Origin of the sequence: Pseudomonas viciae (assembly GCF_004786035.1) — a bacterium.
GTDB classification, from domain to species: Bacteria; Pseudomonadota; Gammaproteobacteria; order Pseudomonadales; family Pseudomonadaceae; genus Aquipseudomonas; species Aquipseudomonas viciae.
In genome coordinates, this window is sequence record NZ_CP035088.1 from 4,934,090 (window position 1) to 4,991,760 (window position 57,671).

Below are 57,671 nucleotides of genomic sequence, written 5' to 3' on the forward strand. Positions count from 1 at the left end.
GCTCGCCACCCACGGCAATAGTGCTTCTTACTCGACAACCGACTGCGCATGCGGCTGCCGTTCTAGTACGTGGCGCAACCCCAGATAGGCCTCCTGTCCGTTCGCCCTGGCGGTCTAGACCGGCTGTAGATCTGAGCGCTGGCGGTGGCGTCCTTCGGCGCATCGCTGAACAGCTAAGCTTTACCCCGATGACAAAAGGCCTTATCGCTCTTTCTGCCAGTTTGTCGTCGATCGGCAGATGGCCCGCCTCTACATAACGTTTGAGCTTGTTCCAGTTGCTTGCGGATAATAAACGGCTTTCTCCAGGGCATTCTGCGACGTTACCTATGCAGTTTTCTCCAGCCACTTTGTATTTCACTCAGAACCGAAATGCTCCATGCTTGACCAATCACCAGGCGCTCAGCGTCGCCGACATCCTTGATTTCACGCTCGATCCTGAGAGTTTATTGATCAGACTCAACGCAACATCAGCACGCCGTGCCTTGCCCGTAAGTTGTACTTTCTGCGCGTCGACGAACTAACACGTGCATGCGTCCAGCATCCCATGCGCTCGAAGCCCTCATTTAAAGTGATAGCGTTATAGCCGGCATAATCATGACATAGCCGCGATAGCCTTCAAGCAGGTGCACAGGCAAGTCCCCCCACAACTGGATGCATAATCGAAAGTACATCAGGGTGTGCAGGAATCCCACCCTTTTGAACCCAAATCAAGGACTGGCTGTTGGGCTCGTGAACTTCGTCCTTGAGTACGTGAACACAGATTTCATCACAATGGATAACGCGTCCTTCAAGCAGGTTATCGCCCTTCACATTCAGCAGCGGCTGCAGGTGCGCCACATTGAATGACCCATCGCGCCAGGATTTGCCGAGGGATGTCGATCACGTGTCGCAACAGCACTTTCTCGAAACGATGAAGTGGCAATCCGTCGACGTACTTAGTGGTCAACAGCATCGCTAAACATGGCTGAGGCGAGGCTCTTTTCAATTAACTGAGCAGGTTTATCTACGGTGACCGTCGCAGCTTCAGCCACGGCAGTCATACACTTTTCGGATGTATTTGATCACCCGGATCAGCAGCGGCACGATCTCTAGCGGTTCGCTAGTACACTCGCCCATAATGGGCTTGCGGCAGCCGCAGTCGCAATTCAGGTCATGCTTGGGAAATTCGTGAATGACTTCAGTCCGGAAGAGCTCGGGCGGAAGCGGCTTACGTTGCCGCGATGTTTGAACGGTGCAACGACTTCTTCGTCCGGGTCTGGATTCGCAGCCGCCACAAGCTCAGCTTCTTCCTCATTGAACAAGGCCAACTGTGGCGTTAGCGAGTCGGCAGATTGTTCGGACTTGCGACAAACAGGCGCTGACGCCGCAGGACATTCTGCTCTTCGAGATAGGCGACTTTGGATTGCGATTCACAAAGCAACCGCTTGAGTAATGCAAGGTCGCCGGGAAGACGTCAGGCATGGAAATCATGCTGTGGATTATACCGGGTCAGGCAACGACGGCCTCGTCGGTGGTATCGACGGCGATTCTAAAACGGTCGGCGTCGAGGCGCTTGAGCCAAAGGCCCAGAAGCCGTCGCGCTCCCGATAAAGAGTTTTCATCCGATTACTGTGGCGATTCAGAATAACGAAGAACAGGGTGCCGAGAATGGCACCCTATTTTACGTTCGACCAGGGCCACTAGGCCGTCGAGGAGTTTTCGAAAAGTCCACAGACTTAGGATGGAGATAGCTTTTTTTTTCCACTTTAGCGTCGGGGCGCATAATCGAGGGCAGGCTCCAGAAAGAAATCGGGAGCGCAGCATCAGGGATCGACTGGTGACAGTGAATGTAGGGTTCAAGGCGCGCTTACATTCAGTCAGGTGGAAAACGGCAAATGATGAAGAGGAGCAGGCATGCAATTCGCCGCCACGGTAGGTATGGTTGCCAACCCACACGAACTCAATTGGGCGTGCCAGTCGATCCTCGCTGCACCGGTCGGTCGTCCATATCCTACCTACATGGCTAGGAAAAAAATTAAAGTTTGTGTAGGTAGTATCAGTCAAGCCGATGTAATCGTGCACGCCCCACCGACTATAAATTTAATGGTTTAACCAGTGTTCAACAATCAATCAGCACACGAGAAGGAGGCCTTAACTATTACCCTAGATCGCATCACATCACCCAGAACGCTTAATTTTTACCACCGAGCTTCATAGGCACCGCGCGGAGAGAATCTAGACGTATCTATGAGGCTCGCCGCGACGGTTCAAACGAGCTACTTTGTACTTAAAAACTGTTTATAAAAGGCGCCAATACCCATTGCCCCAGCATGATCGCGCAAAATATTGTAAACCTCGCCGTTCGTTTTATCTTTAGTCCAATCAGTTTCAAGTTCCAACAGGACAGGCAACCAAGTTATAGGGACTGCTCCAGCTTGCACAAGACGCTGCACTGCCCGCTCATGCGAGACAGCGTCAGAATCCCCACTTGCATCAGTGACCACGTAAACTTCATAGCCCTCTTTAAGTGCATACAAGGCTGGTAGCATTACACAATTATCAGTCCACAGACCTGCAATCAGTAATTTCTTCCGTCCTGTGGCATGAATTGCTTTACGAACTTTTTCATCCTGCCAAGCATTAATCGGCGTCCTATCAATAACTTCAGCATCTGGCATAACTGCTCTAATTTGCGGAAACATAGGTCCGCCATAGCTGTCCGCGGTGATCGTTGTAATGACTGTAGGAAGCTTAAATACCTTGGCAACTTTCGTCAGCGCAGTCGCGTTGTTAATGAGAGCATCAATACTTATTGATTGTGTAGCAAAAGCATATTGAGGTTGATAATCCACCAATAGCAACGCTGTATTTTCTGGCGTGAGTTGGTCTAAAACCTTAGCCGCCGATAACGATTCTGCTGCTTTCGCATCACCAAGACCGAGGACAAGACCGACAACAATTAAAGCGACTGACAAAATTGATTTTGCATAGCCGAACATATTCCTTCTCCCAGACCAGTAATTTAGATTAACGAAGATCAAACAGCAACACTTCCGCACTATCTAGCGAACTTATTGCAATTGTCGTGCAGTTTCCCACAAAGATGGCATCTCCTGCCGATAGCGCAAAATCATTAATAGCTACACCGCCACTTAACACATGAAGATATGCACGGCGATTCATAGGCACCTTCCACACCAACTCGATCGGCGTTAATATGGAGGCGTAAATCCTAACGTCCTGATCAACGCAAAGCACCCCGTCCGCCGAATTATCTGAAGCTATAAGGCACAACCGTCCAACTTTATCTTCAGGCGTAAACGTGCATAGCTGATAGGAAGGATCACTGTCCAAATTTTTTGGCTTAATCCACCATTGTACATGATGCTCAATCTCACTGTCCGAAGGATTCATTTCACTGTGTGAAATGCCTTTTCCTGCGCGCATTAAGTGTACATCACCGTAACTAACTCTTTGGCAGTTACCTATACTGTCTCGATGTTCAATTTCACCCATTAAAGGGTAAGACATCACCTCTACGTTTGAATGTGAATGCTCTGTAAATCCAGACTTCGGCTGAACGATATCATCATTAAAAACAATTAAATCCGAAAACCCTCGGCGCTCGGGTTTTCGGTAAGATCCAAATTCAAACGAAAATTTTGCATCCAACCAGCTATTTTTGAATGATCCACGGTCCTCGGATTTATTTATTACGATCATAAAACCCACCTTTATTTGATGCATCAATCGTGCGGCATGATCACCGCCAAGATAAGCGCTTCAAACTAGAATGCAGTGTTCTCTTAAAGTTACTAATCACTGTGATTGCCTTGATGCTATCCTCTAACGGCCAACAGCACATGCTCATCAGCGGCGAAAATAGAGGGGGAGGACTGTAAAGTGGAGAACCTAACGGCAATTTCCATTTTTATAACGGTGATTGAGGCGAAATCTTTTTCCGCCGCAGCCAAAAAGCTCGGTATGGTTCGGTCAGCTGTGAGCAGGCACATCACGGCACTAGAAACCACACTTTCCACAAGGTTAATCCATCGTACTACACGACAATTATCTCTCACCGCTGCTGGGGAACGATATTACGCACGCGTATCAGTAGCTGTTCAAGCAATCCGAGAGGCAGAAAAAGAAATTGATGAGGATCGTATTGAGCCAATAGGCAAGGTAGTTGCAGCCATTCCGATGAGCTTTGGGTTGATGCACATATTGCCAGGAATGGCTGAGTTCCAACAAAAACATCCAAAAATAACCATTGACCTCCGTCTGGATGACAAAAAAATCAACTTGCTCACCGAAGGTGTGGATGTGGCTTTACGAATTGCCGAACTAAGTGACTCAACTTTAGTAGCTAAACGTATCGCTCATGTTCGCCATATCTTAGTTGCTACCAAGTCATACCTCGATGCAAACGGCACTCCCACTACTCCGCAAGACCTCCAGGACCACGCCTGCTTGTTGTATACTTTAGGTGCAAGCCCAGCAAAATGGAGCTTTCATAAAGAAAATCACGTTAGTGACATCAACATTTCTAGTCAATTTTCAGCTAGTAATAGTTTAGCTATCCGAGAAATGGCGTTGGCGGGCATAGGCATTGCGCTAATACCTGATTTTCTTGTGATAGAAGACCTAAAAACAGGACGCCTGATGCAACTTCTGGATGATTGGCAGTCGCGGACCCTGGAAATTTCTGTCGTTTATCCATCACGCCGATACGTACCAAAATCAGTGCGGGAATTTATCGCCTTTCTCGAAGAGCGTACTCTTTTGGTTTATCCACTAGTAAGTCCAGTCTCTGGTTAAGCCCGCCTTCCCACGGCGTGAGCCAACCATTCTCTAGAAGAAACTCGACTACGGGAACATTACGCACGATCGTTGCCCCCTCAACGAAACCAAGAAGGCCGGAGAATACCTTCGTAAAGGTGAACTGAGGACTTCTGGCGGTTCTGGGCAACCGACGGAAACGTGAACAAAATCGAACTACTAAACACTCGAATTGCTCGAGAGTGCCCGATGGGAATTTGGCTTTGCTCTACGGGCAAAGACGCATCTAGGTTTCAGCTACTACAAACGCGCTGCTCAGTTAGTAATCCTCCTATCGTAATCAGCGTACTTCATGGCACGCAGAGTTTTATCCATTGATATACCCACGTTTTCCGCGGACAACTTTACCTACTTCCGAGAGCCTCCTAGGACGCAGCGGGCTACGGAAAAGATCGCAGGTCAGTTATTTAGGTTTTCTGCCAGAAACCCGACTAGGTCGAGCGGACTTCGGCTGTCGATAACCTTGTAGATCAGATCGCGCTTGCTGCGCGGCAACTTCTTGGCCACGCTCTTCGCTGAGGCCCTGACAACCTCGTCTGTTCCATGGATGCGTGCTGCGAGGAGCAGCACGAGCGTAGCGTCAGTAAGGTTCATAGCAGGCCCCGCAAATTATGCAGCCGCAGTGTACTGAATCTTTTCTTGTCAGTACCAGCTCAAGAAACCGATGTCAGGCGATTTCAATATTCCGAGTACCGCGTAAAAAGGACAGCAGTCAAAAGGAGATCAAAGGTCGAAGGGGAATTGGGAGTTCAAGGGTAAGAGCTCTATCCAAAAAGGCTAAAAGGCCATAGGTCCGGCCGCCACCCTGGAGACCACGATGCTTCTCAACCTATTTCTTCGCAAAAGGCAAAAGCCTCCTCCCTGCTGTCCGCGAACGTCACTGAAGGTTACCTGTCCGTCGAGTCAGCTCAAACTCTACTGGCGGTCGATCACCGCCGCCAGTTACTGGATCGTATCTGGCAATACACCGCCCTCTCCCATACCCAATTCACTCAGCTCTGCTTGCATCCAATCCATCGTTACGCCGAGCAGGTTCAGCTACTCCCGGCCAGCGAGGCGCACCATCAGTAAGCGTCCGGTCATCCCGTCTGGTTTCTTTGACTGTGGCTGTCAAACAGCGAGATGTCCATCGTCATCCAGCGGGTCATGCGTAGCCTGTATTATATTGAGACTGCAATTTGTCTGATCGCATGGTGTGAGGCTTGGTGCCGTGTCTTGATAGACTTCTTACCTTCGCCACTGCTCCCTATCCGAGGAACTCTAATGACAAATCAACCCATATTGATCGAGTTGGTTCGAGAGACAAATCCGGTATTGCTCAAGTCTTTGAATGACCTACTCCCCCAGCTTTCCATGAATGCGAAGGCGATGACAATGCAAGAATTGCAGCAGATCGTAGGTGCAGAATGCTCGGATTTATTGGTCGTAAAGGGGGCAGGTGGAGAAGATATCTTGGGAGCGCTAACCCTCATTCATTTCCGTATTCCGACAGTAGTTCGTGCGTGGATCGAGGACGTTGTTGTGGATGCTGGTGCCCGGGGACAACGGGTCGGCAAAGCACTCATTCAGGCAGCTGTAGAAAGAAGTCATGCTCTGGGCGCAAAAAAACTGGATCTTACGTCTAACCCAAATCGAGAATCTGCTCACCGTTTATATGAGGGAGCAGGATTTTCTGTTAGAGAAACAAAGGTCTATCGCTATCTTCCCGCTTGATGGATATTCCCAACGATCAGCCTCCCTGTTTGACCCAGCGAAAAGGGAGCAAGTCGGTAATTTCGCTTGACGTGGCTCCGCCGGTGCGGCCTGTGGATTGGCTGCCTTCAGCTCGGCTTCGATAGCTGCGATATCGGTATCGAGCAGATCGTCGAGCAGACTGCCTTGGTCGGGGCTCAGTTGCTCGCTGCGCTTGGCGAGCTTGTGTCGCTTGAGGATGGCGATTTCGTGAGCAAGTTGCTCGTTGACCGTTTCAAGGCGGTGGATCTTCTGGCCCATCGCGTCGACCTGGGACAGCAACTGCATAGCTTAGCACACCGAACTGAGCCGGCGTGTCCGTTCGGCCACCATCAGCCAGCGCGACGGTCGTCGGGCACAAGTGATTCTGTTGGCGGCCCAAGGTTGCACGCGGGTAGAAATTGCCCGGCTGACCGGGTTCTCGCTTCCTGTCGTCACGTGTTGGTGTCGACGTTTTCAGGATCAGCGGCTAGACGGTTTGATCGATAAGCCAGGTCGCGGTCGTAAACCCTTCCTGCCCCTTGACACTGTACAACGCGTGCTTGAGCAAGTCACACAACCCCGGATCCGTGAACGTCGCTGGAGCCGCCGAAGCATGGCCCGGGCGGCTGGAATTTCAGCCACCAGTGTGGACAAGATCTGGGCTGCCAACGATTTGGAGCCGCACCTAACCCGCACCTTCAAACGGCCCAATGACCCGCATTTCGAAGAGAAGTTTTGGGACGTCATCGGCCTCTACCTGGATCCGCCGGACAAAGCGCTGGTGCTCTGTTGCGATGAAAATAGCCAAGTTCAAGCACTTGAGCGGACCCAACCGGGGTTTGCCCTGACGATCGGTCACATCCGTACGTAGTCACACAATTATGCGCGCCACGGCACCGTCACCTTGTTCACGGCTCTGGACTATCTTCAAGGACGCTTGATCAGTTGCATCGAGCGAGAACACCGGCATTTCCAACGGGAGGATTGCTCTGCAGCATTGAGTCATCGCACATGCAACCAGTAAAAAGAAATATAAATTTAACTCGCCCCGAGAGCACGCGCAAACCTCTTTCCAACCCAGGTTTTGCAATTTCCTCAAGAAGGCACCTTAAAATTCAGAATCCCGGCGATGGCTGGCCCCGTGGCGCAAAATGTATAAGCATATGGCGGCTCATGTCTAACACCTGAAGCACAAGCTAGAGTAGCTTAATAAAAAACAAAAAGGAGCACATGTATGACCACTCAAACAACACCTACCCCGCATCCATCTCATTTCAACAAGTTCAGAACGCGTAAAATTCTATTACTAGCTCTATTGCCATTCTTATCCACGCAATTGTTTGCAATGGAGCCCAAAGCAGCGTTTCATTTGAATGCTGAATTTGAGAAGCAGTACAGCTTTTCAATTGCAGTCAAAGCTGGGGATTTTCTACGCATTGGAGGCGTCACCTCCGTTGACAAGGACGGAAAAGAGGTCTATGCCGGCGATGCTACAAAGCAGATGCAGCTAATTTACGAGCGAATGGCAGCTATCCTAAAAGCCCATGGCGCGGACTTTAGCAATGTTGTAAGCGAAACTATTTACTATAAAACAGACAATGACATTTACTTTAAGGCCCTAGAGACCAGAGCAGCCGTTTATAAAGGATTGGTAGCGCCAAGTGCGTCCGGCGTGAGAGTAGTTGACTTTGCCAGCGATAGTGCGCTCATTGAAATAACGGCAGTGGCGTACCTGGGGAAGTGACCGCTTAATTCGGCCTGACACTAATAACCAGGAACACTCATTATCCTCATCAAAAAATAATACATAAGGACGCGACTAAATCCAGCAATAGTCGCCAGCGCAATATCGCCTAGCAAGTAAAACAAGCCAAAAAAATTAAGATAGGATAACAGCTCCAAAAGTATAATGATTTTATACCCAACTGGAAGCTAACATGCTATGAAATCCGATCATGCTGGCTGCACCATGCAAATTATCCAACCAGAATAACAACCAACTCTTTATTTAAATAAATATAACCAGCAAGCGAATTTTACGCTACACCCAACTAAACTCTCCTCTCGAGATCAGCTAATGAATAACAAAATCTACCATAAAGGTTTAGCTGCAGGGGCCGTACTAGTACTAATGCCTACAGGCATTTGTTATGCAAACTCCCAATCGGAGTCTGCTGGATTTTTAGAAGACAGTCATCTCAACCTCCTTTCCCGCAATCACTATTGGCATCAGACTGGCGATTTGGGTACACAGCGTGATTGGACACAGGGTGAAATGCTTGATTTCAACTCTGGATTTACCCAGGGTGTGGTGGGCTTCGGCATCGATGCTTTCGCCTATGGAGCCATAAAGCTCGACGGAAGCGGCAAACGGACAGGCTCTGTGACGCTCCCTGTTCGCGACAACGGTCAGCCGGCGGATAGCTATAGTAAAGCGGGGGGCAGCATCAAGGTTCAACTGTCCAATACCACACTAAGATACGGTGACTTACAACCAAAAGTTCCTGTGTTCGCTACCGGCAGCTCTAAGTTACTGAACCAGACCGCAACTGGCTGGATGCTCGATAGCGGAGAGCTAAAGGATATCGTCCTATCCGCTGGACTTTTCACCTCAGGTACAAGTTACCTTTCTACCAATCGAAGCGGCGATCTCGGACTGGCTTTCGCAAGGGTCAGCACCCCACAGGTGGGATATATTGGTGGTACGTACGCGCTCAGTGATCAGACATCTATATCGTTTTATGGCTCTCGGTATGAGAACCTCATGGATCAGTATTATACCAATATCAACCAAGCTATCGCATTATCCGAATCACAATCATTAACGCTTGACTTTAACTTATACCGCAGCCTCAACTCGGGAGAAGCAAAGGCAGGTGATATTAATGTCACAGCAGCGTCAATTTCAGCAGCACTTGCAACGGGTCCTCACACATTCGCACTGGCGTTTCAGCGCAATGATGGTGACCAGCCCCACGATTACGCAGCGATAGGAAGCGTCAGTCCCGGAGTGGCAGCAGGTGTTTTTAGCGACGGTCTATACCTAGCAAACGCCGCTGAATTGTCAGACTTTAATGCACCAAATGAGCAGTCAGTTCAGCTTCGCTATGAGCTGGACATGCAATCGTTTGGAGTACCGGGTTTGACTTTGACAGCCAAGCATATTCGTGGGACGGACATCGACGGCAGTAAAGTTAACGCAGACTCAGCTTATTTTGGACTTTATGGGAAGTCTGAAGAAGAGCGGGAGACCGATTTGATTGCTCAGTATATCATCCCGAGCGGTCCGGCTAAGGCATTGACGACTAAATTAATACAATCTTGGCACTCAGGCGACATCAGTACAGGCGGTAGGATCACTCGAACTCGACTGATTATCTCCTACCCATTTGAATTTTTTTGAATTTAAAGTATCTCAAGGTAGAGCCTTATAGTTTATATGGTATCAAAAATGAGACACTGGCAGTTCGTAAGGAATGGCGGTTCGCCTCGAGCCGTCAGCTTACGGGGAGAATACTCAGAAATAATTGGAGTTTGAAAGGCCAAGTCATAGTGATGACGATGTAATAGCTCAGATAGCCGATCGCAGAACTATTGGATCTGTTTTAATACAATTAAAAATTTAGCTAATTCAACTTAAAGAGAACAGGCATATGGGTATTTTTGACTGGAAACATTGGATTGTTATATTAGTCGTTGTGGTGCTGGTGTTTGGCACCAAGAAATTGAAAAACCTCGGCACCGATGTCGGCGAATCGATTAAAGGCTTTCGCAAAGCCATGAACGATGATGAACCACCATCCGCCCCCAACATGTCTGCGGAGCAACCGACCGAATCGATATCACCGAAGACCACCCAGCCTGTGAATGGGCCAAGCACCTTAGACGTGCAGGCGCAAAGAGTTGAAGAGCCAACTCGTAACAACGCGTGAGCACTGACTAATGTTTGGGATCAGCTTCACTGAATTGTTGCTCGTTGCCCTAGTCTCCCTGTTAGTGCTGGGCCCCGAGCGCTTGCCAGGTGCTGCACGTGCGGCCGGTATGTGGGTAGGCCGCCTCAAACGCAGCTTTAATGCCATCAAAGAGGAACTTGCACGTGAAATCGGCGCTGACGAAATTCGTCGGCGGCTACACAGCGGACGCATTATTTCCCTAGAGGATGAGGCGCGAAAAATCTTCGCACCAACCAACCAGGAACTGACCTTGGTGGCGCACGTTACCGATCAAAAGATCGTGCCTCAGACGCCTGCGGTGGATGAATCTGCATCTGCGGTCGATACGCCGCCTCCAGCGACTCCAGCGCCTAACAATTCAAATCTCCCTAATTTGCTACCGCGAGCCTCATGAGCGAAACCCCAGAGAACGACCAACCAATGCCGCTGGTATCGCACCTCACCGAGCTGCGCTCACGACTGCTGGTCTGCGTGGCAGCGGTCTTCACCATTTTCGCCGGGTTGTTTTCCTTCACCCAGCAGATCTACACATTCGTCTCCACACCACTGCGCCAGTACCTGCCGGTAGGCGCGACAATGATCGCCACCGACGTGTCGTCGCCGTTCCTGACACCATTGAAGCTGACGATGACGGTCTCGCTGTTCCTGGCGATCCCGGTGATCCTGCACCAGATCTGGGGCTTCATCGCACCGGGCCTGTACAAGCATGAAAAGCGCATCGCCGTGCCGCTGTTGGTGTCCAGCATCCTGCTGTTCTACACCGGCATGGCCTTCGCCTATTACCTGGTGTTCCCGCTGATCTTCAAGTTCTTCGCCGCCGCCACCCCGGCGGGCGTGGAGATGATGACCGACATCAACAGCTACCTGGATTTCGTCATGACGCTGTTCTTCGCCTTCGGCGTGGCGTTCGAAATCCCCGTGGCCGTGGTGTTGCTGGTGTGGATCGGCGTGGTCGACGTGGCCTACCTGAAGAGGATCCGCCCCTACGTGATCATCGGTTGCTTCGTGGTCGGCATGATCCTGACTCCGCCGGACATTTTCTCCCAGACCCTGCTGGCGGTACCGATGTGGCTCCTGTTCGAGATAGGTCTCCTCTTTGGAGGCTTAGTGCGCAGTCGAAATAACAATCTGGACGACGAGCCCATATGCGACCAAGATGCTCAACCTCCAGCCACCCAAGCGTGAATCCCGACGAACGTGCTATGTATCGAGACTAACCGGCTATGATTGGCGCTCCCCCTGACGACCATAAGTTGAAAGAATGACGGCGAGGGTAGCGCTGGACCGCATAAACGCTCAGGCCCAGGACGAGCGTGAGCAAAGTGATACGAGCGATGGCGGTCATTGTGCGAATTCCTGTTATTGGTCCGGGCTGTCGATGGTCAGGTGCTGCGGCGCGGTGGTGCTGCTCGCCAGGGGTTGGCTGCGGCCGATCCATTCACCGGCGGTGGGTTGACCGGCACGGGAGATCCGCGCCACCAGTTGGACTTCAGGGAAGTTCGACAGTTTCAGTTGCGGCATCATCGCGTCCGCATCCCCCAGCTCTACGGTCACCGGCAGGTCGGCGACGGTCAGGCGCTTGGCCGCCAGCGGGGCCGGCGGGCCGGACGCGGCGCGGGCGAAAATGAACACGCTGTCGCCTGGCTGCACCTTGGCCTTGAGCGCCGGCGCCAGCTCGACACGCACCTTGAGCACGGCGGCCGTCTTGGCGGCGGGTGCCTGGGCCTGCGCCGGCGCAACCTGGCCGCCAGCAGCCTGGAGCTTCTCGGTGGCGCGGGCGATACCGCCCTGCAACGCCTCGCGGGACTTGTCACCCTCCGGCAGCTCCACCAACAGGCGGCTCCAGTAATCAATCGCGTCCTGGTAGCGTTCGCCTTCGAACGCGGCGATGCCCAGCAGGCCGAGGCTGGTGACCTCCTTGGGATCGAGCTTCAGCGCTTCGTCGGTCAGGGCCTGGACCTGGTCCGACCATTTCTTGCCATCGGCGAAGTACTGCGCCTGGGCCCACTGGCCCAGCAGTTCGGGTTGGCGGCCCGCCACCGCCACGGTGCGCTGGAAGATCTTCGCTGCATCCGCGGGCCGGTCCTGGGCCATGTACGTACGGCCAAGGAAATACAGGCCCTCGGCGTTGTCCGGTTGCGCCGCCACCGCCCGCTCCAGGCGTTGGGTCATTTCTTCCATCGACTGCGGCGCCTGGGCGAACTCACGGGTCAGTTCGACCTTGTCGCTGGCACCGAAATGCAGGTACAGCCCCAAGCCCAGCAACGGCACCAGCACGGCGGCGAGCAACGGCAAGGGCTTGCCCAGGCGCGACTCGCGCGGCGCCTCGGCGCCCTCGGTGTCGGCCAGCAGCTCACGGGCGGCTTCGGCGCGGCCGGTGTCCAACTGCGCGGCGTTGAGCACGCCCTCCTCCCGCTCGGCCTGCAGTTGAGCGACGCGCTCCTGGTACAGCGCCACGTTGAGCGCGGTACGGTCCTCTTCGCGCTGGGCACGGCGACCACGCAACACAGGAATCAACAGAAAACTCAGGGCAATCAGGAGCAGCAGACCTGCGGCGAGCCAGAAATCAATCATGCTTGGTTGTATCCAACAGTTGGTCGAGGCGCTGGCGCTCTTCGACGGAAAGCGTGTCCGGAGCAGCCGTACGTTGCACCCGACGACGACGCACGATCACGGCGATGACCACGAAGCCACCGAGCAACAGCCCGGCGGGGCCGAACCAGAGCAGCGCGGTCTTGGAGGACAAGGCGGGGTTGTAGCGCACGAACTCACCGTAGCGGTCCACCATGAAGTCGATGATCTGCTGGTTGTCCTTGCCCTCGCCGAGCATGCGGAAGATTTCCTTGCGCAGGTCAGCGGCAATCGGTGCGTTGGAGTCGGCGATGTCCTGGTTCTGGCACTTGGGGCAGCGCAGTTCCTTGGTCAGCTCGCGAAACCGCTCGCGCTCGCCCTCGTTGGCGAATTCGTACGTGTCGATGGCGGCATGGGCCACTCCCACCAGGCTCAATCCGAGCATGGCGGCTGCCAGCCAGCGCCTCATGGCTTGGCCTCGTCAACCAGTGCCTGGTATTTGGCGGCCAGCTTCTCGCGCCAGACCTGTTCGTCGATCACCCCGACAAACTTGTCGCGGATGATGCCCTTGGCATCGATGAAGAAGGTTTCCGGCGCCCCATAGACCCCCAGGTTCAGGCCCAGGGAGCCCTCCTCGTCGCGAATATCCAACTGGTAAGGGTTATGGAACTCGGCGAGCCATTTCAGCGCGTCGGCGTTGACGTCCTTGTAATTGACGCCGTAGATCACCACGCCGTTCTGCGCCAGCTTGTTCAGCACCGGGTGCTCGACCCGGCAAGAGATGCACCAGGTGCCCCACACATTGACCAGCGCCGGCTTGCCCAGCAGGTTGGCGCGGGTCAGGGTCTTGTCACCTTGCACCGAGGGCAGGGAGAATTCCGGGAACGGTTTGCCGATCATCGCCGAGGGCAATTCGGACGGGTTCAGGTAAAGCCCGCGGTACAAGAACACTGCCATCACCAAAAACAGCGCCAGCGGTAACACCATCAACCAACGTTTCATGCAGTGGCTCCCGTCACGCCCAGGGCTTCGCGCACCCGGGTTTTCACTTTGACCCGATAACGCCGATCCAGCGCCGCGAGGACGCCGCCCAGGCCGGTGAGCAAGCCACCGAACCAGATCCAGCGTACGAACGGCTTGACGTGGACGCGTACCGCCCAGGCGCCATCACCGAGGGGTTCGCCCAGCGCCACGTAGAGGTCGCGGGTGAAACCGGCGTCGATCCCGGGTTCGGTCATCACCGAGTTCTGTACGGTGTAGAGGCGTTTTTCCGGGTGCAGCACGGTGATCTCCCGGCCGTCGCGAATGACCCGCACGGTGCCTTTGTCGGACGTGAAGTTCGGACCTTCGAAATGCCTAGCGCCCTCGAAAAAGAATTGGTAGCCGCCCAGGTCCATAGACTCGCCGGGCGCCAGGCGCAGGTCGCGCTCGGCGCTGTTCTGGCTGGACAGCACCACACCGAGGGCGCAGACGGCGATCCCCAGGTGGGCGAGCTGCATGCCCCAGTAACTGCGGGTCAGGGTCGGCAGGCCTTTGACCAGACCTTTATGGCGAGTCTTGTCGAAGATGTCCCGCACGCCCGCCAGCAACACCCACGCCGCCAGCACGAACGTTGCCAGCACCGCCCAATTGAAATCGCCATAAGCGATGCCCGCCACCACGGCCAGGGCGGCGGTGCCAAGCAGCACCGGCGTGAGCATGCCCAGCAGCCATTTGACCGGCGTGTCATTCCAGCGCACCAGCACACCGATCGCCATCACCACCATCAGAATCGCCATCAGCGGAATGAACAGTGCGTTGAAATATGGCGGGCCGACCGACAGCTTGGCGCCGGACAACGCATCAAGCACCAGTGGATACAGCGTCCCGAGGAGAATCATCGACGCCGCCACCACCAACACCAGGTTATTGCCCAGCAGAAGGGTTTCCCGGGACCGGAGGTTGAAGCCGACCTGACTTTTCACCACGGGTGCACGCAGGGCGAACAGCGTCAGCGAGCCGCCGACCACGAACAGCAGGAATATCAGGATGAACACGCCACGCTCGGGATCCGAGGCGAAGGCATGCACCGAGGTGAGCACGCCGGAGCGCACCAGGAAGGTCCCGAGCAGGCTCAGCGAGAACGCCGCGATCGCCAGCAGCACAGTCCAGCTCTTGAACACCCCACGTTTTTCGGTGACGGCCAGGGAGTGGATCAACGCGGTGCCGACCAGCCATGGCATGAAGGAGGCGTTCTCCACCGGGTCCCAGAACCACCAGCCACCCCAGCCGAGTTCGTAATAGGCCCACCACGACCCGAGGGTGATGCCGATGCCGAGGAAGGCCCAGGCGACAATGGTCCATGGCCGCGACCAGCGCGCCCACGCGGCGTCGAGGCGACCACCGAGCAACGCGGCGATGGCGAACGCGAAGGCCACGGAAAAGCCGACGTAGCCCATGTAGAGCATCGGCGGATGGACGACCAGGCCGATGTCCTGGAGCAGCGGGTTGAGGTCGCGGCCGTCCATCGGCACTTGCGGCAGGATGCGCTCGAACGGGTTTGACGTGAGGATCAGGAACAGCAGGAAACCGATGCTGATCATGCCCATCACCGCCAGCACCCGGGCCAGCATCACTTGCGGCAACTGTCGGGAGAACACCGATACCGCGAAGGTCCAGCCGGCAAGAATCAACGCCCAGAGCAGCAACGAACCTTCGTGCGCGCCCCACACCGCGCTGAACTTGTAGTACCAGGGCAAGGCGCTGTTGGAGTTGCTGGCAACATAGGCCACGGAAAAGTCGTCGGCCATGAACGCATAGGTCAGGCAACCGAACGCGAACAGCATGAATGCAAACTGCCCCCATGCCGCAGGCTGGGCGAGGCTCATCCACAAGCGGTCGCCACGCCAGGCACCGAGCAACGGCACAACGGCCTGGACCAGGGAAAAACACAGCGCCAGGATCATCGCCAGATGGCCCAGCTCAGGAATAAACAGACCGGCATTCATCGATCAACCCTCCTTCACGGGAGCGGGAGCGGGCGCCGACTGGCCGCTGTCTTTCAGGGCCTTGGTCACTTCCGGCGGCATGTATTTCTCATCGTGCTTGGCCAGCACCTCGTCGGCCACCACCACGCCATCGGCGTTGAGCTTGCCCAGGGCGACAATGCCCTGCCCTTCGCGGAACAGGTCGGGGAGGATGCCGCGATAGGTGATGGTCACGGTCTTGTTGAAGTCGGTGACGTTGAACTTCACATCCAGCGAATCGCCGGAACGCACCAGCGAACCCTGCTCCACCATGCCGCCGGCACGGATGCGCGTGTCCATGGGTGCTTCGCCATTGGCGATCTGGGTCGGGGTGTAGAACAGGTTGATGTTCTGTTGCAAGGCGCTGAGGGCGAGGCCGACCGCCGCGCCGACGCCGACCAGGATCGCCAGGATGATGACAAGACGTTTTTTGCGCAGCGGATTCACTGACCGTTCTCCCGGCGCAGACGACGCGCCTCTTGTTGCAGATACCGCTTGCGAGCCAGGATCGGCGCCGCCACGTTGAGGGCCAGCACCGCCAGGCAGATGCCATAGGCTGACCAGACATACAGGCCGTGATGGCCCATGGCGAGGAAGTCGCCGAATGACGCGAAACTCATCGAGCGGCCTCCAGGCTGTTCTGTACTTCGGCTTTCACCCAGCTGGCCCGGGCTTCGCGCTTGAGCACTTCGAGGCGCATGCGCAGCAGCAGCACTGCGCCGAAGAAGCAGTAGAAACCCAACACGGTCAGTAGCAGCGGCAGCCACATCTCGACCGGCATCGCCGGTTTTTCGGTGAGGGTGAAGGTCGCGCCCTGGTGCAGGGTGTTCCACCATTGCACCGAATACTTGATGATCGGGATGTTGATCACGCCGACAATCGCCAATACCGCGCAGGCCTTGGCGGCGCTGTCACGATTGCTGATGGCGTTGCCCAACGCAATAAGACCGAAGTACAGGAACAGCAGGATCAGCATCGACGTCAGTCGTGCGTCCCAGACCCACCACGAACCCCAGGTCGGCTTGCCCCAAATCGCCCCGGTGACCAGCGCCACGGCGGTCATCCAGGCACCGATGGGCGCTGCGCATTGCAGGGCGATATCGGCCAGTTTCATCTTCCACACCAGGCCGACCACACCGCAGATCGCCAGCATCACGTAGACCGACTGGGCCAGCATCGCCGCGGGGACATGGATATAGATGATGCGAAAGCTGTTGCCCTGCTGATAGTCCGGCGGCGCGAAAGCCAGGCCCCAGACCAGGCCGATGCCGATCAGCAACAGGGCCGCGACGCTCAGCCAGGGCAACAGTCTGCCGCTGATGCCGTAGAACCACTTGGGTGAGCCGAGCTTATGAAACCAGGTCCAGTTCATTGCTATTTCCATCACAGTTGCGGCTCGCCCAAACTTGCCACCAGAACGGCATTACAGAAGAAATGGAAGCTCTTCAATGTGTTAGCTTCCAACGATATAGAAGACTAGGGAGTCGGCTGCTCAATGAACCCGCGACAAGAAATTAGGATCGTCTAATTATGGATCAGCCCTGAAAGCGATGAGATTAAATACCCCCCCGAACAAGCATATAAGCCTTACTTGCCACACTTATTTGCAAAGTACTCTATCCATCACACACCAAACCTAAAATTCAATTAACTCACGGACAGATCACCAAAATTCTCAACCGAATACAGAATCAAAAACTGCGTCATCGAGACAAATAAAACAGAAATCGCGATAACACTATGACTTAAATAATTGACTCAGCGAAGCATCTGAAATTACATGCGTACTTAAAAAGTAGAAATGTGCGTTCGGCGCCCATTATATGTGCCGAGACGCACCAAATTAAGGACTACAATTAATAAATCGACTAGCCCGCAACCGATCGCAGCCATTTTAAAATGTCGTCGGAATCGGTTACATCACCATACTTTTGCTGTATGTCGTACAGACTCGCTTCATGTGGCCCTTTCGCACGATCCGCACAGCAGTCCGCTGGCACAAGCACTTTGAACCCGGATTGTACAGCGTCTACAACAGTAGCGCGGACGCACCCCGAGGTCGTTGCACCTGTCACCACAACTGTATCAGTATTTGTCCCTGCCAGCAGGCTGGATAACGTCGACCCAAAAAAAGACGAAGCTCCTTTTTTTACAACAACTACATCGTTTGGCTGAATACCTGTTGCCATATCTATTTCAACTAATCGGGACCCATAGAGCAATGCAGCCATACCAGAAGATTTCTCCAACCACGGAAGCATCGGTATCTCCCCTGGATGATATGCGATTGTGGTAAATATCACCGGAAATTCTAATGCCCTTGCCAAGTCACAAATTTCTTTTGTGCGGGACATCTGGAGTGAGGCATCAGAGGCAGTTGGATATTGAAGATCAGTAAATCCATACGAAAAATCAACAACAATGATAGCTGGGTGCACGCCTCTAGACACCGGATTACCGAAACCTGCAGCGTCATATACTTCTTTTTGTGACATATAATACTCCTTGCGTCCGCACAATTTAGCAGCACGTCTACCTTTGCACTAGCTGAATTTCTTTAACAACAATGTCGCCATCAATGACCACTGGCGTATCATCAAGGAACAATGAACAGTTACGCATTGGAATATCAAGATGACAGGCGGTATCATTCGATCCGCCAAGCTCATTGTTTGGACCGGTTGAAAACATTACATTGCCGTAAAAACTTCTGAGCTCCATTCCCATTCCACCTGTAAATTGCCCCGGAACAAAGCTGTGCCATTTAGCATGTGGATTCATTCCCCAGCCTACATGACTCATTCCTTTACCACGGGGATCATTAAATGAGTCCATATAGGAATTAACGATCTGAGCTTCAAGACCGCCGCGAATATCGACTATCCAACCTTTTTCTATAGTGTAAGTTATTGGCTCCCTAACCATGAGATTTTGCGGTAAAAGAACATCACCTGGGGCGACAACTATGGTTCCATCCACACCGTCATCGTCACCGCCAGTGAATACAAACCCCGAAGGCCAATGATCCCAACGACCTGGTGTATCTGTACAAGCGTACTCTGCTATAGTAGGATAGGTATTCAGCTTGTATGTAATATCTGTCCCATGCGGGGATGTGATCCGCATATCCTTAGCGTTTTCAACTAACTCCGCTGCAATAGAAACTTTCTCTCGCAGCTCTGGAAATGGCAGCATACGGGCCAGAAGCTCAGGAGGTTCCACCGCAGTTAAAATACGCGTACCTGCCGCTTGGATTTCAAACTGTTCAGCAGAAAACAAAAGGAATACGCAGTCAATCAACATGTCGCAGTTCTTAAGCGCCTCCACAGCACCGGGTAAATCGGCAAGTCCCGTAACCCCGACAGCCCAGCCATTAGAAGGCAATGGCGAAGGTAGCCTCATATGATACATCTCGGCTCCAAGTCGCTGGCCTGCGGCCATAAATGCGTCGGCGTACGCTAGACGTTCATGCCCCTGGGTTAGAACGATCAGTCGCTCCCCTTCATGTACACCTGACATTTTCAACTGATGTAGGCATATCTCGGTAAAACTCACATGGTCCATATCGCGCCTCTCTATCGATTGCTGACTGCAGTTATGAAGCCTTCTAAATTATCCCACGGAATCATGTGCCCAGCTTCTTCAACAACATACGTCGTAGTTTGAGGAGCTAAACTAATAATCTCCGCGATATCATCAGGCTGAATAACTTCTGCTCCACCAGCTACAACGAGTTGAATAGGAAGCGTCAATTGCGCCAAGTCGGTATGAATATCATCTGTGTGGAAGCCATCGAATGCGGTTTTGACCGCTGTGTACTGGCAGGTATGTAGCCACTCAGCCCGGAGCTCGATCTGTTCGTCCGTCCAAGTCGGGCAGTAAGACCGCATTTCCATCGCCGTACAGCCTCTTTGTGCTAAACGAATGGACTCCGCATACCATGACCACTTTGCAGGATACGGACGTCTACCTGGGCCAGAAACAGGTGGATCAACTAAGATCAATCGAGAAAACACCTGAGAATCTTTCCTAGCTGCTCGAATGGCAATTCGCGCACCCATTGAATGTCCTAAAACTACCACTCCTTCCATCCGCTGGGCTAACGCAACTAAATCATCAGCCATTGCGTCCAATGAGTAATCTAAATCACCCGATTCACTCAAACCTCTGCCTCGAACATCTACCACGTGGACATCAAAATATTTGGCAAGACGCTCGGCCACAAACCCCCATGTTACTGCAGGAGAGGTGATACCTGGGATTAACAGCAGCGGTGAACCCGTTCCCGGAAAATGAATGATGTGCTGACGAATGCCATTTGCATAAACGTTGTACCCTTTCATTAGTAGGCACCTGAAAGAAGAGTTCCACCACCAGGAACTCGTGTAGGGAGATCTAATGCAGTTAACATCGCCCAAGTAGTAGCAACTGCGGCTGAAATAACTGGCTTTCTGGTTTGCGCCTCAACCATTGTGATGGCATTTAATGATGGCATCTGGACACATGCAGAAATAACAATTGCATCAACGTCGTCCGTGCGCATGCTCGCAATTATTCCAGGCAAATTCATTGGATCATGGGCCGCAACCGCCAGATTATCCGAGATTTCTAGTGCTCGATAGTCACCTACTTCGATACCTTCATGTCGAATGTAATCAACTACCAATTCTGTTAACGGTTTCATGTAAGGAGTAACCACAGCCACGCGCTTCGCACCAAGAGCACGGATGCCATCTATAAGCGCCCCCGCCGAGGTAATAATTGGTGTTGCTGCATCATTATTCTCGGTCACATTTCGTAAGCGCTCCGCCGATACTCGGTGATAACCATGCCCCATGGACATAATCGCGACCAGGCAAGCGTATCCCATCACGTCGACGCGAGCGTCTGATAGTTCGAGTGCACAACGATCACTGTCGCCATCCATTCGAGCTAGTTCCTCCTTCGTTACATGTTTCATACGCATACGAGATGAATGGAAAGTGAATCGCTCAGGAGCTACCAGCTCCCGCGCCTTAAGCAGCGCCGGGATCTCCGTTTCCATAGTGATATTAGAGCTTGGGACAATTTGACCAACGCGTACAACCTTCATAGCTTCCACCTTTAGACGAAGTTAATATTCAGTACCGCGCATAAACCAAGATTTGAATTATTTATTTACCTTCCAAAGCCATTTGTACCAGACTACCACCCGCCGCAGCCCTCCTAGATAATCCATCCTATGCATGGATAGAATCACCTTGACCACGAACATAAGGGTCTTATGAGTGTGGCCCTACCAGCACTCACATATACCACGGAGTTATATAACTCAAAAAACCGACTCATTGACCCAATCAATTATAATTGCTGCGATATCGCTACTATTTTTCTCAGACATCATCATATGCCCATTACCTAAAACCCCGTAATCCTCAAGGAGAAAATGAGTGACGTCGTAATTTTGGTCTTGTAAATACTTTGCGGCTTTCAAATTTGCTTCTCGCATCCAACTAGCATGCCCGGTCACCAATGCGACTGGACGCTCATAAGGATCATGCGAGCCAGAGAATTCAACTGCACATAAACCATTTTCAAAATCTCCTAGTGAGTGTTGAAGGCCCGGATAGCCTAACGGCTCGACCGCGACTACAGCTTTTACCCTCGCCCCCCCTATTGCTGCCAATGCCCAGCCACATGGCCCACCTGCCGAGTGCGAGACTAAAATCGTGTCTCCAGTTACTTCAAACAACTGAGGTGCAATCGCTTCTACATGCTTTTGAGCTGCGGCCAGCGTTGTTGCCATTACTCCTTGGCTTGCCATGAATCTGTCTCCAGCGATTGGCTCATGATCCGGCCACTGATCATGATGCCTCGACTCCGGCCAGAGATTCTTGATTTTGGGCTCTACGAACCTTGGATAAAGCGTTTCATAGTCTGGATGCGGTACGTGAGCCCCTAAAATCTCACTGTTCCAACTATTTCGTCCATGACCAGGCCTATCTAATATAAATACTGGAAAACCTGCTTGCAGGAAATTATGAACCCATCCTGGACGCCCATCTGGAGTAGTTAAAAACTCTGAACCCTGCCCTCCACCACCATGTATAAATGTCACCGATACTGGCAGGGGATTAGCAGGCATAAACCATTGAACATAGGCGCTTACACCTGGATAGCTTTTACCCGCACTAAAGTGCGGAGGACTAGTCAGAAACTTTCCGCCAAAATCGGTAAGTTTGTAGTACATATTGCCACCACCACTGAGCAAGAAGACGTTGTCCGTGCCGACCGGATACCAGAGTGACACTTATTCACGCCTGTTGGGCGGGACCCAATAACGTATAGAACAATTAATAAAACAGACCACTAAACAACCATTGAAACCTTGCTTCATCAACAGATGACAGGCTCGCAAAATTTTATTATTGAACTATAGCAATCAGAATCCCACCAACTAATCAGCCGTCTACAGAAAGGTTTCCATAGTCTCTGGAAAACGCAAAGCATCGCGCATCCTATCTATATCCTTTGAAATGCTTCTAGTGTTGTTTACCCAGTCATTTTTTCCTTCACCAGGCTTCTGATGATATAAATTACGCAAATTGTCGCTTGCTCTAGGTGATACCAGTTCAATAAATTTCCGTCGGCGGTCGGCTTCGAACACGTCGAGAATGTCTTCACTACGACCGTCGTGTATGACCTGATTCAACACCGATGTTAGTGCAAAGGCGTCGAACATGCCCCCCGTCAAACCAAGCCCTCCAGTTGGGTTGGTTACGTGTGCAGCATCACCTATAAGGATCACACGACCATTGCGCATTCTATCCGTAACGCGCTGGTGCATTCTATATGGTGAGAAGGCGACTACTTCGTATGGATCGTTCGTCGGCAACAACTCTTTAAACACTTGATCGATGCGCCCACGAATACCTTCCATAGGCAAGTTCGGATCTTCCATGAAAGTGACCCGCCATAGAGAATCAGCATCGATATTGCATATTACAGATCCATACACGTCGTCCACTTGCATAGTAGTTTTTCCAAAACCAAGCTTGTCAAAGTCGAACCTGGTATTTGTAGCTACATATCGTTGCGGCCAAGTTATGCCAAAGAAATTTTGATTCAAAACCTCTCGACGCACGAAGCTATTAGCGCCATCAGCTCCGATTAACCAATCCCCTTCGACAATCACGCCCGGCGACTCGCCCCCAAGAACTACCCGAACAGACCGCGGGCCCACTTCGCAATCAACGACTGGCGATGAGTATCGCACTTCAACATTCGGCAAGGCTTTGAGATGCTCGATTAGTATCCTGGAAAGCTTGTCCTGACCCAAATGCAGCGCGTAAGGCAATTCAACATCGCCCTCAAGACAACTGAGGTCCCAGAAGATCATTTCACTGGTAGAGTGAACGCGCCATGCAAAATTCTGCCTCATTAAACCAGCCGCGACGCAGTCATCAAGCACGCCCAACCGCTTCAGGTGTGGCAGTACCGGAAAATGATAAACGAGCGCGCGCGGACTATCGCTGGGTTGGCTCTCAGCTTCCAGCACCACCACATTTGTCCCCGCCTTTGCTAGGCCCAAGGCAGTCAGCAGCCCTACCGGCCCCCCTCCTACGATAATTACGCGCTGTTTCATGCTCATTGTGCTTCCTCATTTTTTGGGCGAATGCCTTGTTATGCGCTTAGGCGTGGGCACTTAAGGGCGCCGACACCTTGGGCTCCAGACGATACAGAATAATTATATGGCTGTACATATAGTTGTCAACTCAAAACTGATGTAGTCATCGGTGCGCTCACCGCCTTACCTCACGGCATGACCAGCGCGCCGATCCGGGCGCAGCCTTGACCGAAAGATGGAGCGGTAGCGCGACTTCAAACCCACCTTGCTAGGCCTCGCGTCGAGCGCCTCTGGCGAAGCTATGAAGGCAACCGACGTGACACGCTCTTGATCAGCGACAAGAAGAGTAATCGCAGTGACGCCGGTCACACGACGGTCCCGGATGTAGCAAATAATCACCTAGGGGGTGCTGGCCACCCACTTATACCTGCAAGATTTTGAAGAACGTCTAATGCACCTATCACCCTCCCAGTTTCGACTGGCGGTTTCGTTCGCACGCCCTTAGGGCTTCGATCTCGTATCGAATAGATAAATCGGCAACACACCACCATCGTTACTGCCCAACGCCACTTAATATTTAAACTGCTTTATTAATAGCCTTTGCTGAGTACTCAGCTTAGTAAGCCCCGCACTCACAGAGGCACTGTTCTGCGCCTCTCGCGCCACCTCTGCAGCAGCACTATTAATACTCTCAATGTTCCTGCTAATATCTTCAGCGACCATACTTTGTTCTTCAGCCGCACTAGCGATTTGTAAATTCATATCATTAATAAGCGATACAGCAACCGCTATACTACTTAACGCCGTAGTCGTATCGTCGGAGTGGCGAATGCTCTCATTCATTCGACTACCGCTATGCTCCATAGCCACTACAACCTCTCGAATACCTATATTCAGCTTCTCAACCATAGCGTTGATTTCCAACGTAGAACTTTGAGTCTTCATTGCAAGACTTCTAACTTCGTCCGCAACGACAGCAAAACCCCGACCTTGCTCTCCGGCCCGAGCTGCTTCGATTGCAGCATTTAACGCCAACAAGTTTGTTTGCCCTGCTATAGTCTGAATACTGTGGAGTATTTTGTTGATCTCAGAACTTCCCGCAGCCAGTGCTTGGACCATGTCAGAAGCATGAACCAGATCCTCTTGAAGCTTTTGCGTAGCTAGAGCGCTTGCTAACACAACAGCCTGACCTGACCTTACAGATTGGTCAGCATTGTTTGCTGCATCGGCCGCCCTACCTGCACTTTGAGATACTTCGTGAGCAGTAGCAGCCATTTCCTGGGCCGCCGCCGCGATAAGCTCGACTGCTTCCAGTTGCTTTTCTACTTTGGTCACAGTTACGTCAGAGTTTGCGCGCATAGTGTTCGCAGTATCAGCGATATCCGCAGTAAGCGAAGCAACTTGACCTATCAAAAGCCTAAGCTTGACTAAGAAATTATTGAATCCAGCACCGATTGCACCTAGTTCATCACGACGATCAATGTTCAGAGAGCGTGTCAGGTCCCCCTCACCATCAGCGATATCTGAAAGTCGATTTGCTGCTTGCTTAAGCGGGCGCCCAACTCCTAAGCTGATGAACCACAACAGGCAAACGCCTACCACTGCGACAAATGTACTAATCAACGCCATTGCTCGAAGATCCCGCACGCTATTACTCACCAGTTCCTGCTGCAAATCCCACGCCTGCTTCATGACAACTTCAAGCGGAATTTTCACAAATAACGTCCAAGATAATCCCGAATCAGTGACCTCTAAGGGCATAGACAACTTGACAACCCCAGCTTTTTCATCAACCTCGTAACGTACAAAGTGGTTTTTAGCAGTTTGTAATAAAGAGATATCATCTGGAGAAAGAATATTAGAGGCGAGCTTCCCCATTTCTTCCTCATTAGCTGTGCTTGCCACAATACGATTGTTTGCTGACAGCAAGGTCATGGTTCCTACGCCCTTATAAAGAGCACTATTGCTTTCAACCAACAGACGCTGAATAAACGATAACGGTACGTCGACTCCCGCCACACCAAAGAAAGCATTATCTATGATAATCGGAACCGTAAAAGAGGAAAGTAATTCTTTTTTACCTGACCCCATGTCATATACAGCTGGATCAGTAACACATGGCAACTTTCTTTCTTTAGCGCAAAGATAATATTCACCTTCCCGATCCCCAGTCCCCGTCTTGGTGCGACTATCAACAGAGGGGGCGGCCATAATTTTCACCTGTTGTTTGGCGTCACGGTACCAAGTGGTTAGAAATCTACCTGAGCCATCGTAACCATTTGATACTTCGCCTGAATAAAGCGCATCTTCATTGTCAAATGCTCCAGGTTCCCAAGCAAGGTAGACACTTGACAGGTCCGAGTTCGCAATCAGCATCTCTTTAATCAAGTTGGAAAGATGCTCCCTAGATAAGGTTGCAAGAGGATCACCTGAGGGATTTTTCTTTCCTAGCAAAGAGTTAGTTACGGCGAGATCTTTTGCCACTTGTAGTGATGATTTAAGTTTGGCGCTTATTTCGGTCGCTTTGGATTTTGCAAGATTGGTGAGTTCCGCCTGAGCCTTGTCCGCAGCCAAAATGTTTGTAGCCTTTTTAATCTCCTCGGTATTGGTTTTGCCAAACAAAAAACTTAAGCCTAACAACGTTGCTATAATTAACACCATTGCCACTCCCGACTGAGCGACAAAAAAAGTCTGAACTGATCTAAACTTTATCACCCTTCACCCCCGCACCTTTATGGTAGCCATCGCTTATGTTAGCTGATCACTTCTTCTACAAATCATTACCTATCGGATACGGAATTTTTTTGTCGACACCGAAGAACAAGGAGTAACCTCTATAGCAATGTAGATGAACCCATTAAAATAAATAGGCAATCCATTCTTACGATAGACTCTACAGAGCAATAGAACCGCAATCGAAGCACCAACCATCCAAGTCTAAAGCTTTGAAATAACCACTTGTGAAGGAGACCAGAAGCGAGAAGTTCCGACGCCATCAACTGTTTATCTATAGCAAACGCCTGTAAAAATTGGTCATTCAAATCATTGTGATTCAGATACGTTTTAATCGCTAAGAACTGACGGGGCCTGCTGTATTGAATACGTTGCCGTTGATAGAAACAATGCACATTATAACTTTCGCTCGTTTGCAGTGCGCGTGTTGTCGCGAGCGGTTGAAAAGACTTAAACTAGAGTAAGTTACACCACAAACCGGTCCCGCAAGATTCCTTCTGTCGCTATGTCGATCAACCACCGATTAATTTCATCAACAGAATATCGCCAGTAAGCTCCTGCCTCTGCTTATCCGCCAAGGCACGTTTAGATGACTCTCTAATCGCCGTCAACGCCTCATTCTTGGGTAGATCCAGTAGGCTGCAAAAATAACGGCTGCGACTAAACGAAAGGCATCTATAAAGCCAGCCTGTTGAGGTAAGTCGTAGGCAAGTGCAACTGACGCAGAACGGAGCGCTCTCATTTGCGATTATGCCAAAGCAACCTCGACCAGGGATCTCGGAACGCTGCGTAGTGGCAACCGTCGTACCTGCTAATGGTGCGAAGAAATGCCTCTGCGATACAAGAGCAAGGATCTTTTGCATACCAATGAATTGCTGCGAAAAGGACTCGCAATCGCTCGCTAGATGCCCCATCCGTATTAGCTCGATAAAACGTAGCCCAGCTCCCAGGGCGAGGCAGAAGTCAAGCAGAATTTGCTCGTAGTTATGTCCACGCATAGGGACAATGTTAATCTTTAACTGCAGTCCAGCGCCGAGTGCCTTTTCGATGCCACTGAGCACCTCACTCAAATCCCCTCCACGGGCGATACGACGAAAGTCTCGTGGATTGAGGGTCTCCAGCGAGACGTTGATGCGCTTAATTGCGGCGTCGCGCAACATGCCAACCTTACGAGACAGTAATTGATCATTATTGGTCAGTGACACGCCCTCAAAGTCAAGAGACCCGAGTGCCACTTCCAAGCGATCAAACAGCGGACTGATCGAAGGCTTACCCCCAGCGAGACGCAAGGTACGTAGGTCATGAACCTGCTTAAGGTACTCCACTGCTGTCAAAAATTTTTCAAGCGGCAGAGCACCGTTTTCAGAACGCAAGCGCGCGCAATTGCAGGCACTGATCGAACTTAGCTGGAGGCTGCGAAATCGCCTGCCTCGTATATCTACAATCCGATAGGAAGCCTCAGAGCTCATCGCGCGGCCGTGCCCGGTATACGCGAATAATATCGGCCATCGCAGCCAACGCAATTTCAGCAGGGGTCTTGCTACCCAGCGCCAAACCAACAGGCATATGCAAGCGGGCGATATCCGCCTCACTCAACCCCCCAGAGCGTCGCAGTCGCTGAGCTCGGACTGCTGAAGTGCGTACAGATCCCATAACACCGATATAAAATGCTGGCGTACGTACCGCTTCGATAATGGCAAGGTCGTCAATACGGGGGTCGTGGGTTAATGCCACGACGGCTGTGGCTTGATGACAACCGTTGGCAGCAATGAATTGTGAGGGCAGTTGTTTGCGAACCTCAATGCCAGACACGTTGAAACCTATGTGAGCCTCCTCTCGCGGATCACAGACTATAACCTCAAAACCTAGAGTACGCGCAAAGTCTGCGCAGACCACAGAAACAGGCGAGATACCGGCAATTATAAGACGAATAGATGGACCGAATCGGATCTGCAGAGACATACCATCCGGCCCCTCAATCACGCGAGGACCCAAACCAACATCCTCACTCAAGTGTACTTTACCGTCGCGCAAATCAACGTGGCGAGTCACGCGGAGCTGCCCTCGCAAAGTTGCAAGTAAACACTCCATTTGAGACCAACTTTCAGGGACAGCCGAAAAACGCTCCACCAAAACTTTGAGGATGCCGCCACATGGCAGTGATATCCGTGGACCTTGTGGTCCTGAAGAGTCACCATAGCGCAGAATAGTTGTTGGATGATTAAACTCACCAGCTTGAAGTCGCTCGATAAAATCTTCTTCGACACAACCACCCGACAAGGAACCAATATGCCCGCCATCTCGCCGCGCGACTAACATCGATCCGGGTTCGCGCGGTGACGAGCCAAAAGTACCCAAGACAGTGCACAGCCACACAACCTCCCCCGCAAGAGACCAAGCTAACGCATGCTCAATAACCTGTAGATCAATATGCTGCATAGCTCTGCGCCCCATCTTACTAAATTACCAGTTCGATACTCACCCTACCTCTCCGCGGGAAGACATGTGCTAACAATCAAATATTTAAGCAACATGAAACGGCAACGACGCTCGCAACGCGGCAACACAGCTGCCACCACCTCGACCAGATAACGCACGCAATAGGATGATAAATATGCGCCAATAACTTACTGCACCTACGCCTGACGGTATCAGCAATGTTGTTAGATAGCGCAATCAATGCATCTTTTAATGTTTATGTTTTATCCTCTAGATAAATCTTACCAAAACCTTAATATACCATTTCCTATAAAATCTCTCATCAACTGGAAAGAATCGATATTAATAACTATTGGTATCTGATAACCACTATGACAGACCATGAGAATCTCGAATTGACAATAGATGTCATTTACATTGACTCTACGCGCCAATTAACTGCTACTTATCCTTTTATGCACAGACGCACTCATCTTAAACACTCAAGCTAGATGATATCGGCATCACCGGTACACCGATTCTGCTAAATTACAGGAACCATAACGGGCGCTGCACTGGATCCCCCCCGGGGAGATCGTCACTCCTCAAACTCTACTCGCAACGGCAGTCACCAGATTTAGGGCATGATCACGAAACTCTTGCGCACGGTTTCGCGGATATCCCAGACGCCGTGACAGTTCACAGGAAACAACAATGCGTCACCCACGTGACGTTCAATGGCTGGCCTCCGCCCGGATGAAAATGCAATGACTGGCAATAAAATGACTAAACTCACGCGCCAGCACCTTGCAAAGCCAGCGCTTAGGCGATCACTCCCAGATACCGGCCTGCAGGCCGACTGGCCCCTCTCCAGCATGGGTGTCGGTGCTCATCACAGGTTTGTCGATGGTCACTTACCGGGCCAGCGACAGGAAGGACCAAATCGGCGGTACTCGCTAATACAATCGGTTGCAGCATGACCCTTTCTTTATTCTAACGATTCTTGTCTTCCAGCCCCGCCGACTCCAGGCCAGCGACCGCAGGGTCCAGTCGAACGAGGCTGCGACTGTCCGCTTCTGCCGCCTCCTTGCGCTGCATTGCGCACCATCAATCCGCCGGCAGGGTGGAAACAGTTTCGGTTTACGACCGACCAATCCGCAGTGGCCTCACTCACCTCCAGCCCTAGCGCCAGGCTGGCGAGAATGCGTCCGCCCAGACGGCTCGGCCCCACGCCATTGCCGCTCCAACCAATGCCGTACTCTATGTTCGTCGCTCCCTTCAGGTGACCAACCACCGGAAGGCTATCGAACGTTCGATCGACGGGACCGCACCACGAATGAGTGATCGTCACGTTACTGAGATGCGTATAAGGACGTCGAAAATCCTGTTTGATGTCTTGGCTGAGTTGAATATTATCGTCGTAGCTAGCATATATCCGGCTGCCGTAGCCGATCATCCGGGTGCCTTTACCGAACGCAATTCACCCGTCCTGGGTGGTGCGGTAGTAATCGACCATCAGTTGCGAATCGGTAATGGCCTCCTCGCCTATCCAGCCAATCGCTTCCAAACTTTCGGGAATAGGCGCGATATCGATTATCGTTCCAGTTACTGGCAAGACGGTGCGGCGTAGCGCAGGGGATCGCCGCCGCCAACACGTTGTTCTCCAGCACGACGTTCTAAGTTGTGAGCTGTCCTCTTGTTACCTGCAGCACGGCAGGCTCGCCACGCTCCAGACCAATTAAGGCGTGTTCGCGAAATCTTTGCACCATGCTCCAGCGCCACACGGCGTAGCCCGCGTACCAACCGCGCCGGGCGCGCGGTGGCATTACTGATTTCCAACACGCCTTCCAGATGCATTGGCGAGTGCGACGGGCGATTTCGCGGTTGGACAAGGGCATGGACAGGGCTTCGCCGAGTCGCTGGCAGGTCTGCAAAACGTCCTTCATGCACCCCGCAGGGCATCGCTGGTAGCCGTTGACGACCAGCCAGCCCGTCGGAAGTGAGCGTATATCCCATGGGCCTCGCAGAACTCCTCGATTTCACCAATGGCCGCAGCCGAGCCGCGTGCCAGGCGCACCGCTTCGCCTTCGCTGTTGCCGCTGAGCGAGAACTGACCCAGTAAAGGCTTTTCTGCCGACTGAAAACTGACCCAGGTGTTCAACTGCTCCTGCTCACTTTCCGTGTATGAGAATACGGGGTGATCAGCATGGGAAATGTTGGAAAAAACCCGGCGGATGTACTTCCGCGGCGGGCTCTCGCTGCACTAGATAGCCAAGCGTACCGGGTTGTCGAGAAACACTATCCGAAAATGGATCAAAGCGCCCGAAGCTACTCGGCCAGCGTACCAGCGGTGCTCGACCTTCAACAACCTCAGCCCTTTCCACGACACGTTGGAACAGATGCTGACAGTCGATTCGTTCGGAGCAAAGCACAATCGCAGAAGTGCGAAAGCACTTTTTGAGCAGGTCAACACCGAGGGTTATGAAGGCTGCTATAGGCAGCTCACGGAGTTTGTAAGCTCTTGGCGAGGTGAGCAAGGCAAGTCTTTACGAGCTATTAGCACCGCTGACGTTTGCGCTCGGTGAAGCCTTTCAATTTGACTGGAGCGAAGAAGGGCTGCTGATCGGTGGTCTGTTTCAAAGAAACCAGGTCTCCCACATGAAGCTGTGCGCCAATCGCGCATTCCGGTTGGTTGCGTACCCGCCAAGGTCACGAGATGCTGGTCGATGCCCATATACGCTCGTTCGGAGCGTTAGGTGGCGTGCCGCGTCGCGGCATCTACGACAACCTGAAAACGGTTGACGATGACGTCTATAAAGGCAAGGGCCGCATAGTCAATGCTCGGTTTTCCGGGATACCCGCGCACTACCTGTTCGATCCGGATTTCTGCAACGTAGTCTCTGGATGGGAAAAGGGCATTGTCGAAAATAACGTTTAAGACGGTCGCCGGCGCATTTGGCTTGACACTCAAAACTGCATGCTCCACACCTTTGGGATGGTCTGAAGTAGCCATGTATTTCTGGCTGACTTCAGCCCCCGCCGGTTTTGAAAGCGACGAATCGATCAAAAACGATCAGATCACCCGCTCATTTCTGTGTTTTTAGCCACCACGAGCACCTCGCGGCAGCCATATCCCGCATTACAGGCGCACCTCTCTCGTATTGCTCAGTAAGTGTCGGCGTGCCATCCACAGGTTCGACAGCGCAAACAGTGTCACCAGTTGCACGGTGTTCTTCGCTAGACCACGGAAGCGCGTCTTCACATAACCGAACTGCCGTTTGATCACCCGGAACGGGTGCTCGACCTTGGCGCGCACTTGGGCCTTGGCCTTCTCGATCTTGCGCTTGGCTTTGTACAAAGGGCTGCGCTTACCCAGCTTCTTGTATGTACTGCGGCGGGCGGCAATCTGCCAGATGACCTCTCGGCCTTCATGTTCAGGGCGTTTCTCGACGCCGGTGTAACCCGCGTCGGCGCCGACCATGTTTTCCTCGCCGTGCAGCAGTTTGTCGACTTGGGTGATATCCGCCACATTGGCCGCCGTGCCCACCACGCTGTGCACCAGACCCGACTCATCATCGACACCGATGTGCGCCTTCATGCCGAAGTAGTACTGGTTACCCTTCTTGGTCTGGTGCATTTCTGGATCGCGTTTGCCGTCCTTGTTCTTGGTCGAACTCGGCGCATTGATCAGCGTGGCATCGACAATGGTGCCTTGGCGCAACGACAGGCCTCGATCACCCAGATAGCCATTGATCACGGCCAGGATGCCAGCAGCCAGCTCGTGTTTCTCCAGCAGACGACGGAAGTTGAGGATCGTGGTTTCGTCGGGAATGCGCTCCAGCCTCAGTCCGGCGAACTGGCGCAGGATGGTGGTCTCGTACAGCGCTTCCTCCATCGCTGGATCGCTGTAGCCAAACCAGTTCTGCATCAGATGTACGCGCAGCATCGCCATCAACGGGTAGGCCGGACGGCCACCATCACCTTTCGGGTAATGTGGCTCGATCAGGGCAATCAAACCCTGCCACGGCACCACCTGATTCATCTCGATCAGGAACAACTCTTTGCGGGTCTGCTTACGCTTGCCGGCGTACTCGGCATCGGCGAAGGTCATTTGCTTCATCGGAAAACTCGACGGGTGATTCCGGGCATTTTGTCAAAATCAGGAAGTCTTCTTCAGGATTTCCTTTGAGGAACTGAGTGCCTGGCTCGGCCCACGCTGTCGTGCGCCCTAGAAAGAGCTGCTGCATCCGCATTACAACGGGCTGACGGTGGCGGAAGTTTTGGAGCTGGAGCGCGTCGAAATGATGCCGATGCCGACCGCCTTTGATGGCTTCGTAGAGCGCACCGTGAGGGTCTCCAGCACCTGCCTCATCAGTGTCGCACGAAATCGCCACTCGGTGTCTTGTGAGCAAGTCGGCCAGTGAGTGAGCAGCCGTCTTTACACATCCCGGATCGTGGTCATCGCCGATGACATGATGATCGCCAGCCACGAGCGTCTCTTTGATCGAGATCAGGTCAGTTTTGACTGGCAGCATTACATCCCACTCATCGAGCGCAGCCGGGTGCACTGCGCAATGGCGCACCGTTTACCTATCTGCCCCAGCCGTTGCGGCTTTTAAAACGGGACCTGAGACTTCATAGCAACGGTGAACGAATCATGACGCAGGTGCACACTGCCGCGCCCATCGCCGGTCTTGATCCGGTGCTAGTAGCGTAGAACTGGTGCTTGACTCGGGAAGTCTGAGCGCCGATCACATCTTAAATGTTCTCGTCCGGCTCACCGCTACTGCACAGCCGCCTTCCGTAGAAACCAGCCTGCAACTCAGGGTGGGTCCCGTTGCCAACACGGCCCGATCTGACCAATTCCGTACAACAGATGAGGAGAGCCGCAATGCGTGATTGATGGCAGAACTTAAAGAACTGCGTCTACGTGGCATAGCTCAAGCTTGGGAAGAGTTGGCGGCGAAGGGAGAAGCTTCGACGGCATCCTCGAAATGGCTGCTTGAGCATCTACTCCAACAGGAGCAGGCAGATCGCGCCGTGCGCTCTGTGAATCATCAGATGAACGTGCCAAAGCTTCCCATGTACCTTGATTTAGCTAACTTTGACTTCAGCGTTTCTAGGGATGATTGTCTTTCTGGTCAAGGAGTTATCCTACCAGAAGGTTAGGGAGCCAGCGTAAAAATGTGGTCTTCATCGGCCGGCCTTGAACAAGGAAAAGACACCTGACCAGTGCCTTGGTTGTGTCAGGAAAAACGACGCATAAGAACGAGTAGGGTTCTTCTCCACGGTGGTTCTGGTCAATCTGCTGGAGCGTCAAAAGTAAGATGGTAAGGCAGGCCGAATCGCCCAGAAGCTACTTCGCACAAACCTGATGATACTCGATGAGCTTGGGTACTTGCCTTCAGCCAAAATGGTGGCGCATTGTTATTTCACCTGCTTTCCAAGCTGTACGAACACACCAGCGTGGTCATCACCACCAACTCAATTTCTCGGAATGGTCGAGTGTGTTGGCTGACGCCAAGATGACCACAGCGTTACTGGACCAGCTTACACACCACTGCTACATCGTCCAAACGCGCAACGAGCCCTACCGCCTACAACACAGCACCTTGGCAGACCAGACAAAGTTCAAATCGCGTGAACGAAAGCGCAAGAATGCAGAGGATATCGAGGACGACGCACCGTTCTGACCGGCACCATAAATACCCTGCTGCATGCCTACATGCGGTCGGGCTTGATCAGCCTTCAAGCGGAACACGACTGCTAAGCTTATCCACAATTGTTGGGGCAAAAATCAGCAATCCGCCCCGGGTCATTTTTCAATCGGCAGTGTGGGTCAGCTTTCAATCACCGCCTACAGTGTATGCTCCCTAGAGGAGGCTATTGCCTATAGGCCAATGATGCCGATTTTGGTCTGGATGCGACGATCTTTACCTCGAGCCTCGAATCGGCCACGCGTGCGGCCACTGAGATCGACAGGGGCCATGTATGGATCATACGACCCGATCAAAGACAATGTCGCAGCTCCATTTAGGGGTAGAAAAATATCCGGGTTGGGGTGTGAATTAGGTCAGGACGGTATTCATCCCTATACTGACGTAAGACACGTGCATATGCAGTTTAAGCCCACAGAACAAATCGGGTAGTACCCGTACACCCGTCCGGATTTGATCGATAAGCGACTGCGTCGCGTGATCCTTCATACGACGCGCTCACTCCTCCGGTCATACCACCTGCGGACTTATTGACATGGCGGCCACATTCATTAACGCTTCAATCTTACTGCCCGCATTGTAACTCCGATTGCTCCATATGTCAGATCATCAGTAAAGAGACACAGTGTAACTTAGAATCAAACGATTTTCGTCAAAGTCATTTGCGAAGTTGTTACGTACTGTAGCGTTGCGCCATTTCAACATGAGGTTCTTCAAAGGCCCTTGCTGGACAACATAAACTATATCCATATTCCGTTCCCACTCCTTCCCCTCAGCAAGCCCTGTGCCTTGGTCGATGTTAGTACCTCTGATATACCGAGTCATAAATGTCAGGCCCGGTACTCCAACGGAAGCAAAATCGAAATCGTAGCGCGCTTGCCAAGAAAACTCATCTTTACTTGCAAAGTCACCTATCTGAACGTAGTTCACCAAAAAAGCACCTGCACCATTGAGATAGGCGTAGCCAGTGTCCCCACTCATCCTTTGATAACCCAAACCAAGAATGTGACCGCTCAGCGAGTAGGAAAGCATTGCACCGAAAGCCCTATTATCAACATTGCTCCCGCCGTCATCAGTCGAATATGCATAACGAAGATCGGACTTCAGTGACTGATTGGAGGCAATAGGAAGTACGTAGGTCATGTTGATAATATGCTGTTTATAAAGTTTTTCTAGCTCTCCATAGTTGTATGCAGTTGTGAGACCACTATGCCATTTGTAAGACACACCACCAAAACTGAAGTCTTCCCCCTGATTGCCGTTACTACCAAATTTGAAGTTACGCCTACCCCCAACAGAATTTAGACTCAAGTCCTGGAAGTCGCTAGAGTCCTGTTGATTGACCTTTCTAATTTGACCCACATCGAAATTTAGCCCCGCTATTTCCTGGGAGTTAACGTGCCCCCCAAGGAAATTCTGAGGTAAAAGGCGGGAGTCATTTGCAGTTACGGTCGGCAGCCGAGGCATCAAGCCGCCGAGTTTGACCGCTGTTTTGGAAATTTTCGCTTTCAACGTGACGGTTGTCTCTGAATATCCACCAGGACCATCGTCTCCGAATTTACTGGGCAGCAAGTTAGTGCCGGCCCGCTCGTCTGAAGAGTCAAGTTTTAAACCGAGACCAGCATAAGCATCCAAACCGAAGCCGACGGCTCCAGAGGTATATCCGGATTCCGCCTTGAGGATAAATCCCTGCGCCCATTCTTCGCGTTTTGATTGCTGTGCATCCATAGTATCATGCAGATCACGATTAAAGTAAAAGTTGCGCGCTTCGACACTAGCTTTGCTATCTTTTATTAGTTCAGCGCTGGCAATCTGACTTGTAATCAAACCCGGAGTACAGATAGATGTTACGAGTGCCATGGAGTAAGTTTTCATTATTGTTTTCTCCAGAATTATCAGCAGTAAATCAGAGCAAAGAAGTTTAAACAGCTAATTATCATGCAAGCATCGAATCACTTCCATTCACTCAACAACGCCTCCGCTACGACCGCACCCGAAGACCATATCAAACGAATTGAGGAGAGCTGAGGTGAATTGGCGTGGGAGACGCTTATTCATATAAAAAGCACGAAACACCGCATGATACTTCTCTACAACTTCAATATTTCAGAGCATTAAATTATTAACAACCGAAATAGAGAACAAGACACGCCACCAAGCACCACACCCTTTCCTCATAGAGAATAGCGAAACCCTTATGCAAACTGGACTCCATCATTAATCGACACAAAGAGCTTAGTCAAAGAAACTGCCAGGCAACTTGTTTATATTTAAATAAGTGCAAGATAGGACCGAGTGCACCGCCCCATCCTGACTCATCACCATTTCGTACGGGACAGCAACTTAAGTCATTTCAGCACAAGTCACTATTAGTTAACGTCCCGCAAATCAATACCCTTAGTTTCGCGCCAAGTCGCGACGACAGCAGCAGCCACCAGAACTATTGTGATTACGTAAATGTTAAATACCCACCCGCGATCTGATCCAGAAAGCCAAGAGTTTAGATAAGGTGCAGTACCTCCGAAAACCGCTACCCCGATAGACAATGCCCCCCCCATAACACGTGCTCGATATCGAGTGGGAATTTGCTCAGTTATGGTGGCTGGCATTGTTCCCCCTATGCAAGCCACAAGCGCCAACATCCCGCCTTGTGCAACGAATAGCGTCCAGCCCTGATTCGTGATCATGGCCATCGCTGGGAAGGTCAATAACGCAACAGCTACGAAGTAAAACAGGGTGACTGGCTTACGTCCCACGCGGTCAGATACATATCCCCAAAATGGCACCCCGACGATATAGACCACCTGGGCAAGTACTGTAGCCACGAAGGCGTCACCGGGATCCATACCTCGCTGGGTGATGGCAATGACTACTGCATAGCCTGTCCAGATATAAAACGGAATACCCACTCCCGCTTGATAGAAAAAAATTCCAAGTGAACGCTGGAGTATCTTCTTATTTGACCACTCGACCACCCTGGCAGCCCCTGGGCTTACAGGATCAGACTTCTTGGCATAATCTTCTAGGACTTCACTTTCAATCATATTCCTTCGTAAAAAAAGGACAATTACGGTTAGCGTAGCTCCTAAATAGAAGGGGATACGCCAACCCCACATGCTCATATCTTCAGGGGATATAATGTGAGTAAGAAAAGCGCCTACCAATGAAGCCAAGAGACTACCCATACCAGCGAAAAAATACATACTACTGGACCATAAGCCACGCCGCCCTTTAGGTGCAATTTCAGCCAGGTAGGTGTAAGAAGCTGTAGCCTCACCCCCGTGTGCAAAGCCCTGGAGCAATCTGGCAGATAAAATAATAAACGACGCAACACCCCCAATTGATGCATACGATGGTGCAACTGCGATGACAAGGCTGCCGATCCCCATAAGCAGCATCGAGATAAGGAGCACCGCTTTGCGGCCTCGAGAATCCGAAAGGGTGCCAAATACAATCCCGCCTAGCGGCCGTGAAATAAACCCGACAGCGAATATAGCCAACGTTCCTAATAGCGCTGAGGCGGGATCTCTAGGATCAAACATAGCTTTTGCGATATAGGACGCGAAAATCGCGTAAATTGTCCAATCAAACCACTCCAGACAATTTCCAAGACCGGTCGCTATCATCGAGCGCTTCCGTAACACACTCCCGAGTTTATAATCGAACTCAGACCCACCGCTATTCAGTGTAGTTGTAACAGTCATGATGCTGCTCCGCTTCTTATTGGTATTGGTTTCGCAGAAATTTTTTTAGATATTTAGATACCATACCTCCTGCTAAATAGATTTAATCTTCCATAAAATCTACAGAGATTGGTCACTTAGAGTCATTTCTTTTGAAAAGCCCCGCGAACCACGACTTAATGACCGGCCAGATTAGTGATTTCAGCCCTACAGGAAGGTTTCGATTATCTCCTAATGTTCCTTCACGTAAAAGCTGCTCGAGGTTCTCTCCAAACATAATTGCTAGACGCCTAACGGTTTCTGTGACAATTCCACCCCGCCCAAACTGTGCGAGTGCACCTGTTAGTTTCCATGCAAGCCCCACATCAATTATCGAGCCTGTTGAGCCGTCTGTTTTGACAGTCCAGGTAATTCGCCCAGTTACTGTGGAACCAGTTAACGCGTCTCGTCCACCTGCGGTCATCAATCCCTGACGGTTATCATCATCAATTTCATAAGTTCCGGAGCCTGTAAATTGGGCTCTAATAGGACCTAGTGCCATGTGCATCTTACCAGTCACCTCATGATGATCTAAGCTAACTACCTCCGCTCCTGGAATGCAGCTAGCTGCTGTCCTCAAATCTCGCATGACTGCCCAAGCATCATCGGGCGACAGGTCTACCTTTACACTTTGTAGAATCGCATTAGGAAAATCGTCGGAATTGCCATGCGGTTTCGTCTCTGATTGCGGTTGACGTAATGGCTGTTGCTCTGTCAACACCCCAGCTTGAACAATCTCGGGTTCAGAAAGTGTGGCAGGCCCTGCGCTACCGGTTGGTTCTTTTCCTAAACCAACTGCACGAATAGCATCAACAATTCCCGTATAGCCAGTACAGCGGCAAAGGTTACCTGCCAGCTCCATTCGGATCTGCGGCTCCTGAATTTCTCCTAATCTTAGAACCATATCGCGAGCGGTTATTAGCATGCCGGATGTGCAAAAACCACATTGTAACGCATGGTTATCTCGGAACCCCGCCCTCATGCTCTGCATAGTCGGGTCATCGTTGAAACCTTCAATCGTAGTAATCTCTACGTTTTCACAATCTACAGCAAAGGCGATACAGGATCGTTGAGGGGTGCCATCGATAAGAATGGTACAAGCCCCGCACACCCCTTGATCGCACCCAATGTGGGTCCCTGTCAGGCGGAACTTTTCCCGGATGACATCCGCCAGTACATCGCGAGAAGAAACACGCGCGACACACTTTTGACCGTTCACCTTCAATGTAATAGAACGAGTTTCCTGGTCAGATACATCTAGGATATTTATCATCGAGAGAAAGCCTCCAATCGGGCCAATGCCCTTTCGATCATTGTCAAATGAAAACTCAAACTATCAGGTTGAGCGTCAGGTAAACTCGCCCGAATTTCTCGCTGTGCGATACTTAGTATTTCGGTATAATCCTCCGTCGCCAATGCTGAGGATGCCTCTCTTAAAAAGAGAGGCGGACCATCAGTTCCACCAATGAATATACGGTAAATTTTATTACTCGGATCAACAACAATAGCGCAGATCGATTTGGCAAATTCACCTGCTTTGTGGCAGAACTTAACATAAGCCCATCGGGCCTCAACCGAAAGACAAGGTAGTTCTACTGATACCAGTATTTCGTCAACTCCGAGCGCACTTACAAATGGTGCAATCATGAAATTTTCAATAGGAATCTCGCGCTTGCCACTAATACCCTCGACATGGCACCGGGCACCAAGCGCGCTTAAACTACTAAGCCAATCGGCGGCAGGGTCAGCATGACATAGCGACCCGCCTACTGTACCCCGGTTCCGTATTGCACGGTATGCAATACCTTTCGCAACATATGGGAGATAGCCGCATGTCACATCCTTAATTTTACAGTCTTCAATATCTGCATGGGTTGTCGCTGCCCCTACATGAATTGAAGTTTTACTTTCTACAACCGATAACAGCTCTGGCAGCTTTCGGAGGGATACCAAAGCATTTGGGCGAGCCAGCCGTAGGTTCATCATTGGAACCAACGATTGCCCCCCTGCAATTGGTTTCGCTAATCCACCGGAGGCACTAAGGTACTTAATGGCCTCCGCAATCGAGTTAGCCTTTTCATAGACAAATACGGCAGGCCTCATTATCGATCTCCAGCAGCGGTGATTGCCGCTAATATGCGCGACGGACTCATTGGAAGCATACGAAGCGTTGCACCAAGCGGCGATAACGCGTCATTAACTGCGTTGGCAAGAGCAGCAGCGGCTGGGATGGTACCGGACTCTCCGGCCCCTTTTATCCCGAAACTCGTGTGAGGAGATAGATTCGCCATGTGATCTAATTTAAAACGTGGCACCTCCGCAGCGCCCGGAAGAAGGTAGTCGAGAAGCGTCGAGGCAAGAGGTTGGCCATTCTCATCATATGGACTTTCCTCGTACAATGCTGTTCCAATGCCCTGAGCAGCACCACCAATTGTCTGTCCGTCCACGATCATCGGATTAATGCGCTGTCCACAATCTTCTACAATTATATAATCGAGAATACTAACGTGCCCAGTTTCCGTATCGACGCTAACTTTCACAGCATGAGTTCCGTACGCAAAAATACCACTATCTACGGGCACCTTATAACCGTCAGTCACTTCCAAACTGGTGATTGCCTGAGTCAACTGAGGGATTAGATAAGGCCTGTTATAAAAAATATCAGTAATTTCTTCAAAAGCGATGCTTTTAGCTCCCAATGCGGCAACACCGTCGTTTAACTGCACTTCGTCTGGATCCCCGCCGCCCAAGAGCGCTGCTGCTAGTGTACGAATTTTAAGTGTCAAAATTTTGGAAGCCGCATCTATAGCACCTGCACCGATCACAGCAGAGCGAGATGTGAACGAACCTACGGAATGGGGTGTACACTCCGTGTCACCCAGACAAATCCGAATCTTATCCAGGCTAAATCCGGTCGTTGTGGCCGCCACTTGAGCTAGAGCAGTTTCGAGTCCTTGGCCGAAACTTTGCAAGCCAATGTTTACTTTCAATGTTCCATCGGGCCCCACTTTCAACGTTACTTGATCAAACCCAGGAACCACAGGCATTCCCCATGATGCGAAGAAACCTGCACCGTTGGCAGTCTGTTCATAAAATGTCGCGAAACCGATACCCGTGAGGGCTCGTGTGGGTTTTATGCCTGAGCGCGATCGCTCGAGCCTGAACTCGTCGAACCCGATAAGTTGCCTAGCACGACGCAAGCTCTTGCCGTAATCGCCTACGTCAAACATTTTTCCAGTGACATCCTTATAGGGCATTGCGCTGGGCGGCACTAAATTTAACGCTCTAACGTCGCAAGGCTCACGTCCGACGGCATTGGCAACCGCATCAATGAGTGATTCTATTGCGAAGCAGGTCCCCACTCGCGCAATACCGCGGTAAGGACAAAAACTCGGTTTATTTGTAGCGACTACACTTACCCGTGATTGATAATGGGTAATCTGATAGGGACCTGGCAAATTGCTTCTAGCAGAGTATCCTTCTAAAACGGCAGTAAAAGGCCAAGCGGAATACGCGCCGTTGTCGATAAATATGTCAGCGTCCAGCCCGATTAGGCGCCCCTCTGGTGTCGCATAACCAGTTAACTTGTACTTCGCTTGTCTCGTACAGGCCCCTGCTACTAAATGCTCACGCCTATCCTCAACCCAGCGAAAAGGCGATTTATGGGTCAGAGCTAACCATGCGACTGCGATTTCCTCTGGAAGAAGTTGAAGCTTGTAGCCGAACCCCCCCCCAATATCGGGTGGAGCAACCCGAATTTTCGATTCAGAAATTCCTAGAAACTGGGCCATACCAGTGCGAATAGGGTGCGGAATTTGGGTTGACATTATCAAAACTAATTGATCAGCTTCAAAATCCCAATATGCAACTATACCTCGACCTTCGAGCGGATGTATTGTCTGACGGGAGAGTTCAAGTTCTACATCTACGACAATAGGCGCTTCCTCCGTTATGGAAGAAAAATCAACCTCAGTTACCATATGAACAAAGCGATTATCCGTCCACCCCTCGTGCAATAAAGGCGCTCCTATAGAAAGCGCATCTGCAATTGTCGTCACTGCTTTTGACTCGTCTATATCAAGCAGTACGGAATCAACCAGATCTTCAGCTCTAGCACGGTTTGATGCCACGCATAGAGCGACAGGCTCACCCACAAAACGCACGCGATCTGCCGCTAGCACTGGACACTCGCTGTGCTGAAAACCCGGCGTAGTGACAGGTGTAGTAATGGGCCTTACGCCAACAAGATCTGCATGAGTGAATACTTGGTTCTCGGCCCCCTCGGGCTTACCAATCCCGCGAATAGTGCCGTGCGCAACTGGGCTTCGGACGAAGGCAACCTCAAGCATTCCAGGTAGCTTTATGTCCGCGACGAAGCGCCCTCGACCGTGAAGATGACGTTCATCCTCTCTTCTAGTCACTCTGGATCCAACGAAGTTTGTCATCTGGGCTAAATCTCCTGCAATGCAATGAAGCTCATTGGGGCATCCAAGCCTGAGGACCCCCATTTATTATATGTACGACGGTATAATTAGTGCCGTAATCTGTCAAGCACTGACCAGATCCGCCACTGCCGACCTTCCCTCAACTCAAGACGTGGCGGGATGGGACTGGGTGGGATGCCGTGGAACACTCGACTTCAACCACCCTAGCGAACACCTATCAGTCCCAGCCAACCGGAAGCACTTCTGTACCAAGACAGCGGTGCGTATATGCACCGTGGTCGATGATGATGGTCTGGATGACGTCAACCACTGGATCCGGACATTGAATTCCGCGATTCCTGTACGTGCTCGGTTGACCACTATCGAAATATCTTCGCCATAAATTTGATCACCGACTGGCAGTCTGAAAAAAACCTAGTTGGCGCGTGTTGGCATAAAAAAAAACATTAGCGCATTAATAGAGTTTAATATCGTTTTTATATTACGCCCTCATGAATTAAACCAGAAATATTGGCTCGCAAATATTCGGCAGCTTCTACTTCTTCGATTTAACTTTATAAATTTACGTCTAAGATATAGCTCGACCTGACCGCGACGTGAACTGCAATCGCACGCTCCTTACGCGTGCACGAACCGCGACAAACTCCATCCCACAAAATCGTATCCGCAGGTGAAAAGATATAAATGATTACCCACCCCAAAAAAAACAAATAACAGCGTTCAATAACAAAACCGACCATTGGTTTCACGAGTCATAAATATTTTTAGAAGACCCACAATTAACATTCAGCCTGGATATTTATTGAAAACCGAATTTCTGGGAGTCTAGGTGCATTCTGAAAACCACCCCGACAAGACATTTATAGTTACAGCATCTCAACGTGCAGATATATGCCATTTGCTCGCAGCGCTCAGAATCGGGACATAAGTCTCACCAATTAACTGACAAATCTAGTATCAGGAAGAAAGGGATACTCATAAAACAAAGTCATATCAGATGGAGAATGAAGCCGAGAACCTGAAGACAGCCTGACATACACTGATATCAGGCTCCCGGACTTTCATCTTATTTCGAATTGTAAGCTCCGCAAGACAACCCGACGATAGCCACATCAAATAGTGAACATGTATTAGATGCCAGCTACACCATGCGCGCAACTTACCACACGCTAAATTATTCAATAGTTATTTTAGTTAACAGCCCATAATTGACTTGATTTCGAGATACTCTTCAAAGCCGTATTTACCCCATTCGCGGCCGTTACCTGACTTTTTATAACCACCAAACGGCGCTGAAAAATCCAGAGGTGCCCCGTTAAGATGTACACTTCCTGTACGCAGTCTATTTGCGACCTCGCGCGCACGCGCCATACTCCCCGAACTAACATATCCGGACAGACCAAAACAACTATCATTTGCTATTGCGATCGCATTTTCATCATCTGTATAGGGGATAATGCAAAGTACAGGGCCAAAAATTTCCTCCTGTGCAATCGCCATATCGTTCGCGACATTGCTAAAAACTGTCGGTTTAGCATAATACCCAGCTCTTACTCCGTCCGGGACGCCTAAACCTCCACAGACTAGCTTTGCACCTTCAGCTAAGCCATTTCGTATACAGACCTGAACTCTCTCATACTGTACGGCGCTCGCCAGCGGCCCGAGACTTGTGCGTTCGTCTAACGGGTTCCCGACTATTATTTCTTCACATAGCTTCTTTGCTATCCGCTCTACTTCCAACAATTTCGATGTCGGAACTAGCATGCGTGATGGAGCATTGCAACTTTGCCCGGTATTGAGCATCATAGTCATAACGCCATGCGAAACAGCAGATGCGAGATCAGCGTCGTCGAGTATAATGTTTGCCGATTTTCCACCCAACTCTAGTGCTACTCGCTTGACAGAATCTGCTGCTGCTTTCGAGACGAGCGCGCCAGCAGTAGTAGAACCAGTGAAAGAGATCAAATCCACATCCACGTGTGCAGCCAGAGGAGCGCCCACACCGGAACCATTTCCATTAATAAGATTGAAGACACCAGGCGGAAGACCCGCCTCATCCAAAATTTCCGCAAGTAAATAAGCTGAAAATGGGGCAATCTCGCTGGGTTTTAATACTACAGTACAACCAGCTGCTAATGCTGGTGCGACCTTCGCCGCCACTTGGTTCATTGGCCAGTTCCAAGGTGTTATTAACCCGCAAACTCCGACCGGCTCACGTACTACACGAGTCGTGCCCGAACATTCCTCAAATTGGTAATTACGCAATACAGAGATTGCCGTTAGGAAATGCCCCAAGCCAGATGGTGCCTGGAGAGGGCGGGCTAACTGCTTGAACGGAGCTCCCATCTCTTCGGTAATTGCGTCAGCGATATCCTCCATCCTGGCTTCAAATATCTGACATACTTTCTCAAGTAACTCAAGTCGTTGTTCTTTGCTCGTACGGGACCAGCTTTCAAATGCAAGGCGCGCTGATTTTACCGCAAGGTCAACATGATCAGCTGTTCCTAGTGTAATTACACCAGCTATACTTTCAGTGGCGGGGTTAATCACTTCGAGTTCTTCGCCCCCCACTGGCATTATCCATTCGCCGTTTATATAAAACTTCCGATAATCACGCATTGTCATTTTCTCTTTTTAGATACGTAGCGACTTGATGCCCTACCTCTCTACCGTTCTCGATTGCTCCATCAATGAATCCACGCCAACCATTGGCCATGTCCGAGCCTGCAAAAAATAGCCGTCCTTCGCGCTTCTGCAGCTCAGTCAAGTATCGAGTCGTCTGGTTAGGACGGTAAGTGCACCAAGTGCCCTTAGAAAAGGGATCGAGGTTCCAGTCGTAGCCATAACTAGCAGTTACTTCGACGCCTGGCAAAAGTGGTTGCAAAGCCTTTTCGACGGCTTTGATATCATTGATATCAATCAACTTAGGGTCGGCTGAAAATGCAATGAGTAACGTACCGCTCTCGTCCACGTGATCTGTGAATACTGAGGTAAATGGTGTGAGCTTATTCCGGGCAGGAGCATATGTCATTACATTGCCGACATTTTGTTTTACGCGAATATAGCCCTTTACACCAGCACCAGCATGCCGTTGCGATCCCATATCCACTTTAGCTGCCGACAACTTCGGCGAGTACTCAATATCATGCAAAGTGTTGATAGGGACGGCTACAATTACCGCTGATGCCGTGAAGACACCGTCTTCAGTGGTAACTGTTACTTTATCTTTATCTTGATTAACCTTAGTCACTGGCGTCGAAAGTTTAACTTCCGAGTTACCATCCGCCATTATGGCCTCTAAAAGACTATGCGTACCGGTTTTAATTTTGTACCGCGCAATGGAATCGAACATTGTGGGCATATTAAAGTTACTGAGTGCAAACCAACGCATAATCTCGCTATATGCAATAGTTTCCGGATAATTATGTCCATTTCCACTGAGCCAGGAATCCATCATATCCTTTTGCTCCCTGGTCAAAGGCAATTTTTCAAGATAATCTGCCGCGGAAAGTCCATCAACATGCTGCAGCTTCTTTCGCTCAAAAAATGGTTCAAACGGGCGCGGATAAATATTCCGTGCTTCTTTGTAGTATTCGTTACAGGCAGAGCCAAAAATTTCAAACGCCTCTGCTGCAGGTGCTCTTTTGACATTATCCTCTGTTACCCAAATGACGGTCTCTGGATTCGCAAGACCGACCGTCTCCTCCACCTCTAGGCCATAGTGCATAATCTCAGTCCAAACATTCGGCTGGGTCCAATGTACCCAGGTACCTCCCAACTCAACTTTTTGATTCTGAAGCTTAGACGTAAAAGTTCGGCCGCCCAACCGACTTCTACCTTCAAGAATTAGAGTTTTCAAGCCAGAACGGCTTGCTTCTCGCGCCGCAGTAACACCCGCGAAGCCTCCACCGATTACAATAACGTCATAACCCACGCCTGCGCGTGATGGACCAACATTGGTCTTCACCGCCGCTTCCGCGGGCGCCGACAGAGTCAGAAGCTGCGAGGCTATGCCCGCTGTTGCCACTCCGACCGCGGCGCTACCAAGGAACTTTCGGCGTGATACTCCGCTTTTGCTGCCTTCATCACCATCTTTTGTCATGTTGTGGAAACCCCGATAGACTTTCAAAAGTTTCAGTTAGAGGATTTGCTCAAAAAACAAAGCACGTCACGTCGATCTTTTTCATTTTTGAGGCCTGAGAAAGCCATACGGGTTAGGGGATATACGGCCATAGGATTCTCCAGGAACTTATCTAAATGCTGCGGGGTCCAAGTGTCCCCAGAATCACGTAGCGCTGAAGAAAATTTGAAACCCGGCACCGAGCCGACTTTCCGGCCCTCCAGACCGTGTAGATTGGGCGCCGCTGCGCCGTGAACACCAGTAGTGTCATTTGAGTGGCACACACTGCAAATTTGGTAAACCTTTTTCCCATTTTCCGGATCACAGTTATCTGCACCTACAGCTACACCAGATAATGCTAGAAGAACTAACGAACCAAAATGACGAGTAACAACTTGCAACGCTTGTTTCATTTTTTATCCTCATTTATTGTAGTTTTACGTACTAGCTTAAGAGCTGCTTAACCTCCCTACCGGCACGTAGTCCACTCTCAACAGCACCATCGATATTCGCGTGCCAACCGTTACTGGTTTCAGCTCCTGCAAATAAAATACGTCCTTCAGCCGCCTGTAGATCTTTGAGACGACTTAGTTGACCTACTCCATAAGCCGCCCATGCCCCCAAGGAAAATGGATCAGCTGTCCAGTCGTAAGCCGCTGTACCAAGAACCTCAACACCCGGAAACATTTTTTGAACTTCGCGAGTTACAGCATCTCGGTCATTCACATCAATTGTTTCTTTGCGAGCGATGGTGATCGACAGTATTGTCCCCAACTCGTCGCTGTAATCGTGCGTCTGGACCCAGTTTAAAGGTTGCTGTTCATCCGCAAACGCAAAAACCCGTCCGAGATTCTGCTTAACATGAACATAAAGCTTAGCACCTTTGCTAAGCTGCCCCTCTTTGATGAATCGTTGTTTACCTTTAGAAAGGGCAGGCGTAAAACCGATATGTTTATACGTATTGAGTGGAACTGTCATTACGACCACTCCGGCGGTAATAATTTCGCCGTCGTCGGTCTTGATTTTGACGCCACCATTGACTTGCTCAACAGCAGTGACGGGCACAGACATGCGGACCTCGGCACCGCTATCGGCCAACATTGCATTAATGAGGCCTATCGTGCCCCCTTGAATTCTATAATGAGTTTCAGTGTCCATGAAGGCGTCATAGTTCCAACCGCCGCATGCAAACAACTTAAGTACACCAGGCAGGCCAAATTTGTCAGTTGTTTCACCTGCATACAAGGCCATGTAACTATTGATTTGAGCCTGTTGCAGCCGACTTAAGCCCAAAGTTTTGATGCGATCAAGAACAGAAGATTTATCCAATTCCCGAGCGCGCTCAGTAAACATCGGCTCATGCGGACGAGGAAATACTTCCCAGGCATCGTGACAAAGCTTTTCAAAAGCTATTCGAATGTTTTTGCCAAATTCATCGGGCGAAATACTCTCGACGCTTCCGTCGTTATACATGATCAAGGTTTTATCTAAATTAGTAAGTGGATCTTCCACTACACCCAGACCATAACGCTGCATTTCTGCCCAAACATGCGGCTGCAGCCAGTGCACCCATGCCCCGCCAAATTCAATTTCTTGACCTGCAAAGCGCGAGGTAAACGTACGACCACCTAGGCGGGACCTCGCTTCCAATAAAAGCGTTCGATAACCCTGCAAACCACATTCACGGGCGGCTGTCGCGCCAGCAAACCCTCCACCAACTACTACCACATCGTAATCGAAGCCACCTTTGACGGTGCTTGCTCGGTTCGTTTTTTGCGTAGCCGAAGCCGCATCAATAGCTCCCAATCCCGCAACACCTGCTGTTACGACTGCCGCGCTTCCGATAAAAGACCTGCGGCTAAAGCCTTCATTTGTTTTTGTTTTATCACTCATGTCCCGGCGCCTTCTAGTTAGGTCGTAGTAGTTGTAAACCCAAAATCAGCTATATCTAGGCTACTCCCCCAAATATGCCACTGCCGTTATTTCAACTAGTGCGCTATCGCTAGCAAAGTCTGCTACCCTTACGCCCGACGCGCTGGGCGCTACTACTCCATTATATGCAGCGGCCCTCGCTTCGAGAGCCTTATAATAAGTATCATTATCAGTCTTATAATAAATCGTCTCGCTTACAACCTTACTGAAGTCAGCGCCATGTGCTTTTAAAATGGCTGACATTCGCTCGTAGATTAGCTGCATCTGTTTACTAGCGTCACCGGCGTACACTTCCCTCCCTTCCTTATCAACTGCGGTAACACCACCGATATATAAATAACTTCCAGCTTTAATTGCGATCGAAAAGTTGTATTTTTTTTCGAAATCAGGATTCAGATGAAATGCAGTCTTAGCATCATTGGCGAACAACTGAGGAGACAGCAAGGTCAGGAACGTCACCAACAGAAAACTGTGCCTCAAACTGCACTTATTATGCTTAGGAAAATGGCGACGGGGTTTTTGCGGGATAATCATACGGGCACTCCTTTTTTATGTTTTTTTGTAAGGTAACCGATCCTTTGGACCGCACGTTTGACATGAGACGCCATTTCACATGCCTTCACGCGCCAACGCCTTAGGAAACACTGAACACGATTTGAGACTAGGCCCTGATTCTGGACGCTTTCGCAAGCCGAATTACATATTTCCGAACCGCGCTTAGTTCTATTAGATATCCTTGGAAGGCACGACGATCACCGAGTCAACCTACATGTTTAATATTTATTACCCACCAACACATTGGCCGGTTGTGAAATTTATTCCGAACGCTTTCCAATTCACCGTATGCAGAAAAGGCGTGCTAACTATCAAGTCTATATTAAACAATTGTCCGGTAGCTCATTAGAGTCTGTGGGGAGGGATGTTCAAATCGTCGACGATTTTCGGCGAGCTGATCGGAGTATTTCTTTTGATTTGGTGCGGTGAAAGAATGATGCGGTCTGCGGCGTCCCGACTGCTGCCGACATGAGATGCGAATTCTGGCTGACCTCTGCCAGTCGTGCCACCGGACAGAGGCCCTAGACGGTCATCAGTTGATCGCTGGGAACGTACTACTGCACCCTGTCAGCACTAGTTGAATCCGGCAAAAGCAGAGGTTCATATTTATCTAACAGGTTAGGGGCGATTTGGACACTACCCAGCGACTTTGGAGTGCGAGCCACAGCGCTGCCACATCAGCGGTGCTGTCCATAGAGCGTCCACTGATCTCTTCGATGCGGCGAACGCGATAAACCAGAGTTTGCTTGTGCACATGTAGACGTTTCGCCGCATGCAGCCACGAGCGGTTCTCTTCGAGAAATACCTGCAACGTCTGCAACAAGGTTGTACGTTGGGCTTGGTCATAATCATGAATTGCACCCAGCACCGTGTGGAAGGCGCGCTTTGCTTCGTCCGGTGTTCTGGGCAACCAAGGCGTGTCGGTTTCCAGCTCTGCATAACGGCAGATGCGCCGTTGTGCATGGGTGTGAGCGCTGGCTAACAGTGCTTCGCGTAGCGCTTCCGCACTGCGTGTCAATGTCTGCAATGGCGCGCTTGAGCCTAGGTTGATGTCAAGTTTTTCACCGAGCAACGGCTGTAGGCCGTCGGCGTGCATTAGGATGAGTTCATCACCCTGAATGCGCGCCAGTACGCTGTTGTCCAGTATCCTGAGCAGCAGTTCCGTTTTTCTCCGTAGTCCATGTCCTCGCGCCACGGTGATGACCGCACGCTCAAGGGCTAGGCCAGACAGTTGACCGTCCAGGCGCTGGATTGCCTGATCAAGGCTCAAGCGTTGTTGCAGCAGGTCGTCCAGTAATTCCGAGCCGAGGCGCAAACGGCGTTCACGCTCGGCCTGACGTCGCTGAATTTCCAACCCAAGCACAGCGGTGAGATGGTGCAGCAGGCTATAGTCAGGCAGTCGCTCGCCGGTCACCACCAACAAGCAGTTCTGTTCGGTATGCAGTTCGATACTAAGCGCTTCGCCATCCGCCAAAGTAAGGCGGCGCAGCATGGGCTGCTGCTCTACCTGTTTGCGGCGGCTGCCTAGGAGTGCCAAACGGACTGACTCGGATAGCGGGGCAAGGTCGTCCGCCCAAGGTTCTAATGTTTCGAGCAAAAGCACATGAAGACGACAGTGGATATCAGCCTCAAGGCGTAGGACCAACCCCGCCAGGCTCAGGCCAGACATGCTCAGCCGGGCACTCTCATATACCCGCACCAGCGCATTGCGGCGTTGGTACTCTTCCTTCTGGTTCGCATCGATGATCGCCCGGGTCACCGCAGCGAAAGGCACGCCATATTCTGTGAGGATTACCGGGAAATTCATCTGCTCGGCCCGCTCGCAGAGGGCATGGAGGTTGGCCGGCGCCTGCATATGTTCACCGATCATCATCCCGGCCAAGCCCGCTTCAGCCAGGCGTTGCACGTACTCGCGTTGCTGCAGGGGGTCAGCAGGAATGCCGAGCCCCGTGGTCATCAACACATCGCCCTCTCCCAGCCATTCGGTGGGGTCGGGCAATTCGCAGACATGTGCCCAGCGCACTTCGCGGTCAAGGCCTTCAGCACCGCTCAAGAGGCGTGAGCGGAGCTCGGTGTGGGCAATCAAGTCACGGACGTGATGAGACATGTGCGGGCTGCTCCATTGGATGACTCGAGGTTTCAGGCTCATCCCGCCTTGCCTCGAGTCATTACCAACTGGCAGGCAGCATTCCTATGGCTGATAGCACGGCGTAGACGCCACTCGAGGCGAAGACCAGGATAATACCGGCTTGCATGAGTGGATGAGCATACCAGCCACACTTGAACGCCGGTTCCTTATCGCCACGTTTGCGTGCGGCATTAAGCAAAAGGATTGGAATAATACCCATGAGTACGCCGCCGAAGGTTCCAGCAAAATACAGCGCGTTGACAAAGCCGCTGATACCCGAGTATGCCAGGATGAACGGCGGGATTGCCACCACAGCCAATACCATGAGTCGCTTGCCACGATGGCTTTCGTCACCGAGCCGGAAGTGGTCGAAAATGTTGGTGAACAGGCATCCACCAAGCCCCCAGTAGGAGGTCAACATCGCAAGCAAGGCAAAAGTGTTGGCAACATAGTAGGCCCACTGACCCAGCGACCGCCCCCAACTGAGCGTAGCCACTTCACTGAGGTTTTCAGTGCCTACTAGCGCGATCACTGAAGCAGGAATGGCGGCCACCACAACGAAAGTCAGCAGCATACCGCCGATGATCAGGCGTGGGACACGCTTGGGTGAATCCAGGTTACCGCGCACTAGTTCTGGCACCAGGAATTGCGCGCCGAAAACAAATACAGCTAAGTTGAAAACCGGCACCACGTATTGCCACTGGCTTTGCCATAGATGCATGAAACGAGTGTCGTCATGGACCACGGTTGCGCCTATCAGCAAGCAGACAATCATCACCATACCGACGCTGATCAACTTTTCCGCAACGCCCAAGGCCTTCAGTCCCAGATACAGCACCAACGCCGAAGGTATGAAGAACAGCAAGCTGCCCATTTGCCGGCTCAAACCGAACCGACTGAAGAAGTCGGTAAGAATGTTGCCGCTGCCAGTCATGTATGCAACAAGAGCGCCATAGCTATTGGCGGCAACGGCGATGAAAATCAGCCAGCCGCCGAAAGCTCCGAGATACTTACGTGACAGGCCACTTAGCTGCTTGTTCTCACAGGTGCGAAGGCACGCTTCGGCGACATAAAGCATGGTAATGATGCAGAACAGGCACGTAATCGCCAGACACACCAGCAGGGGCGCATAGCCGACTTTGCGCGCAGCGAAGGCCATGCTGAGTACGCCTGCACCAATGTTGGTGCCGATGATGATGCCAATGGTTTCCATCCGGCCAAGGGCATGAGCTTTCAACCCCGAGGATTCTTCAATGTGTTGTTGTGTACCCACTTCTTGTTACCTCGTCTTGTTATGTGGGAGGAGTGGCAGACAAATGACTCACTCAAGAATCAGGTATGTCTTGCGAAGGTTCTGGCGAATGACCCAAGTGCCTTGGCTGTTGGCAGGAAAGTACAGCGCGTCACCTGCGCTGAAATTGACAGACTCACCAGTGTCTGGCGTAAAACAGCCAGCGCCGCTGACGATGTAGCTGTACTCGGCCTGGACCACTTGACGTCGGAAGCTGCCAGGGCTGCATTCCCAGACACCAACAGAACCACGGGCGTCCGGCAGCTCCAGGTGCGCAGCGATGCGTGCTTGTGCTACGAGCTCCTGCTCCGAACTGCCGAGAGTAATAGCTTCGCCGAAGGTCAGCGGCGCACTGGCAGGGATACGAACAATCGACATGGTTTACTTCCTCAGGCTTTGTCTTCGAGTCCAGCCGGTGCAAAGCGAGCCAGGAAAAGATCGAGGGCGGCTGGAGTGTTACCGGCTAGTTCCGAGCGTTCTTTGCGCATTACGGCGTTGCGCACAAGAGAGCCGCCCCAATAACGAATCGGCTCAGGCGGGAACGTGCGGCAGCTACGCTCCACCAGCGAGCAGGAGCTCCAGAAATCCGTGCGCCCCAGGGTCAAACTGGCGAGAATGCGTCCGCCCACTCGACTCGGGCCGACCCCGTTGCCGCTCCAGCCGATGCCATAATGTATGTTCTCTTGGCTATTGAGCCGACCGAACACCGGCAGGCTGTCGTAGGTTCGGTCAATCGGGCCAGACCACTGCGCGGCGATGCATGCATCGTCGAGCATGGGATAGGTACGGCGTAGGTCCGCTTCGACGAGTGCCAAACTCTGCATATCCTCGCTGAACACATCGCCGATTTTCGAACCGAAGCTCAAGGCGCCTGTGCCTTTACCAAAGACGATGCGGCCGTCGCGCGTGGTGCGGTAATAATCCACCATCAATTGCGAGTCGGTTACGGCTTCGCCTCCGGTCCAGCCGATTTGCTTGAGGTGTTGTGGGATAGCCTCGGTGGTCACGATAGAGCTGTTGACCGGCACGATCACTTTCGCCAGAGCTGGTATTGTTGCTGCCCAAGCATTGACCGCAAGCACGACCGAACGGGCACGAATAGCGGCATGAGCGGTTTTTACCAAGGCTGGTTGACCCGGCTCGATGTCGGTCACCCCCGTCCCTTCATGAATCTCGACGCCATTGGCCAACGCAACCTGCCGCATACCCTCAACCAGTAACGCGGGCTGCACGGTGGCATTACTACGCTCGAATACACCTGCTAGGTGTACCGCCGAACCGGTGCGTCGCGCCACCTCGCGGGGATCCAGACGCTCGAATGGACGTACGCCGAGGCGCTCGCAGGCGGCAAGGGTGCCGTTCCATGTGTCGACGTGTTGTTGGGTCGTTGCGGTCCATAGCCAGCCGCTCTGCTGGAAATGGGCATCAATACCATATCGCTCACAAAATTCGCCCAGTTCCGTGATTGCTTGCTCGGCACTACGCCCCAGGAAGAGGGCTTGCTCGTCATTACAGAAGCCGCGCAGGGTGCCAATCTTCGGCCACCAAGACATGACAAAACCACCGTTGCGACCTGAGGCGCCCCCCCCGCAGACGTGCTGTTCAAGTAGCATCACGCGGGCGTCCGGCTCATGTTCCTTGATCGTTATCGCAGTCCAGAGCCCAACAAACCCGCCACCAATTATGGCAACGTCAACGGCATGCTCGCCCTTAAGAGGCAGCGTTGCGCCGTCGGTCAAGGCAGTCGCTGCCATCCAGTGGCTTGGTTTCAAGGGCGGGGTAATATTTAGCTTCATTCTGAGCCCTGGTCAGTGGAATTTGGGCCAGTTTCGATGAGCTTGAGCAGGGCGACAATTAGACTCAATTAGGAAAACACGTTAGACGCTCATACGATCGTACAAGTGAATCGTTTTGCTTTTGCAGAGTTGATGAAGGAGCGGTTTGACCGTTGACGGCTTTTGCATAGAAGCGCGCACTTCCGTTGTTAGTCAGGTTTTCCCCAGAGCCTGGATCGATGGCTGCCCTCGCATCGACCGCGTGGGAGGGGATTCCAAATCCGGAATATCCGATCAGGAGCAGCCAGCCCTATTGTATGTGTATGCCTGAAATGCACCAGAGCCAGCAACAAGCCAAGCGGATGGGTTTGTGATCTTACCTCAGCGGCCAATAAGGCCTGGTCGACATCCAAACCGCAACCTCTACTGTTGACGCACGAGCTTGCAAAGTAATGGCGGAATCCACGGCCCGCCGCCACGTGCGGTCAATCTCCGAGATAGGATATCGATCAACACATAATTTTAACTGGTATCCGGTGGCAAGACGTTAAGGGATATCGACAATTAGGGGGCAGACTCTATGAGTCTACCAGTCATGGTTGCCAACAGAGTCGCCGAGAGGTTTGAGCTAATACTTATTGGTCGCCTGGACTTGCGACCCGGCAGAGGCGAGTCATCAGTAGAAATATCGAATAATCGCGACCTCCATGTTTCAAGCTGACGCCCACTGCAGCCAGGACGGCCTCCAGCTGAGTTGGGAGCCCCATATCGCGGAAGCCTCAAGCGGCGCTCACTCTTCCAATAACACATTTTACTGAGAGACTTAAGACAAACTTAACAAAAGCAGTCGCAATATCCATAGCTTCAGCATGAGTGACCAGGCGTTACGATATCAAAGCGATATCACACAGAGTTTGATGTCGAGCCATCATCGCAGCGCCATGGAATCGATCATTTGTTGACGATTTCTCATGCCCTACCCCTCCTCGTACCGTTACGCTGAATGAGATGGCAAGATTGGCCATCGTGGGGTGATTGGTGAGATTTAGGAATTCTCTGAACAATTCAGTAGACGCACTGAACTTTGTCGATCCTTGATTCGAGCTACCTATCAGCCAGATGGGCTTTTTCGGCTTTGAATACGCCGGCAAGCGTAAGCAGCCCCCGGGAACGCTTCCTTGCCGAGATGGATCAGGACGTGCTCTAGATCGATTTGCGGTCATCAATGGCTACTTGCAGGAGAGAGGTCTGTCGCCGCGTGAGGGCACGATCGTCGATGCCACCGTTATTCATACCGCAGTTTGACCGAGAACGAAGATGGACAGCGCGATCCCGAAATGCATCAGACCAAGAAAAGTAACCAGCATTTCTTGGGGCTGAAGGCTCATATCGGCACCGATCCCGAGTCGAGACTGACTAATCACGTTTCATGGCGCGGCGGACAATAATGGCCGATGCACAGCACAGCACGTATTTCATGCTAAATAAACGCAGCGTGCTCTACAAGGCCAAGCGCAAGCTCGAGCACTGAAAAGCTCAGACAAGGGCCGCAGTCGAGCATCCGCTCGGGTGATCAAGCGTCATTTCGGCTACGTGAACGCGCGCTGTCGTGGGCTGATGAACGACACAGCGCAGCTGTCCACGCTGTTCGCCCAGTCAAATCTGTGGATGGCTCGAAAACAGCTCACGGGCATGGGTGAGTGAGGCTCCTGGCGCCAAAGGGCGGGCGCAAACTTCTTCCCTGTACTAATCATGGTGCGTTTTTCAGCGAATAACGTGGTTTGCTGGGTGATTCTTCAACTTGCCGATAAAATGTGCCAAGTTGATTGGCGCATCTCTAGGTGCATTAATTGAACAAGATGCATTACACGGAGGCCTGTTGCAGAATATGCTGAGAGTTTTTCTTGACAAAACCGTTTTTTTGGCAAAATGGTCCTAAACACCTGTATACAAGCAAACGCTAATTTACCGTATTAAAGCGATCAAGGTGCGTTCGCTAGATGTAACAGTGGACGTCGCAATTCTTTGGAGAGCCATAAGCGCGGCAGAAACTGGAGTGGTTTTGTTTGAGCGAATGAAAGCCTGACTTACCCGCCAAGTCTGAACGGATAGATACGACTTCCGTGGTTACATAATAGACGGATCGATGACACTCGCTCGCTGGTCGATACGGTAGCTTATTTTTCTTGATAAAAGCGACCTTGCCAAGCGCGCCGATTTATTACGCGCTTAAGCGGGCATAAGTAGATATTTTTTATCCAAAAAGCAACTTCCAAGACCAACACCGTAAAACAAAGGAAATCTTTCAATCTATAACAGCCTACAACAGGACAAGTATCAAATTAAAAATGCCATTAGATATCAAAGCATGCGTTTATTATAAGTATTTCGGTACTCCATCGGCGTTAATCCAGTCCAGCGACGGAACGCCCGACTGAATGCGCTTAGTTGAGAGTAACCAAGCTCAGAAGCTATATCTGTAAGGTTTTTTTCGCTATTCTTAAGATGATCAATAGCCGTGTTTCTCCGTATATCGTCAACAAGGTGCAGGAAATCGACACCCTCCTCTCTGCAGCGGCGCTGTAGCGTTCTCTCACTCATATGCATAGCGTCCGCCACCTCTGCCAATGTCGGCACCCCGTCAGCCAGCTTGCGCCCGACGATATGTGATACCCTGACAATTACGCTGCGTTCCACCCGGCGCTCCAATAGCCTTTCCTTTAAATATTGCATAGAAAGGCGATACAATCTGGGATCGGCATCAACGATTGGAATGGCCAACACCGAACGGCTAAACATGATCGAATTTATAGATTGTTGGAATTTGGGAGCTACACCAAAAACCTCTTTATATAGTTTCGCCCCAGCAGATCCGGAGTGTTCAAATCGGACCTGTTTCGCTTTTATTTCCATGCCTGTTGCTTCACGAAGCATTATAATAATTGCCGTTATAGAAAACTCAGAATCTTGCCGACGATACCCTATAGAAGAGTCGATCAAACGATAGCTAAGCCCAATAGCGTCACTTGTCTCGACGAACCTTTCTTCTACAGCTTGGGAGAAAACATTGACAAAACCAGCCATAACGTTCAGAAAAGTCGCTACATCTGGAGCATTGCGAACCGCGTGGCCAAATATCCCCCAGTTACGTGACCGAAGCTTCATTGCC

45 protein-coding genes and 9 pseudogenes (1 of these 54 cut by a window edge) are annotated in these 57,671 nt (G+C 51.4%); 15 read left to right on the forward strand and 39 right to left on the reverse strand.

The window, feature by feature from the left end; translation table 11 throughout:
- Positions 1-27 precede the first annotated feature (27 nt).
- The 3 genes and pseudogenes from tnpC to EPZ47_RS21750 all read right to left on the reverse strand — a co-directional run bounded on the left by tnpC (position 28) and on the right by EPZ47_RS21750 (position 3,702).
- Positions 28-1,470: pseudogene (gene tnpC, locus EPZ47_RS21740) on the reverse strand (IS66 family transposase).
- Between the two features lie 785 nt (positions 1,471-2,255).
- Positions 2,256-2,978, reverse strand: coding sequence for a hydrolase (locus tag EPZ47_RS21745; protein ID WP_080957002.1), 723 nt, complete (start codon positions 2,976-2,978; stop codon positions 2,256-2,258).
- Positions 2,979-3,006: 28 nt separating this feature from the next.
- Complete coding sequence (locus EPZ47_RS21750) at positions 3,007-3,702, reverse strand: pirin family protein (protein WP_158296375.1); 696 nt, start codon at positions 3,700-3,702, stop codon at positions 3,007-3,009.
- Positions 3,703-3,882: 180 nt separating this feature from the next.
- On the opposite strand from EPZ47_RS21750, the gene EPZ47_RS21755 reads away from it, so the two are divergent.
- The gene (locus tag EPZ47_RS21755) at positions 3,883-4,797 is read left to right on the forward strand and encodes a LysR family transcriptional regulator (RefSeq protein ID WP_095963993.1); all 915 of its coding nucleotides are present in this window, start codon (positions 3,883-3,885) and stop codon (positions 4,795-4,797) included.
- A gap of 420 nt (positions 4,798-5,217) precedes the next feature.
- Here the strand turns inward: EPZ47_RS21755 and EPZ47_RS21760 are convergent, their stop codons facing one another.
- Entirely contained in the window at positions 5,218-5,412 is a 195-nt protein-coding gene (locus EPZ47_RS21760) for a DUF7740 domain-containing protein (RefSeq protein ID WP_046816069.1), read from the reverse strand.
- Between the two features lie 223 nt (positions 5,413-5,635).
- Between EPZ47_RS21760 and EPZ47_RS21765 the strand changes: the two are divergent.
- Positions 5,636-5,883 (forward strand): annotated as a pseudogene (locus EPZ47_RS21765) (TraI domain-containing protein); the annotation flags it as partial.
- A 198-nt stretch (positions 5,884-6,081) separates the two neighbouring features.
- A complete protein-coding gene (locus tag EPZ47_RS21770; protein ID WP_080956999.1) occupies positions 6,082-6,531 on the forward strand; it encodes a GNAT family N-acetyltransferase in 450 nt (149 codons plus the stop codon).
- Between the two features lie 66 nt (positions 6,532-6,597).
- On the opposite strand, the pseudogene EPZ47_RS21775 reads toward EPZ47_RS21770, so the two are convergent.
- A pseudogene (locus EPZ47_RS21775) lies at positions 6,598-6,837 on the reverse strand (transposase domain-containing protein); the annotation flags it as partial.
- A gap of 16 nt (positions 6,838-6,853) precedes the next feature.
- On the opposite strand from EPZ47_RS21775, the pseudogene EPZ47_RS21780 reads away from it, so the two are divergent.
- The 6 genes and pseudogenes from EPZ47_RS21780 to tatC all read left to right on the forward strand — a co-directional run.
- A pseudogene (locus EPZ47_RS21780) lies at positions 6,854-7,501 on the forward strand (IS630 family transposase); the annotation flags it as partial.
- Positions 7,502-7,765: 264 nt separating this feature from the next.
- Positions 7,766-8,275 (forward strand): RidA family protein, encoded by a 510-nt coding sequence (locus EPZ47_RS21785; protein ID WP_052760636.1) that lies wholly within the window; start codon positions 7,766-7,768, stop codon positions 8,273-8,275.
- A gap of 333 nt (positions 8,276-8,608) precedes the next feature.
- Positions 8,609-9,934 (forward strand): OprD family outer membrane porin, encoded by a 1,326-nt coding sequence (locus EPZ47_RS21790; RefSeq protein ID WP_064614977.1) that lies wholly within the window; start codon positions 8,609-8,611, stop codon positions 9,932-9,934.
- A 250-nt stretch (positions 9,935-10,184) separates the two neighbouring features.
- Positions 10,185-10,463 carry a twin-arginine translocase TatA/TatE family subunit gene (locus EPZ47_RS21795; RefSeq protein ID WP_024087607.1) on the forward strand — a complete coding sequence of 93 codons (279 nt, stop codon included), beginning with the start codon at positions 10,185-10,187 and terminating at the stop codon, positions 10,461-10,463.
- Positions 10,464-10,473: 10 nt separating this feature from the next.
- Positions 10,474-10,878, forward strand: coding sequence for a Sec-independent protein translocase protein TatB (gene tatB, locus EPZ47_RS21800; RefSeq protein WP_013973853.1), 405 nt, complete (start codon positions 10,474-10,476; stop codon positions 10,876-10,878).
- On the forward strand, positions 10,875-11,669 hold the full coding sequence (gene tatC, locus EPZ47_RS21805; protein ID WP_064614978.1) for a twin-arginine translocase subunit TatC: 795 nt from the start codon (positions 10,875-10,877) through the stop codon (positions 11,667-11,669). Before tatB ends, tatC begins: the two co-directional genes overlap by 4 nt.
- 174 nt (positions 11,670-11,843) lie before the next feature.
- Here tatC and ccmI read toward each other — a convergent pair whose 3' ends face one another.
- From ccmI to EPZ47_RS30670, 17 genes are all read right to left on the reverse strand, one after another.
- Positions 11,844-13,058 (reverse strand): c-type cytochrome biogenesis protein CcmI, encoded by a 1,215-nt coding sequence (gene ccmI / locus EPZ47_RS21810; RefSeq protein ID WP_064614979.1) that lies wholly within the window; start codon positions 13,056-13,058, stop codon positions 11,844-11,846.
- Positions 13,051-13,524 carry a cytochrome c-type biogenesis protein gene (locus EPZ47_RS21815; RefSeq protein WP_013973856.1) on the reverse strand — a complete coding sequence of 158 codons (474 nt, stop codon included), beginning with the start codon at positions 13,522-13,524 and terminating at the stop codon, positions 13,051-13,053. The genes ccmI and EPZ47_RS21815 overlap by 8 nt, the downstream gene beginning before the upstream one ends.
- A complete protein-coding gene (locus EPZ47_RS21820) occupies positions 13,521-14,057 on the reverse strand; it encodes a DsbE family thiol:disulfide interchange protein (protein WP_046816061.1) in 537 nt (178 codons plus the stop codon). The genes EPZ47_RS21815 and EPZ47_RS21820 overlap by 4 nt, the downstream gene beginning before the upstream one ends.
- On the reverse strand, positions 14,054-16,042 hold the full coding sequence (locus EPZ47_RS21825) for a heme lyase CcmF/NrfE family subunit (RefSeq protein ID WP_046816060.1): 1,989 nt from the start codon (positions 16,040-16,042) through the stop codon (positions 14,054-14,056). The genes EPZ47_RS21820 and EPZ47_RS21825 overlap by 4 nt, the downstream gene beginning before the upstream one ends.
- A 3-nt stretch (positions 16,043-16,045) precedes the next feature.
- Positions 16,046-16,507 carry a cytochrome c maturation protein CcmE gene (gene ccmE / locus EPZ47_RS21830; protein ID WP_013973859.1) on the reverse strand — a complete coding sequence of 154 codons (462 nt, stop codon included), beginning with the start codon at positions 16,505-16,507 and terminating at the stop codon, positions 16,046-16,048.
- The gene (gene ccmD, locus EPZ47_RS21835) at positions 16,504-16,680 is read right to left on the reverse strand and encodes a heme exporter protein CcmD (RefSeq protein WP_007939192.1); all 177 of its coding nucleotides are present in this window, start codon (positions 16,678-16,680) and stop codon (positions 16,504-16,506) included. The genes ccmE and ccmD overlap by 4 nt, the downstream gene beginning before the upstream one ends.
- Entirely contained in the window at positions 16,677-17,432 is a 756-nt protein-coding gene (locus EPZ47_RS21840; protein WP_046816059.1) for a heme ABC transporter permease, read from the reverse strand. Before EPZ47_RS21840 ends, ccmD begins: the two co-directional genes overlap by 4 nt.
- A gap of 496 nt (positions 17,433-17,928) precedes the next feature.
- Positions 17,929-18,555 (reverse strand): isochorismatase family protein, encoded by a 627-nt coding sequence (locus EPZ47_RS21845; protein WP_013973861.1) that lies wholly within the window; start codon positions 18,553-18,555, stop codon positions 17,929-17,931.
- Between the two features lie 37 nt (positions 18,556-18,592).
- Positions 18,593-19,624 carry a 2,5-dihydroxypyridine 5,6-dioxygenase NicX family protein gene (locus tag EPZ47_RS21850; RefSeq protein ID WP_046816058.1) on the reverse strand — a complete coding sequence of 344 codons (1,032 nt, stop codon included), beginning with the start codon at positions 19,622-19,624 and terminating at the stop codon, positions 18,593-18,595.
- Positions 19,625-19,635: 11 nt separating this feature from the next.
- Positions 19,636-20,403, reverse strand: coding sequence for an alpha/beta fold hydrolase (locus EPZ47_RS21855; protein ID WP_013973863.1), 768 nt, complete (start codon positions 20,401-20,403; stop codon positions 19,636-19,638).
- Entirely contained in the window at positions 20,403-21,152 is a 750-nt protein-coding gene (locus EPZ47_RS21860) for a maleate cis-trans isomerase family protein (protein WP_024087612.1), read from the reverse strand. Before EPZ47_RS21860 ends, EPZ47_RS21855 begins: the two co-directional genes overlap by 1 nt.
- 219 nt (positions 21,153-21,371) lie before the next feature.
- Positions 21,372-22,289: an alpha/beta hydrolase gene (locus EPZ47_RS21865; protein ID WP_046816067.1), complete on the reverse strand. Its 918-nt coding sequence runs from the start codon at positions 22,287-22,289 to the stop codon at positions 21,372-21,374.
- A 219-nt stretch (positions 22,290-22,508) separates the two neighbouring features.
- Positions 22,509-23,690: a 6-hydroxy-3-succinoylpyridine 3-monooxygenase HspB gene (gene hspB / locus EPZ47_RS21870; protein WP_013973865.1), complete on the reverse strand. Its 1,182-nt coding sequence runs from the start codon at positions 23,688-23,690 to the stop codon at positions 22,509-22,511.
- 546 nt (positions 23,691-24,236) lie between these two features.
- Entirely contained in the window at positions 24,237-26,327 is a 2,091-nt protein-coding gene (locus EPZ47_RS21875; RefSeq protein WP_135846676.1) for a methyl-accepting chemotaxis protein, read from the reverse strand.
- 584 nt (positions 26,328-26,911) lie between these two features.
- Positions 26,912-27,868, reverse strand: coding sequence for a radical SAM protein (locus tag EPZ47_RS21880; protein ID WP_135846677.1), 957 nt, complete (start codon positions 27,866-27,868; stop codon positions 26,912-26,914).
- Complete coding sequence (locus tag EPZ47_RS21885; RefSeq protein WP_046816056.1) at positions 27,858-28,838, reverse strand: XdhC family protein; 981 nt, start codon at positions 28,836-28,838, stop codon at positions 27,858-27,860. The genes EPZ47_RS21880 and EPZ47_RS21885 overlap by 11 nt, the downstream gene beginning before the upstream one ends.
- Positions 28,839-29,805: 967 nt before the next feature.
- Positions 29,806-30,273, reverse strand: a complete 468-nt coding sequence (locus EPZ47_RS30670) for an FAD-dependent oxidoreductase (protein WP_327127016.1) — start codon at positions 30,271-30,273, stop codon at positions 29,806-29,808.
- Between EPZ47_RS30670 and EPZ47_RS21890 the strand changes: the two genes are divergently transcribed.
- Positions 30,154-30,447, forward strand: a complete 294-nt coding sequence (locus EPZ47_RS21890) for a hypothetical protein (protein ID WP_135846678.1) — start codon at positions 30,154-30,156, stop codon at positions 30,445-30,447. The two genes, EPZ47_RS30670 and EPZ47_RS21890, sit on opposite strands and share 120 nt — an antisense overlap.
- A 312-nt stretch (positions 30,448-30,759) precedes the next feature.
- Here the strand turns inward: EPZ47_RS21890 and EPZ47_RS30250 are convergent, their stop codons facing one another.
- A complete protein-coding gene (locus EPZ47_RS30250; RefSeq protein ID WP_052760631.1) occupies positions 30,760-30,978 on the reverse strand; it encodes a hypothetical protein in 219 nt (72 codons plus the stop codon).
- 106 nt (positions 30,979-31,084) lie between these two features.
- On the opposite strand from EPZ47_RS30250, the pseudogene istA reads away from it, so the two are divergent.
- Positions 31,085-31,752 (forward strand): annotated as a pseudogene (gene istA / locus EPZ47_RS21895) (IS21 family transposase); the annotation flags it as partial.
- Positions 31,753-31,956: 204 nt separating this feature from the next.
- Here istA and EPZ47_RS21905 read toward each other — a convergent pair.
- Positions 31,957-32,937: an IS5 family transposase gene (locus tag EPZ47_RS21905; RefSeq protein WP_135846680.1), complete on the reverse strand. Its 981-nt coding sequence runs from the start codon at positions 32,935-32,937 to the stop codon at positions 31,957-31,959.
- Between the two features lie 61 nt (positions 32,938-32,998).
- Here EPZ47_RS21905 and EPZ47_RS21910 point away from each other — a divergent pair.
- From EPZ47_RS21910 to EPZ47_RS30940, 3 pseudogenes are all read left to right on the forward strand, one after another.
- Positions 32,999-33,716 (forward strand): annotated as a pseudogene (locus tag EPZ47_RS21910) (Mu transposase domain-containing protein); the annotation flags it as partial.
- 3 nt (positions 33,717-33,719) lie between these two features.
- A pseudogene (gene istB / locus EPZ47_RS30675) lies at positions 33,720-34,510 on the forward strand (IS21-like element helper ATPase IstB).
- A gap of 215 nt (positions 34,511-34,725) precedes the next feature.
- A pseudogene (locus EPZ47_RS30940) lies at positions 34,726-34,854 on the forward strand (hypothetical protein); the annotation flags it as partial.
- Between the two features lie 289 nt (positions 34,855-35,143).
- Here the strand turns inward: EPZ47_RS30940 and EPZ47_RS21925 are convergent.
- The 14 genes from EPZ47_RS21925 to EPZ47_RS21990 form a co-directional block, all read right to left on the reverse strand.
- Complete coding sequence (locus tag EPZ47_RS21925) at positions 35,144-36,409, reverse strand: OprD family porin (protein ID WP_064614984.1); 1,266 nt, start codon at positions 36,407-36,409, stop codon at positions 35,144-35,146.
- Between the two features lie 494 nt (positions 36,410-36,903).
- Positions 36,904-38,238 carry an MFS transporter gene (locus EPZ47_RS21930; RefSeq protein WP_013973875.1) on the reverse strand — a complete coding sequence of 445 codons (1,335 nt, stop codon included), beginning with the start codon at positions 38,236-38,238 and terminating at the stop codon, positions 36,904-36,906.
- Between the two features lie 112 nt (positions 38,239-38,350).
- Positions 38,351-39,529: a 3-succinoylpyridine monooxygenase subunit SpmC gene (spmC, locus tag EPZ47_RS21935; protein WP_013973876.1), complete on the reverse strand. Its 1,179-nt coding sequence runs from the start codon at positions 39,527-39,529 to the stop codon at positions 38,351-38,353.
- Positions 39,526-40,359 carry a 3-succinoylpyridine monooxygenase subunit SpmB gene (gene spmB / locus EPZ47_RS21940; RefSeq protein ID WP_080956996.1) on the reverse strand — a complete coding sequence of 278 codons (834 nt, stop codon included), beginning with the start codon at positions 40,357-40,359 and terminating at the stop codon, positions 39,526-39,528. The genes spmC and spmB overlap by 4 nt, the downstream gene beginning before the upstream one ends.
- Complete coding sequence (gene spmA / locus EPZ47_RS21945; protein ID WP_046816054.1) at positions 40,359-42,701, reverse strand: 3-succinoylpyridine monooxygenase subunit SpmA; 2,343 nt, start codon at positions 42,699-42,701, stop codon at positions 40,359-40,361. The genes spmB and spmA overlap by 1 nt, the downstream gene beginning before the upstream one ends.
- Before the next feature lie 1,194 nt (positions 42,702-43,895).
- A complete protein-coding gene (locus tag EPZ47_RS21950) occupies positions 43,896-45,320 on the reverse strand; it encodes an aldehyde dehydrogenase family protein (RefSeq protein WP_135846681.1) in 1,425 nt (474 codons plus the stop codon).
- Positions 45,313-46,803: a flavin monoamine oxidase family protein gene (locus EPZ47_RS21955; RefSeq protein ID WP_013973879.1), complete on the reverse strand. Its 1,491-nt coding sequence runs from the start codon at positions 46,801-46,803 to the stop codon at positions 45,313-45,315. Before EPZ47_RS21955 ends, EPZ47_RS21950 begins: the two co-directional genes overlap by 8 nt.
- A gap of 32 nt (positions 46,804-46,835) precedes the next feature.
- Positions 46,836-47,234 (reverse strand): c-type cytochrome, encoded by a 399-nt coding sequence (locus EPZ47_RS21960; protein ID WP_080563818.1) that lies wholly within the window; start codon positions 47,232-47,234, stop codon positions 46,836-46,838.
- A 31-nt stretch (positions 47,235-47,265) separates the two neighbouring features.
- Positions 47,266-48,714 (reverse strand): flavin monoamine oxidase family protein, encoded by a 1,449-nt coding sequence (locus tag EPZ47_RS21965; RefSeq protein ID WP_080956993.1) that lies wholly within the window; start codon positions 48,712-48,714, stop codon positions 47,266-47,268.
- Positions 48,715-48,774: 60 nt separating this feature from the next.
- Entirely contained in the window at positions 48,775-49,287 is a 513-nt protein-coding gene (locus EPZ47_RS21970) for a RidA family protein (protein WP_135846682.1), read from the reverse strand.
- 631 nt (positions 49,288-49,918) lie between these two features.
- A complete protein-coding gene (locus EPZ47_RS21975; RefSeq protein WP_047934606.1) occupies positions 49,919-51,415 on the reverse strand; it encodes a PucR family transcriptional regulator in 1,497 nt (498 codons plus the stop codon).
- A 61-nt stretch (positions 51,416-51,476) separates the two neighbouring features.
- On the reverse strand, positions 51,477-52,649 hold the full coding sequence (locus tag EPZ47_RS21980; RefSeq protein WP_371914707.1) for an aromatic amino acid transport family protein: 1,173 nt from the start codon (positions 52,647-52,649) through the stop codon (positions 51,477-51,479).
- A gap of 108 nt (positions 52,650-52,757) precedes the next feature.
- The gene (locus tag EPZ47_RS21985) at positions 52,758-53,105 is read right to left on the reverse strand and encodes a cupin domain-containing protein (RefSeq protein ID WP_046816048.1); all 348 of its coding nucleotides are present in this window, start codon (positions 53,103-53,105) and stop codon (positions 52,758-52,760) included.
- A gap of 11 nt (positions 53,106-53,116) precedes the next feature.
- On the reverse strand, positions 53,117-54,523 hold the full coding sequence (locus tag EPZ47_RS21990; RefSeq protein WP_046816047.1) for an NAD(P)/FAD-dependent oxidoreductase: 1,407 nt from the start codon (positions 54,521-54,523) through the stop codon (positions 53,117-53,119).
- A gap of 1,194 nt (positions 54,524-55,717) precedes the next feature.
- Between EPZ47_RS21990 and EPZ47_RS30500 the strand changes: the two are divergent.
- Positions 55,718-56,206 (forward strand): annotated as a pseudogene (locus tag EPZ47_RS30500) (transposase); the annotation flags it as partial.
- Between the two features lie 657 nt (positions 56,207-56,863).
- Here EPZ47_RS30500 and EPZ47_RS22000 read toward each other — a convergent pair.
- Positions 56,864-57,671, reverse strand: partial view of an AraC family transcriptional regulator gene (locus EPZ47_RS22000; protein ID WP_024087623.1) — the 3' portion only. Its footprint extends 197 nt past the window's final position; the window shows 808 of its 1,005 coding nt (coding positions 198-1,005); its start codon lies off the right edge, out of view; its stop codon occupies positions 56,864-56,866.

Coding starts and splice junctions, on each gene's coding strand:
- ccmI (WP_064614979.1), bottom strand. CDS start 13,058: ATGATTGATTTCTGGCTCGCCGCAGGTCTGCTGCTCCTGATTGCCCTG.
- EPZ47_RS21885 (WP_046816056.1), bottom strand. CDS start 28,838: ATGCAGCATATTGATCTACAGGTTATTGAGCATGCGTTAGCTTGGTCT.
- EPZ47_RS21850 (WP_046816058.1), bottom strand. CDS start 19,624: ATGGACCATGTGAGTTTTACCGAGATATGCCTACATCAGTTGAAAATG.
- EPZ47_RS21905 (WP_135846680.1), bottom strand. CDS start 32,937: ATGAAGCAAATGACCTTCGCCGATGCCGAGTACGCCGGCAAGCGTAAG.
- spmB (WP_080956996.1), bottom strand. CDS start 40,359: ATGAGGCCTGCCGTATTTGTCTATGAAAAGGCTAACTCGATTGCGGAG.
- EPZ47_RS21845 (WP_013973861.1), bottom strand. CDS start 18,555: ATGTCACAAAAAGAAGTATATGACGCTGCAGGTTTCGGTAATCCGGTG.
- EPZ47_RS21875 (WP_135846676.1), bottom strand. CDS start 26,327: ATGGTGTTAATTATAGCAACGTTGTTAGGCTTAAGTTTTTTGTTTGGC.
- EPZ47_RS21745 (WP_080957002.1), bottom strand. CDS start 2,978: ATGTTCGGCTATGCAAAATCAATTTTGTCAGTCGCTTTAATTGTTGTC.
- EPZ47_RS21955 (WP_013973879.1), bottom strand. CDS start 46,803: ATGACAAAAGATGGTGATGAAGGCAGCAAAAGCGGAGTATCACGCCGA.
- EPZ47_RS30670 (WP_327127016.1), bottom strand. CDS start 30,273: ATGATCGGCTACGGCAGCCGGATATATGCTAGCTACGACGATAATATT.
- EPZ47_RS21975 (WP_047934606.1), bottom strand. CDS start 51,415: ATGTCTCATCACGTCCGTGACTTGATTGCCCACACCGAGCTCCGCTCA.
- EPZ47_RS21965 (WP_080956993.1), bottom strand. CDS start 48,714: ATGAGTGATAAAACAAAAACAAATGAAGGCTTTAGCCGCAGGTCTTTT.
- EPZ47_RS21925 (WP_064614984.1), bottom strand. CDS start 36,409: ATGAAAACTTACTCCATGGCACTCGTAACATCTATCTGTACTCCGGGT.
- spmC (WP_013973876.1), bottom strand. CDS start 39,529: ATGATAAATATCCTAGATGTATCTGACCAGGAAACTCGTTCTATTACA.
- spmA (WP_046816054.1), bottom strand. CDS start 42,701: ATGACAAACTTCGTTGGATCCAGAGTGACTAGAAGAGAGGATGAACGT.
- tatB (WP_013973853.1), top strand. CDS start 10,474: ATGTTTGGGATCAGCTTCACTGAATTGTTGCTCGTTGCCCTAGTCTCC.
- EPZ47_RS21785 (WP_052760636.1), top strand. CDS start 7,766: ATGACCACTCAAACAACACCTACCCCGCATCCATCTCATTTCAACAAG.
- EPZ47_RS21880 (WP_135846677.1), bottom strand. CDS start 27,868: ATGAGCTCTGAGGCTTCCTATCGGATTGTAGATATACGAGGCAGGCGA.
- EPZ47_RS21820 (WP_046816061.1), bottom strand. CDS start 14,057: ATGAAACGTTGGTTGATGGTGTTACCGCTGGCGCTGTTTTTGGTGATG.
- EPZ47_RS21860 (WP_024087612.1), bottom strand. CDS start 21,152: ATGAAGGTTGTACGCGTTGGTCAAATTGTCCCAAGCTCTAATATCACT.
- EPZ47_RS21750 (WP_158296375.1), bottom strand. CDS start 3,702: ATGATCGTAATAAATAAATCCGAGGACCGTGGATCATTCAAAAATAGC.
- EPZ47_RS21960 (WP_080563818.1), bottom strand. CDS start 47,234: ATGAAACAAGCGTTGCAAGTTGTTACTCGTCATTTTGGTTCGTTAGTT.
- EPZ47_RS21770 (WP_080956999.1), top strand. CDS start 6,082: ATGACAAATCAACCCATATTGATCGAGTTGGTTCGAGAGACAAATCCG.
- EPZ47_RS21865 (WP_046816067.1), bottom strand. CDS start 22,289: ATGTACTACAAACTTACCGATTTTGGCGGAAAGTTTCTGACTAGTCCT.
- EPZ47_RS21970 (WP_135846682.1), bottom strand. CDS start 49,287: ATGATTATCCCGCAAAAACCCCGTCGCCATTTTCCTAAGCATAATAAG.
- hspB (WP_013973865.1), bottom strand. CDS start 23,690: ATGAGCATGAAACAGCGCGTAATTATCGTAGGAGGGGGGCCGGTAGGG.
- EPZ47_RS21890 (WP_135846678.1), top strand. CDS start 30,154: ATGAGTGATCGTCACGTTACTGAGATGCGTATAAGGACGTCGAAAATC.
- EPZ47_RS21930 (WP_013973875.1), bottom strand. CDS start 38,238: ATGACTGTTACAACTACACTGAATAGCGGTGGGTCTGAGTTCGATTAT.
- EPZ47_RS21795 (WP_024087607.1), top strand. CDS start 10,185: ATGGGTATTTTTGACTGGAAACATTGGATTGTTATATTAGTCGTTGTG.
- EPZ47_RS21980 (WP_371914707.1), bottom strand. CDS start 52,649: ATGGAAACCATTGGCATCATCATCGGCACCAACATTGGTGCAGGCGTA.
- EPZ47_RS21985 (WP_046816048.1), bottom strand. CDS start 53,105: ATGTCGATTGTTCGTATCCCTGCCAGTGCGCCGCTGACCTTCGGCGAA.
- ccmD (WP_007939192.1), bottom strand. CDS start 16,680: ATGAGTTTCGCGTCATTCGGCGACTTCCTCGCCATGGGCCATCACGGC.
- EPZ47_RS21950 (WP_135846681.1), bottom strand. CDS start 45,320: ATGCGTGATTATCGGAAGTTTTATATAAACGGCGAATGGATAATGCCA.
- EPZ47_RS21815 (WP_013973856.1), bottom strand. CDS start 13,524: ATGAGGCGCTGGCTGGCAGCCGCCATGCTCGGATTGAGCCTGGTGGGA.
- EPZ47_RS21990 (WP_046816047.1), bottom strand. CDS start 54,523: ATGAAGCTAAATATTACCCCGCCCTTGAAACCAAGCCACTGGATGGCA.
- EPZ47_RS21825 (WP_046816060.1), bottom strand. CDS start 16,042: ATGAATGCCGGTCTGTTTATTCCTGAGCTGGGCCATCTGGCGATGATC.
- EPZ47_RS21840 (WP_046816059.1), bottom strand. CDS start 17,432: ATGAACTGGACCTGGTTTCATAAGCTCGGCTCACCCAAGTGGTTCTAC.
- tatC (WP_064614978.1), top strand. CDS start 10,875: ATGAGCGAAACCCCAGAGAACGACCAACCAATGCCGCTGGTATCGCAC.
- EPZ47_RS21790 (WP_064614977.1), top strand. CDS start 8,609: ATGAATAACAAAATCTACCATAAAGGTTTAGCTGCAGGGGCCGTACTA.
- EPZ47_RS21760 (WP_046816069.1), bottom strand. CDS start 5,412: ATGAACCTTACTGACGCTACGCTCGTGCTGCTCCTCGCAGCACGCATC.
- EPZ47_RS21855 (WP_013973863.1), bottom strand. CDS start 20,403: ATGAAAGGGTACAACGTTTATGCAAATGGCATTCGTCAGCACATCATT.